Source organism: Streptomyces sp. NPDC093252 (assembly GCF_040683675.1).
Classification (GTDB): Bacteria; Actinomycetota; Actinomycetes; order Streptomycetales; family Streptomycetaceae; genus Streptomyces.
The window spans coordinates 23389-79898 of the sequence record NZ_JBFBEM010000018.1 but is presented as its reverse complement, the minus strand read 5'-3'; the positions used below and the strand labels follow the sequence as shown (position 1 = coordinate 79898).

Here is a 56510-nt window from a genome sequence, read left to right as displayed (position 1 = left end):
TGATGCTGATGGGGCCGTGGCGGTACTCCATCGCCGGGTACGCCTCGGTCCAGGACAGGGACGCCTCGCGCATCTTGAGGGCGGCCTCGTTGGCCAGGCCGACGGTCCAGCCCCGGCCGAGGAAGGTGAACTGGCGGCAGCCGGTGAGCCCTTCGGGGAGGTCCTCGCCGAGCGCGGTGCGGCAGTCGGCGACCGCGGTGGCGGGGTGGGCGCCGAGGTGGGCGCGGAGCAGGGTGAGGGCGGTGGTGGCGAACCGGGTCTGGACGACGGAGCGTTCGTCGGCGAAGTCCAGGACGACGAGGTCGTCGGCGGCGGTCCGCACCGTGGTGGCGGGGTCGGCGGTGACGGCGGTGGTGCGGGTCCGGCCGCGCAGGGCGGTGAGGAGGTCGAGGACCTCGGTGGTGGTGCCGGAGCGGGTGAGGGCGAGGACCCGGTCGTAGGGGCGGGCGGTGGGGAACTCGGAGGCGGCGAAGGCGTCCGTCTCCCCGGCGCCGGACGCCTCGCGCAGGGCGGCGACGGCCTGGGCCATGAAGTAGGAGGTGCCGCAGCCGACCACCGCGACGCGTTCGCCGGGGGCGGGCAGGGCGTCCCGGTGCCGGGGGGCCTGTTCCGCGGCGCGCTGCCAGCACTCCGGCTGGCTGCTCAGCTCGTCCTCGACATGGCTCATGCCCGAACCTCCTGTGTGTCGCGGCGACCTCAAGGAAAGGCTTGTCCTGCGGAATACCGACCAATACCGACCCCGCGAAATGCTTGTTCATGCAAGATAGCGTGCGCTTTCAATCAGCATCAAGCATTCGGACGGGTTGGTGACAGGGTTCTGCGCTAGGGTCGCCGGAAGATCCCGGAACAGCGGGGCACGGCCGGTGGGAGGTGCGGATGTCGCGTGACGCCCGCTGGAAGGCGCTGCTGGAACTCCTGGTCGAGCGGGGCCGGCTGGATGTCGAGGAGGCCGCCTCGGCGCTGGAGGTGTCCGCCGCCACCATCCGCCGTGACTTCGACCAGCTCGCCGAGCAGCAGATGCTGGTCCGCACCCGAGGCGGCGCGGTGGTGCACGGGGTGTCGTACGAGCTGCCGCTGCGGTACAAGACCGCCCGGCGCGCCCCGGAGAAGCAGCGGATCGCCAAGGCGGTCGCGGAACTCGTCGCACCCGGCGAGGCGGTGGGTCTGACCGGCGGTACCACCACCACGGAGGTGGCCCGCGCGCTCGCGGTGCGCGGCGATCTGGCCTCCGGATCCCCGGCGCTGACGGTGGTCACCAACGCGCTGAACATCGCCAATGAGCTGGCGGTGCGCCCGCAGTTCAAGATCGTGGTGACCGGCGGGGTCGCGCGGGCCCAGTCGTACGAGCTGATCGGGCCGCTGACCGACGGGGTGCTGTCCCAGGTGACGCTGGATGTGGCGGTGCTCGGGGTGGTCGCCTTCGACGCGGCGCACGGGGCGGCGGCGCACGACGAGGCGGAGGCGGCGGTCAACCGGCTGCTGTGCGAGCGGGCCGAGCGGGTGGTGGTCGCGGCCGACTCCAGCAAGCTGGGCCGCCGCGCCTTCGCCCGGATCTGCGCCGCGGAGGCGGTGGACACCCTGGTCACGGACACGGCGGCGGACGAGGAGACGGTACGGCGGTTCGAGGACGCCGGGGTGACGGTGATCGCGGTCTGACGGGCCTGGCGGGGCCCGCTCCCCGGGTCTCCTGGGGCTCGGCGCCGCGGGTCTCGGGGGCCCGCACCCCGGGTCTCGGGGGGGCTCGACGCCGCGAGCCTCGGGGCCCGCACCCCGGGTCTCGGATCTCGGTACCCCGGTCTCGGCGCCCCGGTCTCGGGCCCACTCGGGCCACGCCGACCTCACCGGGCCCCCGGGACCGGGTCCACAGGAGCCACCCGACCTCACCGACCCCCCGGGGCCCAGGGCCCCCGGGGCCACCCCGACCTCACCGGCCACCCGGGGCCGGGGTCCGCAGAGGGCCGCACCGACCTCACCGGCCACCCGGGGCCCGGTCCCCCACAGCCCCTCCGACCGGCCCGGACCCTCCGGCAGGGCCTAAGCTGGAACAGCCGTTCCCCTCCGGTCCCCGCGGGAACAGCGCTTCGTCACCCGTCGAGGGAGAGGGAGGCCGCGATGGCTGGTACAGCGCCCGGACCGGCGTCGGACGACAGGGCCGGGCACGGCAGCACCGGGAACGGAACCTCCGGCACCGCACCCGCAGGGCACGGCACCCCCGGCAGCGCACCCGCAGGAAACGACACCCCCGCCAGCGCACCTGCACCCGCAGGGAACGGCACCACCCAAGCGCCTCCGCCCGACGCCAGCGCCGACACCGACGCCGACGCGGACTCCCGCTACGTACCGATCTCCGAGCACGGCCTGATCGGAGATCTCCGCAGTGTCGCCCTGGTCGGCACCGACGGCACCATCGACTGGTACTGCTGCCCCGCCTTCGACGCGCCCAGTGTCTTCGCCGCGATCCTGGACCGGGACCGGGGCGGCTGCTTCGAGCTGGCGGCGCTCGGCGCGACCCGGACCAAGCAGTTCTACTTCCCCGACACCAATGTCCTGATCACCCGCTTCTTCAGCGAGGACGGCGTGGGCGAGGTGCAGGACTTCATGCCGGTCGGCGGGGAACCGGCGGAGGCCGACCGGCACCGGCTGCTGCGACGGGTGATCTGTGTGCGGGGCACGGTCGCCTTCCGCACCCTGGTCGCCCCCCGCTTCGACTACGGGGCCCGGCCGCACACCCTGCGCATGGAGGACGGCACGGCGGTCTTCGCCTGCGAACCCCTGTCGCTGGCGCTCACCTCCACGGTGCCGCTGGAGGAGGACGGCACCGATGTGCGCGCCGAGTTCAAGCTGGCCGAGGGCGAGTCGGCGGTGCTCGCGCTGGACCAGCTCGGCGCCGGGCTGCCGCCGAGGCACTGCGCGAGCAGCGAGGCCGAGGCGCAGTTCGAGACGACGGTGGCGTACTGGCGGCGCTGGCTGTCGGCGTCGAAGTACCGGGGCCGCTGGCGGGAGATGGTGCACCGCTCGGCGCTCACCCTGAAGCTGCTCACCTACGCCCCGACCGGCGCCATCGTCGCCGCCCCCACCACCAGCCTGCCCGAGCAGATCGGCGGCGAGCGCAACTGGGACTACCGCTATGTATGGGTGCGGGACGCGGCGTTCTGCGTCTACGCGCTGCTGCGGCTGGGGTTCGCGGAGGAGGCGGGGGCGTTCATGGAGTTCGTCACCCGGCACATCACCCCCGGTGACGGCCGCACCTCGGGCCCGCTCCAGATCCTGTACGGCATCGACGGCCGCACCGATCTCCCCGAGCGGGAACTGGGCCATCTGGAGGGCCATCGCGGCTCGGCGCCGGTCCGGATCGGCAACGCGGCGGCCGAGCAGCTCCAGCTCGACATCTACGGCGCGCTCATCGACTCGGTCTACCTCTACGACAAGTGGGCCACCCCGATCTCCAGCGCCCAGTGGGACGATGTGTGCGCGCTGGTGGACTGGGTGTGCGCGCACTGGGACCAGCCGGACGAGGGCATCTGGGAGACCCGGGGCGGTCGCAAGAACTTCCTCTACTCCCGGCTGATGTGCTGGGTGGCGATCGAGCGGGCGATCCGGATGGCCACCAAGCGCGGGCTGCCCGCCGATCACGCGCGCTGGCAGGAGGTCCGGGACACCATCTACCGCCGGATCATGGAGCGCGGCTGGTCGGAGCGGCGGCAGGCGTTCGTGCAGCACGAGGGCGGGGAGGTGCTGGACGCGTCGGTGCTGATGATGCCGTTGGCCAAGTTCATCGCCCCCACCGACCCCAAGTGGCTCTCCACCCTGGACGCCCTCACCCACGACCTGGTCTCCGACTCCCTGGTCTACCGCTACGACCCGGTGGCCAGCCCGGACGGCATGCGCGGCGACGAGGGCACGTTCTCCATCTGCTCGTTCTGGTACGTGGAGGCGCTGGTGAAGGCGGGGCGGGTGGACGAGGCCCAGCTCGCCTTCGAGAAGATGCTGACCTACGCCAACCATCTCGGCCTGTACGCGGAGGAGATCAGCCACACCGGTGAGCAGCAGGGCAACTTCCCGCAGGCGTTCACCCACTTCGCCCTGATCAGCGCCGCGTTCAACCTCGATCGCGCCCTCGGCTGAACCCGTCCGTCCCACCCTGTTCCGCCCCGCCCCGCCCCGTCGTCCCACCCCGTTCCGCCCCGCCGACCACCACTGGAGCCCCCGTTGCCCACCTCCCTCACCCTCACCCGTGCCCGGCTGGGTTCCGGCGGACCGCTCGGCGGGCTGCGGATCACGGACGGCCGGATCACCGCGCTCGGTCCGGACGTCACCGGCGGGGACGGCCCCGTACGGGATCTGGACGGGCGGACCGTGCTGCCGGGGCTGTGGGACGCGCATGTGCATCTGGGGCAGTGGGCGAAGGTCCGGCACCAACTGGACCTGGCCGGGGCGGCGTCCGCGCGGGAGGCCGCCGAGGCGGTGCGGGCGTACGCGGCTGCGACGGCGGGGGCGGGGGCGGGGGCGGGCCCGGTCGTCGGGTACGGCTTCCGGGACGGGCTGTGGCCCGACACACCGGAGAAGTCGCTGCTGGACGCGGTGTGCCCGGACCGGGCGGTGGCGCTGGTCAGCGGGGATCTGCACGCCGCCTGGTTCAACTCGGCGGGGCTGACGCTGGTCGGCCGGGCGGGGCATCCGACGGGGCTGCTGCGCGAGGGGGACGCGTTCCGGGCGGTGTCGGCGCTGCCCGACGTGCCGTCCGGGGTGCTGGACGGATGGGTCGCCGACGCCTGCGGGGCCGCCGCGGCGCGCGGGGTGTGCGGGGTCGTGGACTTCCACATCGCCGACAACGTGGGCGACTGGACCCGGCGCGCGGCACGGGCCCGCCCCGGGGTCCGGGTGGACGCGGCCGTCTACCCGCCGTACCTGGACGAGGTCCTGGCGCGCGGGCTGCGCACCGGGGACGCCCTGCCCGGCACCGGGGGCCTGGTCCGGATCGGCCCGCTGAAGCTGTTCACCGACGGCTCCCTGAACACCCGTACCGCTCTGTGCCGCGACCCCTATCCGGGGCTGGAGGGCACCCCGGGGGAGTACGGGGTGGAGGAGACGCCGTACGAGGAACTCGTGCGGCTGATGCGGCGGGCGGCGGAGCACGGGATCATGCCCGCCGTGCACGCGATCGGCGACCGGGCCAACACCCGCGCCCTGGACGCGTTCGCGGAGGTGGGCCGCGCGGGCCGGATCGAGCACGCGCAACTGCTGTCGCCGGACGATGTGGCGCGGTTCGCGGCGCTGGGGGTGACGGCCGGGGTGCAGCCGGCGCACGCCACGGACGACCGGGACGTGGCGGACCGGCACTGGGCGGGCCGCACCGGCCGGGCCTTCGCCTACGGCGATCTGCTCGCGGCGGGCGCCCAACTGGAGTTCGGCTCGGACGCGCCGGTGTCGCCGCTGGACCCGTGGATCGGGATCGCGGCGGCGGTGCACCGCACGGCCGACGAACGCCCCGCCTGGCACCCCGAGCAGCGGATGGCGGTGGGGGACGCGCTGACGGCGTCGGCCCGGGGGCGGGCGGCGCTCGCGGTGGGCGACGCGGCGGACCTGGTGGTGGTGGACGTGGACCCGCTGAAGGCGGACGCGGCGACCCTGCGGGCGATGCCGGTGCACGCGACGTTGACGGACGGACGGTTCACGCACGGCCCGGTGTGACACGTCCGCCGTCCGGTGCGATCCGCCGTGCCGTCCGGTGTGAACCGGCCCACGGCCCGGTGTGATCCGGCGTACTCCCCCCGAACCCTCCCGGGCGGCTAAGGTAAGCCTAACCTTGGAATGTCGCACCGGCGTTCGCCGCGCCGGAGGGGAGAACACGTCATGCGTGTCGCCATGTTCGGGTACCAGACCTGGGGTCACCGCACCCTCCAGGCCCTGCTGGACTCGGGCCACGAGACCGTCCTCGTCGTCACCCACCCCAAGAGCGAGCACGCCTACGAGAAGATCTGGGACGACTCGGTCGCCGAACTCGCCGAGAAGCACGGCATACCGGTCCTGCTGCGCAACCGCCCCGACGACCCCGAGCTGCTCGACGCGCTGCGCGCGGCCCGCCCGGACATCATCGTCGCCAACAACTGGCGCACCCATCTGCCCGAGGAGATCTTCGCCCTGCCACCGCACGGCACCCTGAACGTCCATGACTCGCTGCTGCCGTCCTACGCCGGGTTCTCCCCGCTGATCTGGGCGCTGATCAACGGCGACGACCGGGTCGGGGTGACCACGCACCGGATGAACGGCGAACTCGACGCCGGGGACATCCTGGTGCAGCGGTCGGTGCCGGTCGGACCGGCGGACACCGCCACCGACCTCTTCCACCGGACCGTCGATCTGATCGGCCCGCTGGTGCGCGAGTCCCTCGATCTGATCGCCTCCGGCCGGGACGCCGGGCGCTGGGTACCGCAGGACCGCACCCGGGCCAGCTTCTTCCACAAGCGGTCCGCCGAGGACAGCCGGATCGACTGGACCTGGCCCGCCGAGCGGCTGGAACGCCTGGTCCGCGCCCAGTCCGACCCCTACCCGAACGCCTACGCCTTCCACCGGGGCCAGCGGCTGCGGATCGTCTCCGCGGCGGTCTCCGAGGGCCGGTACGGCGGCACCCCGGGCCGGATCTTCATCCGGGAGGGCGACGGCGTGGTGATCGTCGCGGGCGCCGAGGCGTACTCCGGCCGGCTGCCGGGCCTGCTGGTGCGCCGGGTGCGCACGGACGACGGCACGGAGTACGCGGCGGGGGACTACTTCCGCGCGATGGGCGGGTATCTCACCTCCCGCCCCTGAGGCGGCCCGGCGGCCACAGGGGGGACTGAAGGGGGCATCCAGTGTCGCCCCCCAGACCGGAGGGCTACATCCGTAGTACTCTGCCCGTAGTGATTCAACCGTGGTCGCCGCCGCCGGTCTCCGTCCGTCCGTCCGCGCCGGGGACCGCTCGACGGCCGGAGTGCCCCATGGTGCGCAGCAATCCCCAGCGGCGGGCGGCGCTCGTCGACGCCGCGATCGAGGTACTGGCCCGCGAGGGGGCCCGGGGGCTGACCTTCCGGTCGGTGGACGCCGAGGCGGCCGTCCCGCCGGGCACCGCCTCCAACTACTTCGCCAATCGCGACGAGTTGCTCACCCAGGCCGGTGCCCGGGTCTACGAGCGGCTGGTGCCGGACGAGCAGACCCTCGCCGAGCAGCGCGCCGCGGGCCGGGACCGGGAGACGTACGCCCGGCTGATGCGGGATCTGGTGGGCCGGGTCAGCGGGTTCCGCAGCGGGTATCTGGCGCTGCTGGAACTGCGCCTGGAGTCCACCCGGCGCCCGGCCCTGCGTGCGATCCTCACCGAGCGGGTGCGCGCCGACCTCGACGCCAACATCGGCTACCACCTGGAGTCCGGCCTGCCCGGCGACGCCACCTCCGTGGAGTTGCTCTACCTCGCCCTGAACTGGCTGATCGTCGAACAGCTCACCCTGCCGGACGTCCTGTCCCCGGCGGAGCGCGAACGGCTGGTGACGGCGGCGGTGGAACGGATCGTCCGGGAGTGAGCGGGACACGGTCGGCGTGGGGGCCCGGCGCGGTGGCTCCGGGTGCCGCTACGGCCGCTTCCGGTCCCGGCCGCGACGGTGGTACGCCGGGGTGCCCAGCAGGGCCACGGCGGCGGCCAGCAGCAGGGTGCCGGGCAGGGAACGGGCCGCCGTCGCCCCGGCGACCGCGGCGCCCAGGGCGAAGCCGGTGAGCTTCAGGCTGGCGCCCGTGGTGAAGACCTGGCCGCGCAGCCGCTCCGGCGCCTCCCGGTGCCTTATCGCGAACAACGCCGTCAACTGCGGGCCTTCGCCGAGGCCGATCAGCAGGGCGGCGGTGATCAGCAGGGCCGGGTGACCGGTGGCGGCGAGGGCCAGGGCGAGGGCCTGGACCAGGGCGGCGGCCCGGACGAGGGCGGCGGGGGCGAGGGCGAGGGGCGCGCGGGCGAGGACGGCGTTGGCGGCGAGCGCGGACAGCGCCGTGCAGGCCAGCAGGAACGCCCCCTGCCCGGCCCCGCCGAACGCCCGCTCCCCGAGCAGGGGAACGCAGGCCGTCAGCATGCCCTGCGCGGCACAGCAGACGACGGAGGCGAAGGTCGCGCGGGCCAGCGCCGGGGTGCGCAGCACACAGCGGGCGCCCGCGAGGAGGTCGGCGGGCAGCCGCCTCGGCCCCCGGTCGTCGCCCTCCGCCCGGCCCACCGCCTCCGGCAACCGCCACGCCGCCGGGGCCGCCAGCGCGATCAGGGCCGCCGACACCACCACCGCCGTCGGCGCGTTCAGCGCTCCGGCCGTCAGACCGGCGAGGGCGGGGCCCGCGAGCGCGGCCGTGCCGAAGGTCATCGCGTCCAGGGCGTTGGCCCGGGGCAGCGCGGTGGCCGGGGCCACCCGGGGCAGTTGGGCCGTCCAGCCGCCGGAGAGGGCGGGGGCCAGGAGCCCGGCGGCGACGGCGGTCAGCACGACGGCGGACAGCGGCACCCGGCCGAGCCCGGCCAGGACGAGCAGCAGCCCGGCGCCGTACAGGGCGAGCGCGCAGCCCAGCAGACGGCCGGGGCGGGCGGCGCGGTCGAGGAGGGCGCCCAGCACGGGGCCCCCGACGGCCGCCGCGACAGTACTGCCCGCGAGCAGCAGCGACGCCTGCGACGAGGACCCGGTGACGGCGAACCCGGCGAGCAGCAGCGCCGGGCCGGACATCTCGTCACCGGTCCTGGCGGCCACCGCGCCCGCGAAGTAGCCCCCGAGGGCGTCACGCGATCTCATGCGCGAGACGGTACGGAGGTAACGGAAAACCTCGCAATATGCGTTACATTGCAGAGGTGTCCTCCCCCGCCGCGAACACCGTCCGTGCCGCCGACTGGTCCACCCGGCACTCCGTGCTGGCCATGGCCCGCCGCAGCGCCGCCCTGCTCAATGTCCTCGGCGCGCCCGCCGACGCACCGCCCGCCCCGGACGCGGTGGCCGCCGTGCTGCGCGACCACGGCGAGGAAGGGCCCCTCGCCTTGACGGCCGGGGAGGTCGAGGAGATGCGGTCGGCCGCCGGGCTGCTGCGGGAGGTGTTCGCGGCGCGGGACGTGGACGAGGGGGCGGCCGTCCTGAACCGGCTGCTGCGGGAGCACACCGGCCCGCTCCGGCTCACCGCGCACGGCGGGGGCACGCCCTGGCACCCGCATCTCGACCGGGACGACGACGGCCCCTTCGGCGCCTGGCTGCTCGCCTCGTCCTGTCTGGCGCTGACCGTGCTGCTCTGGGACCACCAGCGGCTGCCGGGCCGGGTCTGCGCCTCACCGGCCTGCACCGATGTGTTCATCACCCACGGCAGCGGCCCGGAACGCCGCTACTGCTCCCGCCGCTGCGCCACCCGCGAACGCGTCGCCGCGCACCGCCGGGACCGGGCGGCGGCGGCATCACGGTAGCCGCCGCGCGACCGGGCGGCGGCGGCACCCGATGGCCACCCGGCACCGCCACGCCGGACCATCACCCGCCCGGCACCATCACTCCGCACCGCCATCCGCCCGGCACCGCGCCTCCTGCGCCGCCACCACCGCGTCCCCGTGCTCGAACGCCCACTCCCCCACGGCCCCGATGGGGGCCAGCAGGGACTGTCCGAGGCCGGTGAGCCGGTACTCCACACGCGGTGGCGCCCCGCCCAGCGCGTGCCGGGACACCAGGCCGTTGAACTCCAGGCGCCGCAGCGTCTCGGTGAGGACCTTGGGGCTGATGCCCCCGATCCGCGCGCGCAGTTCGACCGGCCGCCTCGGACCGTCCCGGAGCGCCCACAGCACGACGGCGTTCCAGGTGTTCGCGAGCAGGTCGAAGGCGAGCCGGGCACGGCAGTCGGCGAGAAAGGCGTCGCTCGTCACGCACCACATGGTGCCCGACGGCCCGCCTAGCGTCTCCCTGCGGAGCGTTCGACCGAGCGCGCGGAGAGAGGGGTTCCACGATGAGGATCGGCGTTCTGGGCACGGGCGGTATGGCGGACGCCCTCGCCGCCCACTGGGTCCGGGCGGGTCATGAGGTGGTCGTCGGCGGCCGGGACCCGGACCGGGCGGCGCGGCTGGCGGCCCGGATCGGGGGCGGTGCGCACGGCGCGGGACCGGCGGCGGCTGCCGGGTTCGGTCAGGTGGTGCTGGCGGCGCTGCCGTTCGGCGCGGGCGCCGGTGTCGTGGGGGAGCTACGGGCGGAACTGGCGGGCAGGGTGCTGGTGGACTGCTCGAATCCGGTCGGGCCGGGGTTCCGGCTGCTGACGGGGGCGGGGCCGTCGGCGGCGGAGCGGCTGGCGTCGGCGGCACCGGGGGCGCGGGTGGTGAAGGCGTTCAACCTCTGCCACGAGGGGGTGTGGCGGATGCGGCCCCCGGTGTTCGACGGACGCCCCCTGACGGTTCCGCTGTGCGGGGACGACCCCGAGGCACTGGAGCTGACGGGGCGACTGGTGCGGGACACGGGGTGCGTCCCCGTCTCCGCGGGCGGGCTGGAACGGGCGGGGCTGCTGGAGGCGACCGCCGCGCTGTTCATCGGGCTGTGGGTGGGCGAGGGCGCGGACGTCCAGGCGATGGCGCCCCCGCGGGCGTACGCGAGCGGGGACGGGGCCGAGGCCGTGGCCGGGGACGGTGGTTGACGCCCCCGGCGGTTCCAGTACCGCCCCTGTCGGCTCCACTGTCGCCCCCGTCGGCCCCTCTACCACCACCCCCCGTCACCTCTCCCCGTCACCTCTCCCCTTCACTGCCCGAGAACGACGACGATCGGGCCGTCCGTGTCGCCGCCCGTGCGGTCCAGGGTCTGGACGGCGCCCCGGACTCCGTGGGCGGTGTGCGGGAGGGTGAGGTCGGCGACCGCGGCGGCCGTGCGCACGCCCGTGCCCGGCCGGGCCACCACGGCGAGCCGGGTGTCCGAGCCCGCGCGCAGATACCGCCCCACGCCCGCCGCCACGGCACCGTCCCGCATCACGATCCACGCCGCCGGTGTCTGGGCCAGGATCTCCGCGCCGAGCCCGTAGGGGCCGGACCAGTCCAGCGCGTCGGGGAGCCGGTGGCGGTGGTCCAGGAAGTGGCCGCCCGCCCGCTCGGCCAGTTCCCTCGCCGACTCCCGCGCCCCGAGGGCCGCTTCGGGGGTACGGCAGTGCCCGCCGCGCCGCTCGATCGCCCGTACCTCGGCCGGGTCGGCCGGGGAGGCGAGGACGGTGGTGCAGTCCAGGCCGAGCAGCCGGGCGAAGTACGCCTGAGCGACCGCCATACCGCCGCCGGCCGCGTCGAACAGCGAGGTGTGCCGGTCGATCCGGCCCTCGCGCAAGGCGTCCAGCAGCAGATCGCGGGCGGGGCCGTGCGCGGCGCTGCCGCTGGGGCGGCGGGACTCGTCCTTCAGCCGGACCCGTACGTCCGGCCGTCCCCGGAGGGGGATGTGGTCCAGGGGTGTGGGCGGTTCGCAGGCCCGGTCGGTCAGCAGGAGTTCGATCGCCCGGCGCGCCCAGGCGCCCGGTGACTTCCCACCGTGTTCATGTGCCATTCCCGATCCCTTCATCCGGCTCCCGATGCTAAGGGGAGGAAAGGGGGGAATCTCCTTGATTCACTGGGAAGTTGGGTGTTCGGGGATGAACTGACGTACAGATGTCCGGAGGGGCGGGGAAGATCGAGAGGAGGACGGGCGGGATCAGAGCAGGGGCACCCTCGCGAACCGGGACGCGATGTGCAGGTCCGCCTCGATGGCGGTGGCGGTGGCGCGGAGCGCGGGGAGGAGGTCGGTGACGCACTGGGCGGGGGTGCGACGGCTGCTGTGCAGGGTGATGTTGATCGCGGCGAGCACGGTGCCGTGACGGTCGTGCAGGGGGACCGCGAGGGAGCGCAGGCCCGCCTCCAACTCCTCGTCGACCAGGGCGAACCCGTCGGCGCGGGTGCGGTCGAGGACGGCGGCGAGGTCGGCGGGGCGGGTGACCGTGCGGGCGGTGAGCGGGTCGCGGGCGGCCGGGCCGAGCCGGGCGGCGCGTTCACCGGGCGGCAGGGCGGCGAGCAGGACCCGGCCGGTGGAGGTGGCGTACGCGGGCAGCCGGGAGCCGACCGCGATGTCGACGTCCATGATCCGGCCGGTGGTGGACCGGGCGGTGTACTGGACCTCGTCGCCGGTGAGCACGGCGAGGGCGGTGGAGTCCTGGACGCTCCGGCCGAGCGCGGCGAGATGCGGGCGGGCGATCCGGGTGACGGTGGTCCGCGACAGGGGCGGGAAGCCCAGGGCGAGGACACGCGGGGTGAGACGGAAGCCGCGGCCGTGCGGGGTGACATAGCCGAGGTGGGCGAGGGTGATCAGGGCGCGGCGGGCGGTGGCGCGGGCGAGTCCGGTGGCCTCGGCGACGGCGGTGAGGGTGAGTTCGGGGCGGCCCTCGCCGAAGGCGGTGACGACGGTGAGGCCGCGGGCCAGCGATTCCACGAACTCCCGGCCGAGTTCCTGCTTGGAGGCACCGGTCCACCCGGCGAGCCCGGACGGCCGGTCGGCGGGCTCGGCGGGCGGGGCGGTGGCGAGGGTGCGTTCCATCGCGGCGACGGCCGAGCGCAGTGGGGGCAGCAGGATGGTGCGCAGGGAGTCCGCGCTGTGCCGGCTGGTGTGGCTGACGACGCTGGCCACGCACGCGATCCGTCCGTCGGCGCCGCGCACGGGCACCGAGAGGGCGACCAGGCCGGGCTCGATGAGCTGGTCGTCCAGCGCCCACCCGTCCGCGCGGGCCCGCTCGACCGCCGTCTCGAAGGCGGGGCCGGACAGGGTTCGCGACCGGGGCGGCACGGCGGGGAAGGCCCGGTCGCCGGGGTCGGCGGCGCGGCGCCGGTGCCAGCGGTGCCAGTCCTCGGCGCTCCACTCGCCGGCGAGCAGCGGGCCGGGCGCGGTGCGTTCGGCGGGCAGCAGGTCGCCGATGCGGAAGCTGAGGGAGAGGGCACGGCGCCGGGTGGCCTGGTGGAGGAAGCGGATGCCGTCGCCGTCGGCCACGGCGAGGGACACCGATTCGTCGAGGGCGTCGGCGAGGGCGTCGGCGTGACCGGCGAGCAGGGCGGGCAGGCGCAGGGCGGCGAGATAGGCGTTGCCGAGTTCCATCAGCCGCGGCGCGAGCACCACGTCACGGCCGTCCAGCCGTACGTATCCCATCCGGGCGAGGGTGGCGACGACGCGGTCGACGGTGGAGCGGGCGAGGCCGGTGGCGCGTTCCAGGTCGCCGAGCGCGGCCGTGCCGTCGGTGTCGGTGAGGCGGCGCAGGACGGCGATGCCCCGGACCAGGGGGGCGACGGCCTCCGGCGGCGGCGCGGTGTCCGGCGCGGGGGCCGGGGGCGGGGGGAGGGGGCGGCTGGTCGTCATGGGCTCGTGGGCTCTTCCGTGGCGGATGTCCGGGCCACCGTAGTCGGCGGGACCGGGGGCGGTGGGCGGAGGGACCAGGGAACGGGAAGGGGACCGTTGACAGGGCCGGGGGCCCGGCGCACACTCACACCAAGCATTGTGAACTATTTTTCACCAGACGAACAATCGAACCGGCAACGGAACCGGCGCACACCCGAACCGGCGAGCGGACGAACACACGGCCAGACGGCGAGACGCCCGGACGACCGACAACCGGGCGACCGGGCGACCGGGCGACCGGGCGGCCAGAGCATCCACAGGCCGGTTCGACGACGAGGAGACGCTCATGCACACCACGGTCGGGATCATCGGCGGCGGCCCCTCGGGGCTGCTGCTCGCCCGTCTGCTGCACAACGCCGGGATCGACAGCGTGGTCCTGGAGCGCCGCGACCGGGCCTATGTCGAGCAGCGGCAGCGGGCCGGGATCCTGGAGCAGGCCACGGCGGACGTCCTGATCGCGGCCGGGGCCGGGGCCCGGCTCCAGCGGGAGGGCATACCGCACGACGGCATCGAACTGCGCTTCGGGCGGCGCGCCCACCGTCTCGACTTCCCCGCCCTCACCGGCGGCCGTCGGGTCTGGGTGTACGCGCAGACCGAGGTGGTCAAGGACCTCGTCGCGCTGCACCTCGCCGAGGGCGGGCCGCTGCTGTTCGAGGCCGAGGTGCGCGCGGTCGAGGGCGCCGACACCGAGCGCCCGCTGATCCGCTACACCCACGAGGGCCGCGAGCAGACCCTGACCTGCGACTACGTCATCGGCTGCGACGGCTACCACGGGGTGGCCCGCACCGCCCTGCCCGAGCAGGTCCGCACCACGTACGAGCGCGTCTACCCGTACTCCTGGCTGGGCATCCTCGCCGAGGCCGCGCCGGTCTACGACGAGTTGATCTACGCCCACTCCGAGCGCGGCTTCGCGCTGGCCAGCATGCGCTCGCCCACGGTCAGCCGGCTCTACCTCCAGGTGCCCAACGGCACCGACCCGGCCGACTGGCCGGACGAGCGCATCTGGGACGAGCTGGACACCCGGTTCGCGATCGACGCGGAGCCGGGGTGGCGGCTGAAGCGGGGGCCGGTCACGGGCAAGGCGGTGCTGCCGATGCGCAGTTCGGTGACGGAGCCGATGTGCCACGGGCGGCTGTTCCTGGCCGGGGACGCGGCGCACATCGTGCCGCCGACCGGCGCCAAGGGGCTGAACCTGGCCGCGACCGATGTGATCGTGCTGGCGCGCGCCTTCGCCCACTTGAAGGAGACGGGTTCGACCGCTTTGCTGGAGGCGTACTCCGACACCTGTCTGCGGCGGGTGTGGCGGGCCGAGCACTTCTCCTGGTTCATGACGACGACCCTGCACACCGACCCGCACCAGAGCCCGTTCGAGACCCGGCTCCAGCTCTCCCAGCTCGACCGGGTGGCGTCATCACCCCACGCCGCCGCCGAACTGGCCGAGAACTACACGGGGTTGCCGCTGGACCCGGCCCCGGCGTCCGTCTAGCCGTCCCCTCCCGCTCCGCCCGGTGCCGGGCCCGGCAGCGGGCGCCTGAGAGGATGGCGGGCGACCGCTCCCGGGGGCCCGACCGAGCCCCCGGCCAGAAGGGGGAACCCCATGGTGATACTCGTTCTGTCCGTGCTCGTCGTCCTCGCCGTCGCCGGGTGCGCGTGCGTGGTCTGGGCCTCGCGCGGCGGCGCTCCGCGCTGGGTGCGCGGGGTGGCCTCGGCGACACTGGTGGCGGGCGAGCTGGTGAGCAAGTCGAAGCGCGGTCAGAAGGGGTCGGGCAACTCGGGGGCCGCGGACGGCTGACGGGACCCGGAACCCGGGACCCGGGAGATGAGACCCCGGGGGGGTGAAGCCCCGGGGCATGGGCCCCAGGGCGTGAGACCCCGGGACACAGGGGCCCAACGCTTGGGCCCCCAGCACATGGGGGCCCGGCACATGGGCCCCGGCGCATGAGAGCCGACGCATGGACCCCGGCACACGGGCCCGACCCATGGGATCCCGGCACATGGGGGCCCGACCCATGAGGCCCCGATACATGAGGGCCCCCGACACACCGAGGCCCGACACACCGGGGCCCGACACACACATGGCCCCCCAGGTGTCTCACCCGAGGGTCACCGGATCGCAGCAACCCTCCTGACGCATCCGCTCCCCCACCGCCGACCACCGGTCGGCGTCCGCGCCCCGGGCGCCCACCTCGCCGTCCCGGCCGAACTCCGCCACCAGATCGGCCTGTTCGAAGACCGTCCCGCCGCGCAGCACGGCCACCGTCCGGACCAGCGTGGTGAAGTCGGTGAACGGGTCGCCGTCGACGATCGTCAGGTCCGCGAGCTTGCCCTCCTCCAGGCTGCCCAGGTCGGCGTCGGCGCCGAAGACCCGGGCGGGCAGCAGGGTGGCCGTGCGCAGCGCCTGTGCCGGGGACAGCCCCGCCCGGTGCAGGGCGCGCAGCCCCAGATGGAGGCTGAGGCCGACCGCGACGAGCGGCTGGTCCGTGCCGAGGGCCACCAGGCCGCCCGCCTCCAGCACCCGCCGGTAGATCCCGGTCTCGCGGCCGAGCGTGGCGAGCTGGTCCGGCGTCGGCGGAGTGGCGGCCTGCTGCCGGACCAGGGCGATGTCCCAGGGCGGCATCAGCGCGGCCACCCGCGGGTCGTCCGCGAGCGCCGGGTCGGCGCCGAGCAGCGGCGCGGAGGTGAACGGGGTGGCGATGAGATGGAAGGCGGTGCCGGAGTAGATCTCGGTGACGTCCTGGTAGGCGTGGCCGCCCGCCGAGGTGGCGTGGCCGAACTCCAGGCGCTGGGTGGCCTGGAGGTGGGTCGTCAGATCCTGGCCGAGCTGGACGCCGGGGCTGCACAGATGGCTGCCGCTGCGCACCCCGAGCTTCTCGTGCCCGAAGGCGGCGGCCTCCCGCATCAGCCAGCCGGGGGCCCGTACATAGGTCTTGACGAAGTCCCAGTCCAGGGCCTGGGCGCGGGTCAGGGTGCGCTGGAGGCCCTCGCGGGTGCGGTGGGCGCGGCCCATGCTGTAGGCGACACGGGCGCCGTCGAGGAGTTCGCCGGTGGTGAGGAGCCGGGGGCCGGTGAGGGCTCCGGCGGCGACGGCCTCGCGCAGCCGGGCCTGTTCGTAGGCGAAGCCGCCGAGGGAGACGGCGGTGGTGATGCCGTACGCGATCTGGAGGGCGGTCTGACGGCCGCCGTAGGTGGACTGCCAGGGGTGGGTGTGGGCATCCCACAGTCCCGGGATCACGGTTCGGGTGCTCGCGTCGACCCGGCGGTCGGCGGCGCGGTGGGCGCGGTGCGGGGCGATCTCGGTGATCCGCCCGTCCCGGATCACCACGTCGACGTCGTCCCGCACCTCGTCCCCGGTGCCGTCCCAGAGGCGGCCCGCGTGGACGACGGTGTCGGCGGGGCGGGGGCGGCGGTGGTCGAGCGGGACCCGGACGGTGCGGGCCCTGCCGGTGGCGAGGTCGAGCAGGCGCAGCCGGGCCGCGGAGAGATAGAGGAGGCTCCGGCCGTCGGCGGACCAGGAGGGGTGGTCGGCGGCCTCGGTGGTGAGGCGGCGCGGCGCGCCGTCCGGGGTGCCGTCGGCGCGGACCGGGAGCAGCCACAGCGCGGACTCGGCGACGACGGCCATCCAGCGGCCGTCCGGCGACCAGACCGGCCCGGAGTCGTAGCGGTCGGAGAGGGAGGTGTGCGGGGCGAGGGCGTGCAGGGTGGCGGAGCCGTCGGTGGTGTCGACGACCCGGATGAGGTTGTAGCCCTCGCGGAAGCGCCGGTTGAGCCGGTTCCGGTCGCACAGGGCCACGTACCGGCCGTCCGGGGACCAGCTCGGCCGGCCGGGGAGTCCGCCGGGGCCGAGGGGGGCGGCGACGACGCGTTCGGCCCCGTCGGGCAGGTCGCGCACGACCAGATTGCCGGCCAGGTCGAGGCAGGCCAGCCGGGTGCCGTCGGGCGACAGCGCGGGGAAGACGCGCCCCCCGGCGGCGAGTACGGTCTCGTCGCCGGTGGCGAGGTCGCGGTGGCGTACGGCGAACAGTCCGTCGCGGTCGTCGGCGAAGACCAGGCCCCTGCCGTCGGGTGTCCAGACCGGCGCCAGCACATAGCGGGTGGCGGGAACCTGAAGGACCTTGCGGACCTGGGGGACCTGTCCGGCGCTCCGGGACGCCTGGTCTCCCCCGGTCCCGGTGGTCCACAGCGCGTTGAGCGCGGCGAACGCGACGGACCGGCCGTCGGGCGAGAGCGCGGGCAGATGCAGCGCCCGCACCGGGCGGACCCCGCCGCCCTCGAAGTCGTAGGTCTTGGTGCGGTAGCGGGGCCGGTCGACGGGGAGCGGGGCGGTGAACGCGATGTCCTCCGGCCGGTCGCCGGGTGCGTCCGGGTCGACGAGGCGGAACCGGCCGTCGACGGTGAGCAGCAGCCGCCCGCCCTCGCTCCAGCGGGGCGGGGCGGGCAGGACGTCGCCGTCGACGGCGACCGGGCGGCCGTCCACCACCAGGACGCAGGACGCGGCGGGCGCGGGGGTGGTCCGCAGATGGGCCAGGCGTCCGGCGGGCGAGACGGCGGGGGTCATCACCTGGGCGCCGGAGGTGTCGGTGTGCTCGGCGGTGACCGGCCCGGAGCCGTCGGCGGCCACGGCGGCGACGGTGTCGGCGCGCAGGGCGCCGGTCGCGGTGACGGTGGCACGGACGAACAGGACGCGTGATCCGTCGGGCGACCAGGTGGGGTCGTAGTCCTCCCACTCGCCGCTCTGCGCCGGCCCGTCCTGGCCGGGCCGCCCGGTGAGCCGGGTCAGTTCCCCGGTGCGCACATCGACGGTCCAGACGCGGTACGGGGAGCCGGTCACCGGGTCGCCGCCGCGCTCGGAGGCGAACGCGACGCGGGTGCCGTCCGGCGACCAGGCGGGCCCGCGGTCGTCGTACGGGCCGTCGGTGAGCTGCCGCAGCTCCGAGCCGTCGGGGCGCAGGGTCCAGAGGTGGTAGCCGCCGCCGTGGTACGCGCAGACGACGAGGGTCCCGCCGTCGGGCGCGAACTGCGGGCGGGTCGGTTCGAGTCCCGCCGGGGTGAGCGGCACGGCGGTGCCGCCCGCGCGGGGCACCGACCACAGCACGCTCTGGATCTCGGCGATCAGCCGGTCCCCGGCGGGCGCCAGGGTGGCGGAACCGCCGGTGGCGCGGGTGAAGGTGAGGGTGGTGGGGGTGGCCGCTTCGGCGGCCGCCGCCGGGGTGCCGACAGCGGCGGGACCGCCCGCGCCGGCCAGCGCGGTGGCGGCTGCGGTGACCTGGAGGAATCTGCGACGGGAGAGGGGCCACGGAGCGAGCGGGTCGGGGCCGGTGGCCGGGCTGATGTCCGAACGGGCTGCGAAGTCCAAGAGTGCTCCTGATGCACGGGGCCGAGGTGCCGGAGAAGAGCCACTGGGGAAACGTACGAGGGTGGGGGCGGTCACGGGTGGGGAGGCGGCGGTTCTCGGCCGATGTTCGGGCCCGCGGGACGCCATCAGGGGATGGAGAGGGGGCGAGGAGGGGACGTCGTTCCGCGGCCATTCACGGCGGCATCATCTCGGCGCGGTCGCACCCGCCCTCGGCCGAATTACGGTCATGGGGTCCCCTAACTTCCCGCTGTTTCCCCCTGCTTCCCGCTACTTCTCGCTGCTGCCCCGAATGAGGTGCCGATGTCCGTACGACGAGTCCTGGCCGGTCTGGCCCTGGCGCCGGTGCTCCTGGCGTCCGCCCTGCCCACCACCGCGCAGGCGGCGGACAACGGAAACGGTGGCGGCGGCCACCACGGCGGAGTGCCGCCGCGCAAGACCTCCTTCGACCTCCAGGCGCACCGCGGCGGCCTCGGCCTGACGACGGAGTCGACGCTCGCGGGGTTCGCCAAGGCACTGCGGCTCGGGGTGTCCACCCTGGAACTCGACACCCAGGTCACCAGGGACCGGAGGGTCGTCGTCACCCACGATCGCCAGGTCAGCGCCACCAAGTGCCGGGACACCGGCCCGGTGGCGGCGGGCGACCCGGTGTACCCGTACGTCGGGAAGTACATCAAGGATCTGACGCTGGCCCAGATCAGGACCATGGACTGCGGCTACCGCCAGTTGCCGGGCCACCCGGACCAGGAGGTCGTCACCGGCGCCCGGATGGCCGAGCTGAAGGACGTACTGAACCTCGTCAAGAGCTACCGCGCGCACCGGGTCACGCTGAACATCGAGACCAAGGTCGAGGCGGGCGCCCCCGAGCAGACCGCCCCGCGCGAGCTGTTCGTCCGCCGGGTGTACGAGGAGATCCGCGCGTCCGGCCTCCAGAACCAGGTCACGATCCAGTCCTTCGACTGGGGCGCGCTGAAGGCGATGCACGGGCTGGCCCCGAAGTGGCCGCTGGTCGCCCTCACCAACTACGACTTCCTCCAGGTCGGCAAGCCCGGCGCCTCCCCGTGGCTCGGCGGCATCGACGCCGACGACCACGACGGCGACTTCGTGAAGGCGGCCTCCACCATCGAGGGCGTCAAGGCCCTCTCCCCCAACTACGGCTTCCCGCAGAACGGCAGGATCGGTGACCCGGGCTTCCGGTTCTACCCGGACGAGCGGATGATCGCCGACGCCCACGCCAAGGGCCTGAAGGTCATTCCCTGGACCTGTGACGACCCGGCGACCATCGAGGCGCTCATGGACCTCGGCGTCGACGGCATCATCACCGACTACCCGGACCGGGTCCGCGAGATCATGTCCGACCGCGGGATGCGCCTGCCGAAGTCCTACGGCCCGCGCCGGACGTGACCATCGATCCGACCCGGACGGGATCACCCGCCCGTACGGGTCGGATGACCGATTCGTTCAAGACCGGGCCGGTGGGCGACGGCTAGCGTCACGGTCATGGCACCAACGGCACAGACACCCCGACAGACCCCCGAGTCCCCCGAGTCACCCAAGTCGCCCAAGACCTCCCAGCACCCCGGGACCCCCGGGACCCCCGAGCGCCCCGAGACCCCGCACAGCGTGCACCTGAGCATCCGCGTCGACCGCTCCGCGGCGGACGTCTACGCCTTCGCGTCGGTCCCGTCCCATGTGCCCGCGTGGGCCGCGGGACTGGGCCGCGCGATGGAGCACACCGACGGCCGCTGGATCGCCGACTCCCCCATGGGCCGCGTCGAGGTCGCCTTCGTCCCGGTGAACGAGTACGGCGTCCTCGACCACGACGTCACCCTGCCGTCCGGCGAGGTGGTGCACAACCCGGTACGGGTGATCCCGGACGGCCCCGACGCGTCCGAGGTGATCTTCACGCTGCGCCGCCGCGACGGCATGACGGAGGAGCAGTTCCGGGCGGACGCGGCGGCGGTGGGGCGGGATCTGGCGACGCTGAAGGGGGTGATGGAGGGCGGGTGAGGGGGGCGCCCCGGAGGGGGGTGCTCCAGTGGGGGGTGACCCGGAGGGGCCGCCTCCCGCGGATCGCGGTGACCCTACCCCCGCTGCGCCGCCTCCCGTACCGGCGCGCTGCTGCGCCCCCGTCGACGGCCGCTCAGTTCGGCGTCCAGCGTCTCCTGGGCCACGCGCATGCCCTCGGCGTAGACGGGCTCCTGGAGTCGCTGCCACATCTCGTCCTCGGTGAGTTCCCGGACCGGCGAGCTGACCCACCAGATGCCGCCGAAGGGGTCCCTGATCCGGCCCCCGCGCCACCCGAAGGCATCGTCCGCGACCTCGGTGACGATCCGCCCACCGGCCGCGAGGGCCCGCTCGACGACCTTGTCGGCGTCCGGGACGTACACATTGAGCAGGCTGGGCAGTTCGGGCCAGTCGGGGCGGCGGTCGAAGGCGAGGACCACGGTGTCGCCGATCCGGATCTCGGCATGGCCGATCATGCCGTCCTCGGTGGTGACCCGCCCCCGCTCCACCCCCTCGAACACCCGGGTGACGAAGTCGAGGAAGGCGCCGGTGTCGTCGGTGACGACCCAAGGGGAGACGGTGGTGCGGTCGGACGGGGTCGCGGAGGGGGTCTGCTCGGTCATGGCTCGTCCTTGCGGTCGGTACGCCGGTGTCGGCGGGCTGGTACGGAGCAGGACGGTAGGGGGGATATAGGTCGGGCGCTGGCCTAGCGGAGCCGCCGTCGCCTTCGGGTCGCCGCCGGCTCGCCCTCGGGGCGCCGTTCGTGTGCCGGTCGTGTGCCGGTCGTGGGAGGGTCGTGCGCGGGTCGTGCGCCGCACCCCGGGATGATTGCGGGGGTGGGGTGAATCGATTCAGCACCGCCCTTGTCCCTGCCCGGCCTCCCCCCTAGCCTGCCTTTGTGCCGCTCATAAACAAACTCCGGACCCACAACGCCGTGGCCGGATCCAGGTCCACCGATCCGGTCCGGCTCCGCGCCGCCCTGACCGTCTTCTTCGCCATGGACGGCTTCCTCTTCGCCGGCTGGGTCGTCCGCATCCCCGACATCAAGCAGCAGACCGGCGCGTCGGCCAGTTCCCTCGGTCTCGCGCTGCTCGGCGTCTCCGCGGGCGCGGTCGTCACCATGACGCTCACCGGCCGCCTCTGCCGCCGCTTCGGCAACCACCGGGTCACCGTCGCCTGCGCCGTACTGCTCTCGCTGAGCATCGTCCTGCCGCCGCTGACCCACTCTGCGGTGGCCCTGGGCCTGGTCCTGCTGGTCTTCGGCGCCGCCTACGGCAGTATCAACGTGGCCTTCAACAGCGCCGCCGTCGATCTCGTCACCGCCCTGCGGCGGCCGATCATGCCGAGCTTCCACGCGGCGTACAGCCTGGGCGGCATGGTCGGCGCCCTGCTCGGCGGGCTGATCGCCGGGGTCCTCTCCCCCACCCGGCATCTGCTGGTCCTCGCCGCGGTCGGGCTGGTGGTGACCGTGTTCGCCGGGCGGGTGCTGCTGCGGACCGGGCCCGCACGCCCGGCGGAGCCCGCGCCGGACGCCGGGCGGGCGCCCGGACACCGCCCCATGGACCGCCGTACGCGCCGCCTGGTGCTGGTCTTCGGGCTGATCGCGGCCTGCACGGCGTACGGGGAGGGGGCGATGGCCGACTGGGGCGCCCTCCATCTCGACCAGGACCTGGGCGCCTCGGCCGGACTCGCCGCCGTCGGCTACGCCTGCTTCGCGCTGGCCATGACGATCGGCAGGCTCAGCGGGACCGCGCTGCTGGAGCGGCTCGGGCACACCCGGACGGTCGTCGCCGGGAGCGCCACCGCCGCGTTCGGGATGCTGCTCGGCTCCCTGGCCCCGTCCGTGGGACTCGCGCTGGCGGGTTACGCCATCACCGGGCTCGGCCTGGCCAACCTCTTCCCGGTCGCCGTCGAGCGCGCGGGGGCGCTGGCGGGTCCCGGCGGAGTCGCCGCGGCCTCGACGTTCGGCTACACCGGCATGCTGCTGGGTCCGCCCGCGATCGGCTTCATGGCCGACTGGTTCTCCCTGACCACCGCCCTCACCAGCGTCGCGCTCCTCGCGTCGGTCGCCGGGGTGATCGGCTTCCTGACGCGGCGGACGATGGGCGGGGCGAGCGGGGCGGGGGCGACCGGGATGGGTGAGATACCGGCGCCGGAGGGGGCGGGGAGGGGTGAGCGGCTCGCGCCGGAGGGGGCGCGGGGTGAGGGGTGAGTTGCGCGCGCGTGAGGGGGCTGGGTGACGCGTGAGCGGCTCACGCCGGGGGCGTCGGAGTGAAGGGCGAGTGCGCGGGAGCGGGGATGCGCTGACCCCGCTCAGTCCACCCCGTCCTCCCCGTCCACGCCGTCCACCAGCACCCCCCGAGCGATCAGCCGGGTGAGCGCCTCGACGGCGGCGTCCTCGTCGACGCCGATGGCACCCCGGCCACCGGGACGCGCCACCCCGCCCGAACCCCCACCACCCCGTACCGGCACCGCGATCTGGCAGAAGCGCTCCACCATGGCGACGATCGCCAGCGCGGTCAGTTCCGTCTCCCGGTCGGGCGCCGGGAGGCGGCGCGCCTCGGCGACATGGTCCGTCCAGATCTCCACCTGCCGGTCGCGCACCCGCTCCCAGTATCCGGCGAACTCCGCGCTGACCAGCGCCGCCTCGAAGATGCCGGTCATCTCGGCGTGATGGTCGCGGCACAGTTCCCAGTAGACCCGGACATGGCGGCGGATGTCGTCGGCGCCGTCGAGGGTGTGGGCGTGGCCGGAGGTCTCGGCGATCCGTTCGCGCAGGGTCGTGGTGAAGTCGTCGGCGACGGAGCGGAGGAGGTCCTCCTTGTCGGTGAAGTAGCGGTAGAAGACGCCCGCGGACTTGCCCGCCTCGGCGGTGATCTCGGCGACCTTGGCCGCGAGATAGCCCTGCCGGGCGATCACCCGCAGGGCCGCCGCCTTCAGTTCGGCGGCGGAGCGCTGCCCCTTGGTCGGTACGGCGTCGGGCACGGGCCCGCTCCCTCCCTCACGGCAAAAAAGTGAAGAGCGCTTCACTTCTCCGGGCGCTTCATTTTCTTGACGCGGACCACTGGCGTCAAACCCCGTCGCACGGTGCGATCCGGCCACGTCCGCCCCACCGGGGCCCGCCGAAGCCCGCCAGGACCCTGCACGACCCGGCACGACCCGGCATGACCCGCCAGGACCGCGCCCCGGTGCTTGACACCCCCCTTCCCCATAAGTGAAGCTGAATTCACCTTCACTTTTCATCCTCGCTCTTCATCCGCACATCGATCGGGAGGCGTCATGCCCTCGCAGTCCCAGCCCCAGCCCGTCCGCGCGCCGGGCGGCACCGCGTACGCGGGCCCCGACCGGTCCAGCCCGGCACTCGTGGACCTCTTCACCACCTACACCGCCGCCCCCGACAGCATCGGCGCCCGGCTCACCGCCGTGGCCGCGCGGGAGCGGGCGGACGATCCGCTGATCGTGGCCACCGCGCGGGACTTCGCCCTCTACCCCGGCGGCGGCCGGCCCCCCATGGTCGAGGGCTTCCGCCTCAGCACCCGCGGCTTCAAGGAAATCGCCGGGATCTCCCATCTGGGCCCCGCCCTGGCCACCCTCGTCGAACTCGCCGAGAAGTACGGCGACAGCGCCTGGCGCCCGGCCGCCGAACGGCTGCTCGTCCAGGTCGAGGCAGCCCGCGCGGCCAACGGCGTCGAGCTGTGGCGGGACGTCATCGCCGTGGAGGCGTTCGAGGGACGGGAGGCGGCCATCGCCGCGATGGTCGACTACTCCTGCGCCGTGACCGCCCGCTATCTGCGCACCGCGCTGACCGACCCGGACTACCTCGGCGGCCACACCCTGCGCGCCGACTATCTGGAGGGCGGCGGCACCGCACCCCTGCCGGTGCCGGTCAACCGCATGATGATCGCCACGTTCTTCCTGGCCGGGCTGGACATCGCCCACCGCGTCCTGCGCTGGTTCGGCGCGCAGCGCATCGACTGGTCCCGCGCCATGGTGCTGGTCGCCGGCCAGCAGGGCCGCCCCACCGCCGGAGTCACCTGGAACACCTCCAGCGTCGCCGCGATGCTGCTCGGCGCCTCCCGCTACGAACTCCCCCTGGAACGCCTCTACATGGCGCCCCACGCCCCCACCTTCGCCACCCCCGCCGACGGTGACCTCACGGAGGTGGCCGCGCTGGAGGAGCCGCTGCGCCGCGTCTGGAGCAACACCCGGGCCACGGTGGAACTGGGCGAACTGATGTTCACCGGCCACCCCCGCTACTCCCCCGGTGGCTCCGCGAGCGCCCCCGACCTCAACGCCCCCGACCTCAGCCCCGGCGGCCTCACCGAGGTGGGCGAGATGCCCGTCATCCACGGCCCGGACGACTGGCGGTCCCTGGTGACCCGGCTGCGCGTGGTGCTGGAGGACCCTCGCCAGTTGCTGTCCGGCTGCGTCACCGACTACGCCGTCGGACAACTCGTGGCCGCCGGCAACCACCCCGCCAAGGTCGTCGTCCCCGGCCTGGACGGCGTGGACTACCCGACCGGCCTTTGACGTGCTCCCTGGCCTAATGTCCAGGGATTCCGGCCTGGGTCGTCTGACCCTTCCGGGGGCTTCCTGCTTCACCGCGCTGTGCGGGCACGTGTGCCCGTCTTACCGGCACTCCACAGGCGTTTGGCGTCTCCGCCCGTCCGGCGGCGACGATACGGCGTCCTTCGAACAGGACGTTGCGGGCTGCGTTGTGGTCGCGGTCGTGCACGGTGCCGCACGCGCTGCATGCCCACTCCCGGACGTGCAGGGGCTTGGGGCCGTCCCGGAATCCGCAGGCCGAGCAGACCTGCGAGGACGGGAAAGCACGGTCCACCTTGGCGAAGGTGCGGCCGTGCAGAGCCGCTTTGTACTCCAGCATGCCGACGAACGCGGACCATCCCGCGTCATGCACGGACTTGGCGAGCCGGGTACGGCCGAGGCCGGACACCGCGAGGTCTTCCACATACACCGCTTGGCTGTCGCGGATGATCTGTGTGGATGCCTTGTGGTGGAAGTCCCGGCGCCGGTCCGCCACACGCGCGTGCTGGCGTGCAACCCTGGTACGGGCCCTGGCCCGGTTCTTCGATCCTTTGATTTTGCGGGACAGCTCCCGCTGAAGACGCCTGAGTTTCTTCTCCGCCCTGCGCAGGAAACGGGGGTTGTCGATCTTCCGTCCGTCGGACAGGACGGCGAAGGCGGACAGGCCGAGATCGATACCGGTGTCGGTCTCCGTTTCCGGGAGGATGTCCGGCTCGGTGTCCACGACGAAGCTGAGGAAGTACCGGCCACAGCGGTCTTTGGTGACGGTCAGGGACGTAGGCGCGGCCGGAAGGCGGCGGGACCACTTGACCCTGAGACCACCGACCTTGGCCACGTACACGGTGCCGTCGCCCTGGAGGGAGAAGGCGTTGGTGTTGAGGCGGACCGACTGCCGGGTGTCCTTCCTCGACTTGTACCGGGGAGGGCCGACTCTGCGGCCCTGCCGCTTGCCCTTGATCGAGTCGAAGAAGTTCTTGTAGGCGGTGTCCAGGTCCCGGAGGGACTGCTGCAGGACGACGGCTGACACATCGGCGAGCCAGGCGCGTTCTGCGGTGCGCTTGGCCTGGGTGATGCGAAGCCGGGACAGCTCGGCCGACTTCACGTACGGCAGCCCGGCCGCGTGAGCTTCCCTGCGGTCGCGCAGGCAGTCGTTCCACACCACGCGGGCGCACCCGAACGCACTCGCCAGCGCACGGCGCTGCACAGCGTCCGGGTAGGCCCGGTAGTTGTAGCGGAGCTGCACAGCCAAGATCCTACTACGATTGGTCTCATGGGCGGAGAGAACGACTACAGGCGTGGAAGACACGTCGTTTCGGCGATGCATGTGCACTTGGTCTTTGTGACGAATTACCGGCGCGGGGTGTTCAACGACGAGATGCTGACCCGCTGCGAGGAGATCATGCGCAAGGTGTGCGAGGACTTCGAAGCGGAGCTGAAGGAGTTCAACGGCGAACGCGATCACGTCCACCTCCTGGTGCACTACCCGCCCAAGGTCGCCGTCTCGAAGCTGGTCAACAGCCTCAAGGGCGTCTCCGCCCGCCGGATACGGCAGGAGTTCACCGGCCGGACCAACCACGCCATCATGCACGGACAACTGTGGTCGCCCTCGTACTTCTCGGCCTCGTGCGGCGGAGCACCATTGGCGACCGTCCACCAGTACATCGAGCAGCAACAACGACCGCTCTGAAGTGCACGTCAGAGCAGCCCTGAGATGAATTCATCCCCGGCATGAACGCCGAGGCTTTCTGCAAGAGACCCGGTAACCCGACCCCGACCCCGACTCCGACTCCGGTTCCCCTGACTCCGGCTCCCCCGGCCCCTCCGACCGCGAGGCGCCGCGCCGCAGCCTCCCGTGCCGCCACCCCGTCCGGCAGACTCCCCCCATGGACACCACCCGCTTCCTCACCACCCTCGCCGACGAAGGCGAAACCCTGGCCGTGGCGGCCGAACGGGCGGGGACCGACGCCCCGGTTCCGACCTGCCCGGACTGGCGGGTGCGGGATCTGCTGCTGCACACCGGCACCGTCCACCGCTGGGCGGCCCGCTGCGTCGCCGAGGGCCTCCGCGAGCCGCACCGGCCCGCCACCCCTCCCGAGCTGGACGGTACGGAGCTGGTGGACTGGTTCCGGGACGGCCACCGCGCGCTGGTCGGGACGCTGACCCGGGCCGCGCCGGACACCGACTGCTGGACCTTTCTGCCCGCGCCCTCCCCGCTGGCGTTCTGGCGACGGCGTCAGGCCCATGAGACGACCGTGCACCGGTTCGACGCCGAATCGGCGCTGGGCACCACCCCCTCCCCCATCGACACCGGCTTCGCGGTGGACGGCATCGATGAGCTGCTGCGCGGTTTCCACGCCCGCAAGCGCAGCCGGGTGCGGACGCCGGAACCCCGGGCGCTGCGGATCCGCGCCTCGGACGCCGATGACGCCGACGACGCCGTATGGACCGTACGACTGTCGCAGGAACCGCCGGTCGCGACGAGGGGCGAGGGGACGGCGGAGGCGGCCGTGGAGTGCGAGTTGTCGGGGCCAGCCGCCCGGCTGTATCTGGCGCTGTGGAACCGGGTGCCGGTGCCGGCGATCTCCGGTGACACCTCACTGGCCCGGCTGTGGCGGGAGACGTCCGGGATCTGAACGGGCAGCGGGGGGACGGGGATTCTCGCGGCGAGCGGTCAGGACGGACTCAAGCGCGGACCGAGCCCGGTCCGCCCGCCCACCTCCCTCTCCCCCTCCTCCCCCTCCCCCGGTCCCGCCCCGGAAGGGATCCTCACCCCCCGTTCAGCATCCGCGCCAGCACCGCCCGTTGCACCGGCAGCACCGCCGCGTGCAGGGCGCGGCCCCTGCCGGTGAGGACGACCCGGACGCCCCGCCGGTCCTCGGGGCACATCGCGCGCTCCACCAGGCCGTCCCGTTCCAGGCGGGCGATCAGCCGGGACAGGGCGCTCTGGCTGAGGTGGATGCGGTGGGAGATCTCCTGGACGCGGAAGGAGCACTCGCCGTCCGGGGTGGCCGCGTCGGCGAGGACGTCGAGCACCTCGAAGTCGCTGGCGCCCAGGCCGTGGGTGTGCAGGGCGCGGTCCAGTTCGCACTGGGTGCGGGCGTGCAGGGCGAGCATGTCGCGCCACTGACCGACGAGCGCCCGCTCGCCCACGGCCACCCCGGCACCGGGACCCATGCCTGCGCCCATACCCGTACCCGTTGCTGTCCCGCCCCGTGCCCCGTCGCTCGTCACCGGCATAGACCGCACCGTAGCAGAGAAACGGGTTTTGTTGCACCTGAATTAAATGCTCTTGCAATCAATGCATGCGCATGTAGTGTTCTCGTCCATGACCACTCCGCTCGCCGCTCCCGTGTCCTCCGGACGCTGGACTCCCCGCCTGTGGGGCACCCTGCTGGTGCTCTGCGCCGCGATGTTCCTCGACGCTCTGGATGTGTCGATGGTCGGCGTCGCCCTGCCGTCCATCGGCGCCGACCTCGGCCTGTCCACCTCGACCCTGCAATGGATCGTCAGCGGCTACATCCTCGGCTACGGCGGTCTGCTGCTGCTCGGCGGACGCGCCGCCGACCTGCTCGGCCGCCGTCAGGTCTTCCTGATCGCGCTCGGTGTCTTCGCCGTCGCCTCGCTGCTCGGCGGGCTGGTCGACTCCGGTCCGCTGCTGATCGCCAGCCGCTTCATCAAGGGCCTGAGCGCGGCGTTCACCGCGCCCGCCGGACTGTCGATCATCACGACCACCTTCCCCGAGGGCCCGCTGCGCAACCGGGCCCTGTCCATCTACACCACCTGCGCCGCCACCGGCTTCTCCATGGGCCTGGTGCTGTCCGGACTGCTCACCGAGGCGAGCTGGCGGCTGACCATGCTGCTCCCCGCCCCCATTGCCCTGATCGCGCTGATCGCGGGCCTGAAGCTGCTCCCGCGCAGCCCCCGCGAACGCGGCCACCAGGGCTACGACATCCCCGGCGCGGTCCTCGGCACCGCCTCGATGCTGCTGCTGGTCTTCACCGTCGTCCAGGCACCCGAGGCCGGCTGGACGAGCGCCCGCACCCTGCTGTCCTTCGCCGCCGTCGTCGCCCTGCTGACCGCGTTCGTCACCGTCGAGCGCCGCTCGCCGAGCCCGCTGATCCGGCTGGGGGTGCTGCGCTCCGGACACCAACTGCGCGCCCAGTTCGGGGCGATGACGCTGTTCGGCTCCTACATCGGGTTCCAGTTCCTGGTCACGCTCTACATGCAGGATCTGCTCGGCTGGTCGGCGCTGCACACCGCGCTGGCGTTCCTGCCGTCCGGCGCCGTCGTGGCGCTCTCGGCGACCAAGGTGGGGTCGATCGTCGACCGGTTCGGCACCCCCCGGCTGCTCGTGGTGGGCTTCGCGCTGATGGCCACCGGCTACGCCCTGTTCCTCGGGATCGACCTCGACCCCGTCTACGCCGCCGCGATCCTGCCCAGCATGCTGCTGATCGGCTCCGCCTTCGCCCTGGCCTTCCCCTCCCTCAACATCCAGGCCACCAACGGCGTCGACGACCACGAACAAGGCATGGTCTCCGGTCTGCTCAACACCTCCGTCCAGGTCGGCGGCGCGATCTTCCTGGCCGTGGTGACCGCGGTGGTGACCGCGGGCGCCCCCGACAACCCCGAGAACGCCACCCCGCAGGCGATCCTCGACAGCTATCGCCCGGGGCTGTACGTCGTCACGGGCATCGCTCTCACCGGACTCCTGCTGTCCCTGCCCGGCCTGAGGACCCGCCGCCGCGGTGGGTCCCTCGTGGTCACCAAGTCCACCACCCGGGAGGCGGAAGCGGAGCGCATCGCGGTCCGCGACTGAGTTCGGGGGACCGCCTCCAGGTGTGCCCGGCGGGATCGCTTCTCCCGCCGGGCACACACCTGCGCTCCCCCCTCCGTGCACTCACCTGTACTCCCCCTTGTGCACACATATGCGCTCCCCCTGTGCACACACCTGTGCGAAACTGCCGCAATGAGCGGGCACGGGGGCGGGCACGGGGACGGACACCACTCACTGAGCGACCGCGACGCCCTCACCGTCGAGATCGGATACGCGCTGGTGAGCGGGGTGTTCGCGGCGGCCCTGCTGTTCGGCGCGGTGGCCGGTCCGGCGCTGCTGTTCGACCTCCCCGGCCCTCTGGAACGGCTGTTGCGGCTCGCTGGGACGGTCCTGGCGCCGGTGGTGTTCCTGGTGCGGGTGGCGAGTGTGCTGTACGCCTTCCGGCGGAGCAGGGGCGGCGGCTCGGCGTCCTGACCCGATGCCCGGCACCCGGGGTGCCGTCGACCCAGTACCCGATACCCGGCGCCCGGCACGCCCGGGACCCAGTACCCGGGACCCCGGGTGCCCGGGACCCAGTACCCGGTACCGGGGACACCCGCGACCCAGTACCCGGTACCCGGCGCCCGGCATTCAGCCGCACCCCCTCCGGTACCCGGCGGCCCGGCGTCCGCGCCTCCGTCCTCCGCTCCTCCGTCCTCCGCTCCCCCGCCCTCCCCTCACCCCAGCCAGCCCGGCCGGACCAGGCCCGACTCGTACGCCAGCACCACCAGTTGCGCCCGGTCGCGGACGCCGAGCTTGACCATGGTGCGGCTGACGTGGGTCTTCGCGGTGAGCGGGCTGACGACCAGGCGGCGGGCGATCTCGTCGTTGGACAGACCGATCCCCACCAGCGCCATCACCTCCCGCTCCCGCTCGGTCAGCTCCCCGAGCCCACCGGTCGCCGCCGGTTCCTTGGAGCGGGCGGCGAACTCGGCGATCAGCCGTCGGGTCACCCCGGGCGACAGCAGCGCGTCACCGGCCACCACCGCCCGGACCGCGCGCACCAGTTCCTCCGGTTCGGTGTCCTTCACCAGGAAGCCCGACGCGCCGGAACGGATCGCCTCGAAGACATACTCGTCGAGTTCGAAGGTGGTCAGCATGACCACCCGCACCTCGCCCAGTTCCTCGTCCCCGGTGATCCGGCGGGTCGCGGCGAGTCCGTCGAGGACCGGCATACGGATGTCCATCAGGACCACGTCCGGCCGCAGTTCGCGCACCGCGCGCACCGCGTCCTCGCCGTCGGACGCCTCCGCCACCACCTCGATGTCCGGCTGCGCGTCCAGCAGGGCACGGAAACCGGCCCGCACCAGGGACTGGTCGTCGGCGAGCAGTACGCGGATCACGGGTTCGGCTCCCTCTCGTTCGGTCCGTCCGGCTCGGGCGCCGTCAGGGGCAGTTCGGCCAGCACCCGGAAACCGCCGTCGGGGCGTGGGCCGGCCTCGATGGTGCCACCGAGCGCGGCGGCCCGCTCCCGCATCCCGGCGAGCCCGTTGCCGCTGCCTCCGGCGTCGGCGCCGGTCGCGGGCCCGTCGTCGTCGATCCGCAGCCGCAGCGCGGACCCGTCGTGCGCGAGCCGCACCCGCGCCCGCCGGGACCCGGAGTGCCGTACGACGTTGGTGAGCGCCTCCTGCACGATCCGGAACGCGGCGAGATCGGTACCGGGCGGCAGCCGGGGCGGGCGTCCCTCGACCCGGACGGCGAGCCCGGCGGAGGCCGCCTGCTCGACCAGTTCGGGGAGCCGGTCGAGGCCGGGCGCGGGGGCGCGGGGCGCGTCACCGGGGGCGCGCAGGGTGTCGAGGACCTGGCGGACCTCGCCGAGCGCCTCCTTGCTGGCCGCCTTGATGGTGGTCAGCGCGGCGCGGGCCTGCTCGGGGTCGGAGTCCAGCAGGGCGAGTCCGACCCCGGCCTGGACATTGATCACGGAGATGCTGTGGGCGAGGACATCGTGCAGTTCCTGGGCGATGCGCAGCCGCTCCCGGTCGGCGCGGCGCCGGGCGGCCTGCGCGCGCTCGGCCCGCTCCCGGTCCCACTGCTCGCGCCGGACCCGGGTCAGTTCGGCCGCCGCGACGATCGCCGCCACCCAGGCCGCGACGACGAGTTCCTGCCCCCAGGGCGCCGGTGCGTCCCCGGCGGGCGGCAGCCAGCGGTACAGCCAGTGCGCGACGAGGACGTGCCCGCCCCACAGCAGCAGTAGAGCGGCCCAGGCGGCCCGGCGCCGACCGGCGGCCAGCGCGCTGAAGAACCCCAGCGCGACGACCAGGAACACCGGCCCGTACGGGTACCCGGCACCCAGATAGACCATCGCGGCCAGCGCCGTACCGAAGGCGACCGGGACCGGGTGGCGCCTGCGGAGGAGCAGCAGGGCGCAGCCGGCGAGCAGGAGGGCGCGGGCGAAGGGGTCGAGCGGGGCGCGCTCGCCCTCCTGCGCGTGCGCGGCGAACGTGGAGCCGACCATGACGACGACGGTCACCAGGAGGGTGGAACGCCAGGGCCAGCGGCGGGTGTCGGCGGTCTCGTCCCAGCGGTTCCACCAGGTCGGCCCCTGTCGCCACCAGGTCGGCGGGCCGCCCCGGCGCCCGCGCTGCCTGTCGCCGCCCGCCGCCACATCCATGCCCGCCACGCTAGACGCCCCCGGCGACCTGTGCCGTCAGCCGGACGGGGTGGGTGCGGGTACTTCCTGGGGAGTACGCGGCCCGGGGTGGCGGCGCCGCGCGGACACAGTTCGGGCAGACTGCCCTTGAGTTCGTTTGATCAGTTTTAAGCGTGTTGTGCGAAGTTGTACGAATGTGCAGCTCTAGGAGTCATCATGTCCCCTCATGTGCAGCAGCCCGGCTGGTTCACCGTCCATGTCCTCAACCGGTCCGTCGCCTGGCTGACCGCGCGCGGGGTGAGTGTCTGGGGTTCGCGGGTGCTGGCGGTACGGGGCCGCACGAGCGGCGAGTGGCGGACCACGCCGGTGAATCTGCTGACCCTCGACGGGCGCTACTACCTGGTCGCCCCGCGCGGCCATGTGCAGTGGACGCGGAACCTGCGGGCGGCGGGCGGGGGTGAGCTGCGGCTCGGCCGGAACAGGGACCGGTTCACCGCGACCGAGGTCTCCGAGGACGACAAGCCGCCGGTGCTGCGGGCCTATCTGAGGCGCTGGAAGGCGGAGGTGGGGGCGTTCTTCCGGGGCGTCGGCCCCGAGTCATCGGACCTCGAACTGCGGCGGATCGCTCCTGATCATCCGGTCTTCCGGATCACTTTTGTGAAGTGATGTGATCATCGGATCCGATGGATGAGCTGCCGCGCTTGTCAGCCGCCCTGTCCATGAGCTGCTGCCATGCCCCCTCCTGGGCCCGGGTCGGGCCGGGCCGGGCCGGGACCCGGCACCGTTCCCCACCCGGCACCGGACCAGTGCTCCACCCGATCACCCGATCACCCGATCACCCAGCCACCCAGCCACCCAGCCACCCAGCCACCCAGCCACCCAGCCACTGCCATCATCAGCCGCGCGGCTGCTCCTCCCCCGCCTCCGGCTCGGTGTCCGCCTTCGGGTCCGCCTTCAGGTCCGGCTCCGGCTCCGGGTCCGGCTCCGGCGGCATCCGGCGGTCCAGCATGGCCAGCGCGCGCTGGGCGATCGGACGGCTGCGGACCAGCTCGCCCAGCGAGGTCGCGCCCCGGGTGATGTCCATGAACGCCTTCCAGGCCGGGCGGACGCCCGTCAGCGCCGCGTGGAACAGCCCCGGCCGGCGCTCGAAGATCCGCAGCATCCGCTTGCCGACGGCCATCTCCACACCCAGCCCGGCCTTGATCGCGAAGGCGTAGTTGAGGGCCTGGCGGCGGGTGTCCACCGCGTCGTGCGCCTCCGCGATCCGGACCGCCCACTCGCCCGCGAGGCGCCCGGAGCGCAGGGCGAAGGAGATGCCCTCGCGCGTCCACGGCTCCAGCAGACCGGCCGCGTCGCCGCAGACCAGCACGCGCCCGCGCGAGAGCGGCGAGTCGTCGGCCCGGCAGCGGGTCAAGTGCCCGGAGGAGATGCTCGGTTCGAACCCGGCGAGGCCGAGCCGCCCCACGAAGTCCTCCAAGTAACGCTTGGTGGCGGCGCCTTCGCCGCGCGCGGAGATCACCCCGACCGTGAGCGTGTCGCCCTTGGGGAAGACCCAGCCGTAACTGCCGGGCATCGGACCCCAGTCGATCAGGACCCGGCCCTTCCAGTCCTCCGCCACCGTCTCCGGGACCGGGATCTCCGATTCCAGCCCCAGGTCCACCTGGTCCAGCTTGACGCCGACATGGGCTCCTATCCGGCTGGCGCTGCCGTCCGCGCCCACCACCGCGCGCGCGAGCAGGGTCTCACCGCCCTGGAGGACGACGGCGACCGTGCGCCGGTCCGGGACGGCGGAGCCGTGCTGCTCGACCCGCGACACCGTGGCCCCGGTCCGCAGCTCGGCGCCCGCCTTCTGGGCGTGCTCGACGAGCTGCTGATCGAATTCCGGTCGGTTGATCAGACCGAACAGCATCTGCTTGGACCGGCGTGTGCGCGTGTAGCGCCCGTTGTGGGAGAAGGTGACCGCGTGCACCCGGTCGCGCAGCGGCAGTTCGAAGCCGGGTGGCAGCGCGTCGCGCGAGGGGCCGATGATGCCTCCCCCGCAGGTCTTGTACCGGGGCAGATCGGCTTTCTCCAGCACCAGCACGCGGCGCCCGGCGACCGCCGCCGCATACGCGGCCGAGGCGCCCGCCGGCCCCGCGCCCACCACGACGACGTCCCACACCTGCCGCACGTCGTCCGCCGAAGAGTTCTCGCTGCTCACGATGGTCTACTGCTCCCGATCCGCCGCCTGCCGACTGTCCCCCGCATCCTACGGCCGTGCCGCCGCAGGCCACTGTGGGAGGATCTGCTGCGTATGCGCCCCGCACAAGGGCGCGCCTACACTCGCGCGGTCACCGGCCGCCCATCAGCACCGCCGGTCCGTACACGCGAGCGTGCGGGGACCAGCAGCGGTGCTTCCGGGCGCCCGCCGACCGCGCGGACCCGTTCACCGAGTACAACGTCGCACCTACGAGGAGCGTGCCCATGTCGTCGAATCCGGTCGCCGAGACCGTCGCCTCGCTGATGCCCAGGGCGAAGGCGGAGCTCACCGAGCTGGTGGCCTTCAAGTCGGTGGCGGACTTCGACCAGTTCCCCCAGGGCGAGAGCGAGGGCGCCGCCCGCTGGGTCGCGGACGCGCTGACCGCCGAGGGCTTCGAGGACGTCGCCCTGCTCGACACGCCGGACGGCACCCAGTCGGTCTACGGCCTCCTGCCCGGCCCCGAGGGCGCCCGCACCGTCCTGCTCTACGCGCACTACGACGTGCAGCCGCCGCTGGACGAGGCCGCCTGGACCACTCCGCCGTTCGAGCTGACCGAGCGCGACGGCCGCTGGTACGGGCGCGGTGCCGCCGACTGCAAGGGCGGCGTGATCATGCACCTGCTGGCACTGCGGGCGCTCAAGGCGAACGGCGGCGTGCCGGTGCACATCAAGGTGATCGCCGAGGGCTCGGAGGAGATGGGCACGGGCGGCCTGGAGCGGTACGCCGAGGCGCACCCCGACCTGCTCACCGCCGACACGATCGTCATCGGCGACGCCGGGAACTTCCGGGTCGGCCTGCCGACGGTCACCACCACCCTGCGCGGTATGACCATGGTCCGGGTCTCGGTGGACACCCTCGAAGGCAATCTGCACTCCGGTCAGTTCGGCGGCGCCGCCCCGGACGCACTGGCCGCGCTGATCCGCGTCCTCGACTCGCTGCGCGCCGAGGACGGCTCGACCACGGTCGACGGCCTGCCCACCGGCTCCGGCTGGGAGGGCCTCCAGTACGACGAGTCCCAGTTCCGTACGGACGCCAAGGTGCTGGACGGGGTGGAGCTGATCGGGTCGGGCACGGTCGCCGACCGGATCTGGGCGCGCCCGGCGGTGACGGTCCTCGGCATCGACTGCCCGCCGGTCGTCGGCGCCACCCCGTCGGTGCAGGCGGGCGCCCGCGCGCTGGTGAGCCTGCGGGTGCCGCCGGGTGTGGACGCGGCCGAGGCGACGAAGCTGCTCCAGGCACACCTGGAGGCGCACACGCCGTGGGGCGCCCGGGTGACCACCGCGCAGGTCGGCCAGGGGCAGCCATTCCGCGCCGACCCGACCAGCCCCGCGTACCGGGCCATGGCCGAGGCGATGGCGGTCGCCTACCCGGGCCAGGAGATGCAGTACGCGGGCCAGGGCGGCTCGATCCCGCTGTGCAACACCCTGGCCTCGCTCTATCCCGGGGCCGAGATCCTGCTCATCGGCCTGAGCGAGCCGGAGGCCCAGATTCACGCGGTCGACGAGAGCGTGTCCCCGCAGGAGCTGGAGCGGCTCTCGGTGGCGGAGGCCCTGTTCCTGCGCAACTACGCGGCGAGCTGAGGCGGGTTCCCTGGAACGCCCGGGCGAGGGCGGGAATCCCGGGGCGCAGGGACCGTGACAGGACCCGGGGCGCCAGGACGGTGGCAGGGAGCCAGGGGCACCGGACCCGGGCGGGAGTCCAGGGCACCCTGTTCGCGCGAGGTGGCGTCCGGCCCCCGGCACCTCGATCGGTGCCCGGGATCGAGTTGCGCACGAGTACGCGAATCACGATCCAAGGGACCCCGGTAAGTCACCGGGGTCCCTTGTGCGGTTTCCGGGGCGGAAGGTGGCCCACGGCCGGAGTCCTGAGGCGGCACCGGCCACTGGCGGCCGTCGCCCTGATACGACGGCGCCCAAGGGCGCCATTCGGGGCCCTGACCCGGCCCCCCTCCTCGCCCCCCGCCACCGTCTTCCTACCCATCCCCCCCCTCAGCCCCGCCACCGTCCTCCTCAGCCGCCCCCGCCGCCCCCTTCCTGCCCGCCCCCTCCCACCGGCACCCCCGCCTCCAGGTACAGCACCGAGCCGCGCTCACGGGCGCGCAGGGCCCATCTGAGGCGCTCGTAGCGCACGGGTGGCAGCAGCCGCGCGGCCTCGCTCTCGGTGACGAAGCGGCAGTCACGGAGTTCGGGGCCGGGCAGCCGCAGCCGCGCGGCCCGGCCGGAGTCGAGCCGGCCGCCGTCGAAGAGCAGGCGCAGTCCGCCGTAGCGGGGCGGTACGGGGGGTTCCCAGTCGACCACGAGCAGCCGGGGCACCTCTTCGAGCCGGACGCCGGTCTCCTCGGTGACCTCGCGCATCCCGGCGCGGGCAGGGGCCTCGCCGGGTTCCACGACACCGCCGGGGAACTCCCAGCCGGGCTTGTAGGTCGGGTCGACCAGCAGGACCCGGTCCCGCTCGTCGAAGAGGAGCACCCCGGAGGCGACCGTCTCGGCGGTGGGTTCCGGGCTCTGCACGATGTCGCACGGCGGGACGTGCCCCGCGCCGACGGCGTCGGTGATCCGGGCGGCGGTCTGCCGGGGAGTGAGCGAACCGTTGTCGATCGGATGCGCGTCCCCGCCGAGCCATGAGCCGAAAGCGGTCTTGAACGGTTCTATCTGATCGAACGACCATTGCCGGACGCGTATCTCACCGTCCGGAAGGTCGGGCGGGACCTCCCGGTGGGCGATCCGTTCGCGCAGGATCGTTTCGGCCGGGGTGAGCACCAGATGCCGGACGGCGATCCGGCGGGCGGCGAGGCCGCCGAAGATCTCGTCGCGGTGGTCCTGGCGCAGCAGCGTCATGGGCACCACGAGCGTTCCGCCGAGTTCGGCGAGCATCGCGGCGGCGCTGTCGATCACCAGGCGGCGCCAGATCGGCAGATCCTGGAAGTCGCCGGCCTCGGCCAGGTGTTTGGCCGGCAGTAGCTGTGCGAGCGCGGCGCCGATGACCTCGGGGTCGAAGAGCGTGCAGTTCGGGATCAGCTCGATCAGTTCCCGTGCGGTGGTGGTCTTTCCCGCACCGAACGCACCGTTGATCCAGACGACGGTCACGTTTCCCCCTCTTCTGTTGGCCCCTGTGGCTTGCCCGCTCCACCCTGCCACGGAAACCAGCCCCAGTTGAGGGCGGGTGACGGCGAGGGGGACGGCGGGGGAAACACCATGGCGCCGGTCCCCGTCGTACGGGGTCCGGCGCCATGGCGCTGGGGCGGGGAACCGCCGGTCACTCCTGGTGGCCGCCACCGCCCAGGGCGTTCTCCTCGACGGCCAGGCTGTCGCTGGCGATGGTGTGGTCGACGGCGCTCAGGGTGCCGTTCACATCGATGTCGGTCAGCGCGTCGCCGAGCCCGTGGGACGGGGTCACGGCGGCGACGACGAATCCGGTGGCGAGGGAGGCGATGGCCAGCATGCTGCGCTTCTTCATGCCCCCCTCAACTCCCCGAGCGGTACGCGGGTCACGGCCATGGTCCGGACGGGTGCACAGCACGACACTCGGAACAGGCGCACTGAACAGGAGCACAGCACATGCGCACAGCGCGGCTCCAGCGCCCCGACCGCCCCTCACACCGGACCTCAACCGGCACACAGGGGGCCGATATCCGGTCCGGGGCGCCGACCGGAGGACCGACCGCCCCCGATCCGGCCGACGGTCTGGCCCCCCACCCCTCCGATGGGTCCCAACAACTGGTCCGGAGCTCGGCATCTGCACCAGCACCAGGACCTGCGACTCCACCGGTTTCCCCGGCGCCCTCGGCCATGGGTACAGCGACGCCCGCCAGTTCGCGGACTGTGGCGTGGACTACCTCAGATACGACAACTGCAACGACCAGGGCGTGGAGGCGATCCAGCGCTACACCACCATGCGGGACGCGCTCCGGGCCGCCACCGAGGAGACCGGGCACCCCATCGTCCACAGCATCTGCGAGTGGGGCGAGAACAGGCCCTGGGAGTGGGCCGAGGGCGTCGGCCCACTGTGGCGCACCAGGGGGGACATCAGCGACGACTGGGGCTCGGTGCTCCCGATCATGAAGCGCAGTCTGCCGCTCGCCCAGTACGCCGGACCCGGCCACTGGAACGACCCGGACATGCTGGAGGTCGGCAACGGCGACATGACCGACACCGAGTACCGCACCCGCTTCTCGATGTGGTCGGTCATGGCCGCGCCGCTGCTCATCGGCAGCGCTCTGCGGGAGGCGCCCGAGGCCACCTTCGAGATCCTCGGCAACCGCGAGGTCATCGCCGTCGACCAGGAGCCGCTCGGCGAGCAGGGCAGGGGTGTCTCGTCCGACGGCGGTCGCCGGGTGGCCGCCAAGGAGATGCGGGACGGGAGCCGCATGGTGGCCCTGTTCAGCGAGTCCTCCAGCCCGCAGCGCGTCGCCACGACCACCCGAACCGTCGGTCTGTTCGCCGCAGCCGGGTACACCAGCCGGGACCTGTGGGAGCACCGCACCTGCAACACGGCGGGCACCCTCGCCGCGGCCGTCCCCGCCCACGGCACCGTGCTGCTGCGGGTCCGGGCCGACTTCCGCTGGGCCCATAACCCGCCCGCCGTCGAGTACGGCCCCGACAGCCGCTCCCTGGTCGAGGCCGGCCGCCCCGCCCCGCTCGACACCCACCTGACGACGCTCGGCCGCACCCCGATCCCCATCAAGGGCAGGGCGTACGAGAAGGTCCTCGGCGTCCATGCCGAGAGCAAGATCGAGTACCGCACCGGCGGCCACTGCTCGGCCATCACCGCCGAGGTTGTCGTCGACGACAAGGAAGGCGCCTGGGGCACGGTCGCGTTCCAGAGCCGGCGGACGACCGGCTCACCGCCGCCACCGGCGTCCTCACCACCTCGGCGCCCGCACAGGCGCTCCGCGCGGACGTGACCGGCGCGAGCACCGTCCGCCCGCTCGTCATCGACGGCGGCGACGGCATCACCTCCGACCACGGCGACTGGGCGGACGCCCGCCTGAACTGCCGACCGCGACACGCCCACGCCGACGCAGCCCGCTGGACCACGGCAACAGCAGCGGGAACGGCGACCGGGAGCGGGGCCGTGCATGAGCGATCTCAGCCAGAGCGATCACTCATTCAAACGATCGCTCATGCACAGCAAAACGAACACGATCCGCCCCAAGCCCCCCGCCCCCACCCACACTTCCGCCCCGCCTACACCCCCGCCACCGTCGGGTCCGACCGCCGCGCCAGTACCGCCGCTGCCGCGCCCACCAGCCCCGCGTCCGTCCCCATCTGGGCCGGCACCACCGTCAGCCGCTGGACGAAGGAGAGGGTGGCGTACGTGGCGAGCGCCTTGCGCAGCGGATCGAAGAGGACCGCCCCCGCCTTGCCGACCCCGCCGCCGACCACGGCGATGTCGATCTCGACCAGGGTCGCGGTGGCCGCGATCCCGGCGGCGAGGGCCTGCGCGGCGCGCTCGAAGGAGGCGACGGCCACCGGATCGCCCGCGCGGGCGGCGGCGGCCACCGCGGCGGCGGAGGTGTCGCCGTCCGGGCCGGGCCGCCAGCCGCCCTCCCGGGCCCGCCGGGCGATGTTGGGACCGCTGGCGATGCGCTCGACGCACCCGCGCGAACCGCACGGGCAGGGGTCGCCGTCGAGTTCGACGCTGATGTGGCCGATGTGCCCGGCGTTCCCGGTCGGTCCCGGATGCAGCCGTCCGCCCAGGACCAGCCCGCCGCCGACGCCGGTGGAGACGACCATGCACAGGGCGTTGTCGTGGCCCCGCGCGGCGCCCTGCCAGTGTTCGGCGGCGGTGATGGCGACACCGTCGCCGATCAGTTCGACCGGCAGTCCGCCGACCGCTTCCCGGACCCGGTGGACCAGGGGATAGCCGCGCCAGCCGGGGACGTTCACCGGGCTCACGGTCCCCGCGGTGGCGTCCACCGGGCCCGCGCTGCCGATGCCGACGGCGTCCGCGCGGACCCAGTGGGGCGAGGCGGCGAGGTCCCGGAGCACCTCCTCCACGGCTCCCATCACCGTGTCGCCGTGTTCCTGCGCGGGCGTCGCGCGCTGCGCCCGCGCCACGATCGTGCCGTGGCCGTCCACCAGCGCCCCGGCGATCTTGGTACCGCCGATGTCGAGAGCTGCCACGAGGTCGGTGTGCATCAGAGTCGGATCTCCCCGTCAACCAAGGTCGGTCTCCCCGCGGTGCTGCGGGGAATGGGCAGGCCGGTCCAGCGGTGGGGCGCGCGGGCCGAAGATTGCGGTGGACAGTCTCTCCTGCCTCTGACAACGTTGTCCAGGCCCTATGCTCGACGCCACATCCTCATTTGCCCCGATGCGCCGACGCATCACCGCGGACCACAGGAACAGGACACCACATCGTGCCCGACACGCACCGCCGAGCAGACGGCCTCCCGACCACCCGTTACGGCAATCGGCCGACCATGAAGGACGTGGCCGCACGAGCCGGGGTCGGTCTGAAGACGGTCTCGCGGGTCGTCAACGGGGAGCCGGGGGTCACGCCGGAGACCGAGCGGCGGGTGCAGGAGGCGATCGACGCGCTGGGGTTCCGGCGCAACGACAGCGCGCGGGTGCTGCGCAAGGGCCGTACCGCGAGCATCGGGCTGGTCCTGGAGGATCTCGCCGACCCGTTCTACGGGCCCCTGAGCCGAGCGGTGGAGGAGGTGGCCCGCGCGCACGGGGCGCTGCTCATCAACGGTTCCAGCGCGGAGGACCCGGAGCGTGAGCAGGAACTCGCGCTGGCCCTGTGCGCCCGCCGGGTGGACGGCCTCGTGGTGATCCCGGCCGGGGACGACCACCGCTATCTGGAGCCGGAGATCCGCGCGGGGGTGGCCACGGTGTTCGTGGACCGTCCGGCCGGTCGGATCGACGCCGACGCGGTGCTCTCGGACAGCTTCGGCGGGGCCCGGGACGGGGTGGCGCACCTGATCGCGGGCGGTCACCGCAGGATCGGCTTCATCGGCGACCGGCCCCGGATCCACACCGCCGCCGAGCGGTTGCGCGGCTACCGGGCCGCCATGGAGAACGCCGGGACGGAGATCGCCGACGCCTGGATATCCCTCGGGGTGACGGACCCGGAGCGGGTCCGGCGGGCGGCCGAGGAGATGCTCACGGGCCCCGATCCGGTCACCGCGATCTTCGCGGGCAACAACCGGGTGACGGTCACCGTGATCCGGGTCCTCGCCGAGCAGCGGCGCCGGGTGGCCCTGGTCGGCTTCGACGACATCGAGCTGGGCGATCTGCTCCAGCCGGGTGTCACGGTGGTCGCCCAAGACGCTGCGGCCCTCGGCCGGACGGCCGCCGAGCGGCTGTTCCGGCAGCTCGACGGCACTCTGATCACACCGGAGCGGATCGAACTGCCGACCCGGCTCATCAAGCGCGGCTCGGGCGAGTTGCCGCCGCAGGACTGAGGAACGGCGCGATGCACGAGGCGACGGACGGACACGGCGGGGGCGCCGGGCCACGTACAGGGCCTGCGCCCACCACCCCCGCGTACCCGGGCACGTTCGGCGACGGCGAGGGCACGCCGGGGCCCACCTCTGCGACCACCCCAGCAGCCTCGCCCGCGCCTACTCCTCGCGACGGCCCCTTCCAAGCCCCCGGCCCAGGTCCCGGCCCCACCCTGGAGGCCCTGGGCCTGGACGTCGTCCCCCGCGACGACCCGCTGACCTACCCGGGCGCCCGGCCCGACGACTCCGCGCTCCTCGCCGGGGACCGGCTGCTGCCGCTGACCCGGCTGGTCCACGAGGACCGCGTACCCGTGCTCGCCGTGGGCTCCAACGCCAGTCCCGCCCAGCTCCGCGCCAAGCTCGCGGAGTGCGCGATCACGACGCCGCTCCCCCTGGTCAAGGCACGGGTCACCGGGCTCGACATCGGCGTGTCGGCGCACGTCAGCCGGATGGGATACATCAGCGCGTCCCCCTTCGCGGCGCCGGGCACGGTTCGGGAGCTGTTCCTCACCTGGCTCGACGCCGGGCAACTGGCCGCCGTCGACGCCAGCGAGGGCGTACCCCTGCCGGACGGCAACTACCGCCGGGGCTGGCTGCCCGCGCCGGACGTCCGGATCGACCTGGCGGACGGACGGACCCTCCCGGGCGCGTACGCCTACGTCAATCGCCGGGGCGTGCTGCACGACGGCCACGGCACGCGTCTGCGCCACGGCGACCAGCGGGCCCTGCTCACCGGGCTGCTGGCCGCGCACCCCTGGCTCCGGGAGCTGTGCGGGACGACTCCGGAGGAGTTCTGCGCACGGGTGCGCGCCGATCCGTCGGTCGGCGCCCGCGGCACCGAACTGTTCGCGGAACAAGGACTGGTCATGGCCTCCGGCCTGGAGAGGTTCGTACGGCGGGGTCGGGCGACCGGGAGTCCGGGCACCGGGGAGCCGTGGGCATCCCTGTGATCGTCCACAGCCTACGGACCGCCACTGACAGCGGGTGTCCGCGCGGACGGCGGTGACGGAACCGGCCGCTGCACGGGCACCGGCGGCTCGCCGGAGTCACGGCCTGTCGCTTCCCGGGCACAGTCCCCCTACCGGGGTGACGACCCGCCGCTTCCCGGATACAGACCCCCAACCGAACCGGGACGGCAGCCCTGCGCCTCCCGGATACAGGCCCCCCCGGGGGGGCACTGCCCACCGCCTCCTCCCCGGCGCAGGCCCCCGCGGGGGCACCGCCCCCGCGATGTCCGGGACGATCAGAGGGACGCCGCCCCCGTGAGGTCTCCCCGCCGGGGTGTCGCGAAGTTCTCCAGGTCGGTGCGGGACAGTCCGGTCAGGCCGGTGACCTCGGCGCTGTCGAGGGCGCCGCAGTCCAGGCCGCGCAGCAGATAGCCGCTGAGGGCCTTGGCGGTGGCGGGCTCGTCCATGACGTCGCCGGAGGTGTGCCCGGCGTAGCGGGCGAGGCGGGTGGCGGCGGCCTCGAAGCCCTCGCGGTAGAAGGCGAAGACGGCGGCGTAGCGGGTGGGGAGATGCCCGGGGTGCATGTCCCAGCCCTGGTAGTAGGCGCGGGCCAGGGCGCGCCGGGTGAGGCGGTAGTGGAGCCGCCAGGCGTCGTGGACCCGGTCGGTGGGGCCGACCGGCAGGACGTTGGTGGAGCCGTCGGAGAGGCGTACGCCGGTGCCCGCGGCGGCGACCTGCATGACGGCCTTGGCATGGTCGGCGGCGGGGTGGTCGCTGGCCTGGTGGGCGGCGGAGACACCGAGGCAGGCACTGTAGTCGAAGGTGCCGTAGTGCAGGCCGGTGGCGCGGCCCTCGGCGGCCTGGATCAGGCGGGCGACGGTGGCGGTGCCGTCGGCGCCCAGGATGGACTGGCTGGTCTCGATCTGGATCTCGAAGCCGAGCCGGCCGGGCTCCAGGGCATGTGCCTTCTCGAAGGCGTCCAGGAGCCGGACCATGGCGGTGACCTGTTCGGGATAGGTCACCTTGGGCAGCGTCAGGACAAGCCCGCCGGGCAGCCCGCCCGCCTCGACGAGTCCGGTCAGGAAGATGTCCAGGGTGCGGATGCCCCGGTCGCGGACCGGCGCCTCCATGCACTTCATACGGATGCCCGTGCAGGGGGCCGCGGTGCCCTCGGCGTACGCCTCGGCGACGAGCCGGGCGGCGCGGGCGGCGGCCTCGTCCTCCTCGGCGTCGGGGCGGGGCCCGTAGCCGTCCTCGAAGTCGACGCGCAGGTCCTCGACCGGCTCCTGGGCGAGTTTGGCGCGCACGCGCGCGTGGACGGGTTCGGCGAGGGCGTCGTCCAGTCCGAGGACGGCGGCGAAGGAGGCGGCGTCGGGGGCGTGTTCGTCCAGGGCGGCGAGGGCCCGGTCGCCCCAGGAGCGGACGGTGCCGGCGGTGAAGGCGTCGCCGGGGACGTAGACGGTGTGGACGGGCTGGCGGGTGCCGGGGTCTCCCGGGTAGCGGCGCTCCAGTTCGGCGTCGACGGGGGCGAGGGAGGCGCTGATCTCCTCGCTGACGGCGCCCGCGAGGCTCGTCCGCACCCGCTCCTGCTGGCCCTGGCCCATGCCACACCCTCCGCTTTTCCGCTTCATGGAATCAACAATCCGTTGAATGAAGCTATCCGCCGGTCCACCCCGGGTCAACACCCCTTCCGCACCGGGACACTCCTGCATTTCGGCATGTTCACACCCAACTCATACGGCGGTAGAACACTTCGGTACACATTCGATTCATACCTCGATCCATATCTCGGCCCACACCTCGGTCCACACTTCGGTTCACACACCCCGCACGGCGCCCGTCCGGCCGCCGTGCACCCCGCGAAGGAGCCCCCGTGCCCAACCGCAGCCGTGTCACCCGCCGTACGGGCCTCAAGAGCGCGCTCGCCGCCACGGTCGCCGTGCCCCTGTCGGGCGCCGCCCTGACCGCCGCCGCGTCCGCCGACGAACGCCCCGGGAACCGGCTGGAGGTCATGTCCTTCAACCTGCGCTACGCGAGCACCGCCGAGCCGAACAGTTGGAGCGTCCGCAGACCGGTCATGCGCGCGCTGCTGCGCCGGGAGCGGCCCCATCTGATCGGCACCCAGGAGGGCCTGTACCAGCAGGTGCGGGACATCGAGAGCGACCTCGGGCCGCACCACGACTGGATCGGCACCGGCCGCGCGGGCGGCAGCCGGGACGAGTTCATGGCGATCCTGTACGACACCCGGCGGCTCACACCGCTGGAGTTCGACCACTTCTGGCTGTCCGACACGCCGGACGTGATCGGATCGAACACCTGGGGCGGCGGTTCCCTCCGGATGGTCACCTGGGTCCGGTTCCGCGACCGGGGCGACGACGGCCGGGAGTTCATCGCGCTCAACACCCATCTGGACAACAGCAGCGCGTACGCGCGCACCCGGGCCACCGAGCTGATCGTGCGGCGGATCGCCGCCCTGGATCCCGCCCTGCCGCTGGTGGTCACCGGCGACTTCAACGAGGCCGCCCACCGGAGCCCCGTCCACGACACGCTGCTGGCCGCCGGACTCACCGACACCTGGGACACCGCCGCCGAGCGCGGCCCCCTGTACGCCACCTTCCACGGCTACCGCCCGCTGACCCCGGACGGCGACCGCATCGACTGGATCCTCACCACACCCGGGGTGACCACCCACCGCGCGGAGATCAACACCTTCGCCCTGGAGGGCCGGTTCCCGAGCGACCATCTGCCGGTGCAGGCGACCCTCACACTCGGCTGACCGCCACCACGCTGCCAGCGGAACGGCAGCGCACCCACGCCCGGCTGAACGCCGCCGCGCCCACGACACGCCCGAGGCCCCCGCGCCCGCCACAAGAGCGGTCACAGGGGCCTCGCACAGCGTCGGCAGCGTCCCGCAAGGAACCCGCGGGGGCCTCGTACAGCTTCCGCAGGGGTCCACAGGGAGCCCGCGGGGGTCTCGTAGGGCACCCGGGGAGGCACCCTAGGGGGATCGGCCGGGGAACGATCAGCCCTTGCGGGTCTTGATCTCCTCGGTGAGCTGCGGCACGACGTCGAAGAGGTCGCCGACGATGCCGTAGTCGACCAGGTCGAAGATCGGGGCCTCGGCGTCCTTGTTGACCGCCACGATGGTCTTGGAGGTCTGCATGCCCGCGCGGTGCTGGATCGCGCCGGAGATGCCGGCCGCGATGTAGAGCTGCGGCGAGACGGACTTGCCGGTCTGGCCGACCTGGTTGGTGTGCGGGTACCAGCCGGCGTCCACGGCGGCGCGCGAGGCGCCCACGGCCGCGCCCAGCTCGTCGGCGAGGGCCTCGATGACGGCGAAGTTCTCGGCGCCGTTGACCCCGCGACCGCCGGAGACCACGATCGCGGCCTCGGTCAGCTCCGGACGGCCGGTCGACTCGCGCGGCGTGCGGGACGTGACCCGGGTCGAGGTGGCCAGGTCGGAGAAGGTCACGGAGAGGGCCTCGACGGCACCGTCGGCCGGCGCGGGCTCGACCGCGGCCGAGTTCGGCTTGACCGTGATGACCGGGGTGCCCTTGGCGACGCGGGACTTGGTGGTGAAGGCGGCGGCGAACACCGACTGGGTCGCGACCGGACCCTCGTCACCGGCCTCCACGTCGATGGCGTCGGTGATGATGCCGGCGTGGACCCGCAGGGCGAGCCGGGCGGCGATCTCCTTGCCCTCGGCGGAGGACGGCACCAGCACGGCGGCCGGGGAGACGGCCCCGTGGGCGGCCTGGAGGGCGTCGACCTTGGGGACGACCAGGTAGTCGTCGTACTCGGCGGCGTCGTGGGTGAGGACCTTCACGGCGCCGTGCTCGGCGAGGACGGCGGCGGTGTCGGCGGCGCCGTTGCCCAGGGCGACGGCGACCGGGTCGCCGAGCCGGCGGGCGAGGGTGAGCAGCTCCAGGGTGGGCTTGCGGACGGCGCCGTCCACGTGGTCGACGTAGACGAGAACTTCAGCCATGGGACTTCTTCTCTCCTGCGGTGCGAAGGGGGCGGGGCGGCCGGCGCCTCAGAGTCGTGCGGCGCGCCGGGCGGCGGGGCGGGGTGCCCTCGGCCGCGGGCGGGCGCCGGTCGAGCCGCCGTGCGGCGGGCTCGGAACGCCGGGCGGCGGACTCAGACGAACTTCTGGCTCGCGAGGAATGCGGCGAGCTGCTTGCCGCCCTCGCCCTCGTCCTTGACGATCGTGCCGGCGGTGCGGGCCGGGCGCTCGGTGGCGGAGTCGACGACCGTGTAGGCGTTCTCCAGGCCGACCTCGTCGTCGTCCAGGTCCAGGTCGGACAGGTCCCAGGACTGCACCGGCTTCTTCTTGGCCGCCATGATGCCCTTGAAGGACGGGTAACGGGCCTCGCCCGACTGGTCGGTGACCGAGACCACGGCCGGCAGGGAGGCTTCGAGCTGCTCGGAGGCGGCGTCGCCGTCCCGGCGGCCGGTGACCTTGCCGTCCGCGACGGACACCTCGGAGAGCAGCGTGACCTGCGGCACCCGCAGCCGCTCGGCGAGCAGCGCCGGGACGATGCCCATGGTGCCGTCGGTGGAGGCCATGCCGGAGACGACCAGGTCGTAGCCGGCCTTCTCGATCGCGGCGGCGAGCACCAGGGAGGTGCCGATGGCGTCGGTGCCGTGCAGGTCGTCGTCCTCGACGTGGATCGCCTTGTCGGCGCCCATGGAGAGGGCCTTGCGCAGCGCGTCCTTGGCGTCCTCGGGGCCGACCGTCAGCACGGTGACCTCGACGTCGTCGTCGGAGTTCTCGGAGATCTGGAGGGCTTGTTCGACCGCGTACTCGTCCAGTTCGGAGAGCAGTCCGTCGACGTCGTCGCGGTCGACGGTCAGGTCATCGGCGAAGTGCCGGTCGCCAGTGGCGTCGGGCACGTACTTCACAGTGACAACGATCCTCAAGCTCACGCCGGCTCTCCTACTGCAATCGTCATTTCTCGGCTGCCTTCCAGCAGGCAGCATAGGCGCCCCTGGCGGCCGGTCCCGGCCGGGGCGACCTGCGCTCCGGCCAAGATATTACTCGTCAGTACACTCAACCCATGCCCGCTGAGCAAGCGCTTTGAACTGTGACCTTTGCAACGCAGCGTAACCGGAACTGGACGGTCCCGCAGTCGCGGGGCCACGTGATCAATCCCGCAGGCCGGTGAAGTCCCCCCGGTGGTACAGCAGGGGTCGTCCGGACCCCGTGGGGTCGCCCCGGACGACCTCGGCGATCACGATCCGATGGTCACCCGCGGGCACGCGCGCGTGCACCCGGCACACCGCCCAGGCGAGCACCCCCGCCAGCAGGGGCACCCCCTCGGGGCCCTCCGTCCACCGGGTGGGCGGCCCGAACCGGTCGGCCCCGCTGCGCGCGAAGGTGTCCGCCAGCTCCCGCTGACGCTCCGCCAGCAGATGCACCCCGACGTACTCCGCCGCCTCGACCGCGGGCCAGCTCGATGCCCCCGTGGCGATCCCGAAGGACAGCAGCGGGGGTTCGGCCGCGACCGACGCCAGGGACGTGGCCGTGAAACCGGCCGGACCCCGGGCACCGCGCGCGGTGATCACCGCGACCCCCGCCGCGTGCCGCCGGAAGAACGACCGCAGCAGTTCGGGCGAGCCGGGCCGGACCCCACCCGGGGCGGACTCCAGATCCGGTACGGCCGTCATGGGGCGATCCCGCGCATACGACCAGGCTCCCGACGCCCGGCGGCCCCGGTCAAGTACGCCGGGGCACATGGGACCTGATTCACCGCCGGTGAGTGACCCGTCCGACGCTCCGCCGCCTCCCGGCTCACACGGCCTCACCCAGCGCCGCGATCACATCCGCCCGGCGCGGCTGCCCGGTCGCCCGCCGTACGATCCGCCCGTCCGCGTCGAGCACCAGCACGGTCGGCGTCTTGAGGATGTCCAGCGCGCGGACGAGGTCCAGGCGCGCCTCGGCGTCGATCTCCACATGGGCGACGCCCGGCACCATCGCGGCGACCTCGCCCAGGATCCGGCGGGTCGCCCGGCACGGGGCGCAGAAGGCGCTGGAGAACTGCACCAGGGTGGCCCGCTCCCCCAGCGCGCCGCCCAGTTCGGCCGCGCCGAGCCGTTTGCCGTCGTCCCGCCCGCGCACCCGTACCCTCCCGCTCCGCCGCTTGTGCAGCACTCCATAGGCGCTCGCCGCCGCGAGCACCGCCAGGCACACCATCAGTCCGGTCATCGACGGGTGCAGCGTTCATCAGACTGCAAAGATTCCCGGCCCGTGGAGGCGTCCGGGCTACGGAATAGTTGATTCATGGACATCGATGTGAGGGGACCCCGGTTCGGGGCCACCGTGACCGCCGCGGTCCTGGCGGCCGTACTGGTCACCGGGAGCGCCTGGTTGCTGGCCTGGCAGACGCTGGCGTTCGCGCTCGGCGCGGTGGGCGGAGTGGGCCGCTCGCCGTACGGCTGGGTCTTCCGTCGGCTGGTACGGCCCCGGATCGGGCCGCCGACGGTGTTCGAGCCGCCCCAGCCGCCCCGCTTCGCGCAGGCCGTGGGGCTCGCCTTCGCGCTGGTCGGTCTCGCCGGGTATGTGCTCGGCCCGCAGTGGCTGGGCCTCGCGGCCACCGGGGCGGCCCTCGCGGCGGCCTTCCTGAACGCCGCGTTCGGGTACTGCCTGGGATGCGAGATGTACGTGCTGGCACGGCGGGTGGCGGTGCGGCCGAGGTAGCGCGGAGGGGTGGGAAGCGGGCTCCTGGAGCGGCCCCGGGAACGCCCTCCGGAACGGCGGTCCCGCGCGCGGGGCGCCGCCGATGGCAGGGGACGCGACAAAGTGGATCATGGGACGTGACGAGGATTACGCCGGTCGCGGGCACCAGGGGTGGCCCCCTGTTCGTTCTTCGGGCACCATCTGCGAGATGCCGTAAACCTACGGCCGCGTAACTTTCCGCCGGGAGTCCCTTCCCAGGCAGAGCAGGAAGGGCCTGTCCCGCCCATGGCAGAGCTTGTGTACCGCCCGGTGATCGGTTTCGCCCGCACGCTGTTCAAGGTGTGGGATCTGAAGATCGACTGCCAGGGTTCGGAGAACATCCCGCGGTCGGGCGGTGCCGTGCTGGTCAGCAATCACATCAGCTATCTGGACTTCGTGTTCAACGGTCTGGCGGCCCTGCCCCAGAAGCGGCTGGTCCGTTTCATGGCCAAGGAGTCGGTCTTCCGGCACAAGGTGTCCGGTCCCCTGATGCGCGGCATGAAGCACATCCCGGTGGACCGCAAGCAGGGCGAGACCGCCTACCGGCACGCGCTGGAGTCGCTGCGCTCCGGCGAGGTGATCGGGGTCTTCCCCGAGGCCACCATCTCGGAGTCGTTCACGCTGAAGAGCTTCAAGTCGGGCGCGGCCCGGCTGGCGCAGGACGCGGGCGTGCCGCTCGTCCCGATGGCCGTGTGGGGCACCCAGCGGCTGTGGACCAAGGGCCACCCGCGCAACTTCAAGCGCAGCCACATCCCGGTCACCGTCCGGGTCGGCGAGGCGATGGAGGCGAGCCGCGACGAGTACGCGGGCGCCCTCACCCGGCGACTGCGCGGCCGGGTGCAGGAGTTGCTGGAGGCCGCCCAGCGCGCGTACCCGGTCCGCCCCAAGGGCACCGACGACACCTGGTGGATACCGGCCCACCTGGGCGGCACGGCACCGACACCGGAGGCGGTCAAGGCGGCGGAGGCGCGCTGAGGCGCTGCGGCGCTGCGGCGCGCAGGGTGGCGGCCTGATCCCGCAGCCGCCGCTGTGCCGGATACGCGGAGACGCTCCCGCGCGTGGGGCGGCGTCCGGGGTTCTCGGTTGGTGACCGGGAACCTGGGAAGCGCTCGCGGGCGCGTGGGGCGGCGATCGAGACTGCACGACCGGCATCGCCTCGCTGGAGGCGCTCCCGCGTGTGTGGGACGGCGGGCCAGGGCGTGCGCCGCCCCCTGGCTGATTGCCGCCGCCCCCGCCCGTACGCCCCCGCAGGGCCCCGCGGAGGCGTCACGGCACCGTCGGCACCCCCGGGCCGGTCGTCGCCCCGCCGAGGGTGATCTCCGCCCCGGGGCTGAACTTCTCCAGCAGTTCGGCGAGTTCCGTCGCGGCGGTCCGCACCTCCGCGACGGGCATCGGGTCGAGGCTCTCCAGCAGGAAGATGGCGGAGACGGTGTCCTCGTCGAGCCGGGTGCGCGGGCCCTGGCGCCAGTTCCAGCGGCGGCAGGTGACGCCGAGATCGTCGCGCCACACCACCTCGCCGGGCTCCGGGTGCTCGACCGTCTCCTCGCCCCCGGCGGTGGTCACGAAGTCCTCGTCGCCACGCGCCCGCACGAGCCGCATCCCGCCCTCGATCCGGTCGATGTCCTCCCCGCCGACCGGGATCAGATGGGCCACGCTGACGGCGTTGTAGAGGTCCACCAGGAGGTTGATCCGGGGCAGTCCGGCATCGGTCAGCGCGCGCCGGGCCAGGGCCTCCGCGGAGTTGCGGGTGCGGGAGGGCTTGGCGCCGAAAGCGGCGTACGCCGTACGCCAGGCGGCCATGTGGGGGTCCTCGTGGGGTGCCCGTCCGGCCAGGCGTTCGGCGAGTCGGCGGGTGGCGTCGTCCAGGAGGGCCGCGCCGGCGTCGGTGCTGGGTCCGCCCACGAGTCCATGGGCCTCGACGGTGACATGGGTGAAGCCGGGCGCGAGGGCGCGGACCTCGTCGGAGACGGTCAGGGAGAACGTCATGGCTGCCTCGGGAGTGCGGTGGGGAGCGTCTGCCACAGATGGGCCCGGTCGGTGGCCGCCTTGAGGACGTCCAGGACGACCGGGTGCGGTTCAGCGTACAGGACCGGATAGTCCACCTCACTGGACTCGTCACCCGGTCCACCACTGGTCACCGGGAAGGCCAGCCGCTCACCGGTCAGCGAGAACCGCGCGTCCACCCCGGGTTTGTTGCCGCGCGGGTCCTGCCGGTGCCAGGCACCATGGAACCGGACGGCGGTCAGTCCGTGCACCACATAGCCGCCGCCCACATCCTCCCCGTCGCCCCCGTCGTGCCGAAGGCGCTGGTAGCAGAGTGCGGCCGGGATGTCCTCGGCGCGCAGCAGGGCGGCCAGCACATGGGCCTTGGCGTAGCAGATGCCCGTCCGCTGCTCCAGAACGTCCGAGGCCCGCCAGGTGACCCGCGGATCGCCGCTGTCGGCGGAGTGCGGGACGGTGTCGCGGATGAACTCGAAGGCAGCCCGCGCATAGTCATACGAGTCGGTGACGTTCCGCGCGAGCCGGGCGGCGGTCCGCCGCACCAGCGGATGGTGGTGATCGATGACCTCGTCGGCGGCCAGATAGGCGGACAGGTCGGGGGTGTGCTGGATGAGCCGCATGCCCGCAGAGCATAGGAAAGCGATCACCCGAGAGTCAATGACTTTTCAGATCACCGCATACCTATGCACTCAGTGCTTCATGCCTGCACGCCTTCACGGCTGCACGCCCTCTTGCCTTTATGACCTCACGCCTTCATGGCCCCGTGGCCTCATGACGGCGAGGCAGCGCGGCTCAGCGGGCCATCTCCTCCTTGAGGGCCGCGACGAAGGTGTCCACGTCCTCCTCGGTGGTGTCGAACGCGCACATCCAGCGCACATCCCCGGCCGCCTCGTCCCAGAAGTAGAAGCGGAACCGCTTCTGGAGGCGGACGGTCACCTCGTGCGGGAGCCGCGCGAAGACGGCGTTGGACTGGACCGGATAGAGCAGTTCCACCCCGTGCACCGCGCGGACGCCCTCGGCGAGCCGCTGGGCCATCTCATTGGCGTGCCGGGCGTTGCGCAGCCACAGGTCACGGGCGAGCAGGGCCTCCAGTTGCACGGACACGAACCGCATCTTGGAGGCGAGCTGCATGGACAGCTTGCGCAGATGCTTCATATGGCTGACCGCGTCCTGGTTGAGCACGACGACGGCCTCGCCGAACAGCGCCCCGTTCTTCGTGGCGCCCAGGGAGAGCAGATCGACGCCCGCCGCATTGGTGAACGCCCGCATCGGGACGTCCAGGGAGGCCGCCGCATTGGCGAGCCGCGAACCGTCGAGATGGACCCGCATACCGAGCGCGTGGGCATGGTCGCACAGGGCACGGAGTTCGTCCGGGGTGTAGACGGTCCCCAGCTCGGTGCTCTGCGCTATGGACACCACCTGCGGCATCGCCCGGTGCTCGTCGTCCCAGCCGTACGCCTGCCGGTCGATCAGCTCGGGGGTGAGCTTGCCGTCGGGCGTGGGTACGGTGAGCAGCTTCAGCCCGCCGACCCGCTCGGGCGCGCCGCACTCGTCGACATGGATGTGCGCGCTCTCGGCGCAGATCACCGCGCCCCAGCGGTCGGTGACGGCCTGGAGGGCGACCACATTGGCGCCGGTGCCGTTGAAGACCGGGAAGGCTTCCGCTGTCGCTCCGAAGTGGCTGCGGACCACACTCTGGAGATGCGCGGTGTAGTCGTCCTCGCCATAGGCGACCTGGTGGCCGCCGTTGGCGAGCGCGAGGGCGGCGAGGATCTCCGGGTGGACGCCGGCGTAGTTGTCGCTGGCGAAACCGCGGACCTCCGGGTCGTGGTGACGGCGCGCGTCGGTCTTCGGGGGGTTCACGGCTTCTCGGTCAGCCACAGACGTCGTCCATTCACTTCGGCGGCGGGCTTGTCCCAGACACCGACGACCGCCTCGGCCAGGTCCGTGACATCGGTGAAGCCCGCGAACTTCGCGTTGGGTCGCTCGGCGCGCATCGCGTCGTGCACCAGCGCCTTGACGACCAGGATGGCAGCCGCCGCGTGCGGGCCGCCCTCGCCCCCCGCCTTGCGGAAGTAGTCGCCGAGGGCCAGGGTCCACGCCTCCGCGGCGGCCTTGGCGGCGGCGTAGGCGGCGTTGCCCGCGGTGGGGCTGCTGGCGCCGGCCGCGCTGATCAGCACGTAACGGCCGCGGTCGCTGCGCTGGAGGGCCTCGTGGAAGGCGAGCGAGGTGTGCTGGACCGTGCGGATCAGCAGCAGCTCCAGGAAGTCCCAGTCGTCGAGCCTGGTCTTGGTGAAGGTCTCGCTGCCGCGCCAGCCGCCGACGAGATGGACCAGGCCGTCCACCCGGCCGAAGTCCTTCTCGATACGGTCCGCCCATTCCTGGGCCGACTCCCGGTTCAGCAGGTCCACCGTGTCACCGACGACGGTGGCGCCGCCGTGCGCGTATCCGGCCGCGTCCACGGCCTCGGCCAGCCGCTCCGGATCGTTGTCGGCGCCGATGACGGTCGCCCCGGCCTCCGCCAGCCGCAGCACGGCGGCCCGGCCCGCAGGCCCGCCCGCGCCGGCCACCGCGATCACCGCGCCACTGAGCGCCCCGTTCCCCATGGTCCTCGCCTCCTGAGCAGCGTTCTCGTTGCGTTCGTCGCTCACGCGGCGACGCGCTCGGCGGTGTCCGCCGTGATGCCCCGGGTCGAGGCGATCACCTTCTTCAGCTTCTTGGACAGCGCCTCATAGAACATGCTCAGCGGAAACTCGTCCGGAAGCACGTCATCGACGAGTTTCCGGGGCGGCAACGACAGATCCAGCGCCTCGGGGCCCTTCGCCCACTTCGATCCCGGGTGCGGGGAGAGATAGGCGGCGACCAGCTCGTACCCCTTGAACCAGTGGACGAGCTTGGGGCGGTCGATGCCGTCCCGGTAGAGGGTCTCGATCTCGGCGCAGAGCTGGTTGGTGACCCGCGGGGCGCGTTCCCAGTCGATCGACAGCTTGTTGTCGGTCCAGCGCAGGACGTCGTGCCGGTGGAGGTAGGCGAAGAGGAGCTGGCCGCCGAGCCCGTCGTAGTTGCGGACCCGCTCACCGGTGACCGGGAAGCGGAACATCCGGTCGAACAGTACGGCGTACTGCACGTCACGGGCCTGCGGAACGCCCTCCCCGGCGAGCTTCACGGCCTCCTTGAAGGCGGTCAGGTCGCAGCGCAGCTCCTCCAGGCCGTACATCCAGAACGGCTGGCGCTGCTTGATCATGAACGGGTCGAACGGCAGATCGCCATGGCTGTGCGTGCGGTCGTGGACCATGTCCCAGAGCACGAACGCCTCTTCGCTGCGCTTCTGGTCGTGCACCATCGCGGCGATGTCCTCGGGCAGTTCGAGGCCGAGCAGATCCACGGCGGCGGCGGTGACCCGGCGGAAGCGAGCGGCCTCGCGGTCGCAGAAGATCCCACCCCAGGAGAAACGTTCAGGCGCCTCGCGTACGGCGATGGTCTCCGGGAACAGGACGGCCGAGTTGGTGTCGTACCCGGCGGTGAAGTCCTCGAAGGTGATCCCGCAGAACAGCGGGTTGTCGTAGCGCGTGCGCTCCAGCTCCGCCAGCCAGTCCGGCCAGACCATCCTCAGCACGACCGCTTCGAGATTGCGGTCCGGATTGCCGTTCTGCGTGTACATCGCGAAGACCACGAGGTGCTGGAGGCCGTCCCGGCGGTCGGCGGCGGGCTGGAACGCCAGCAGCGAGTCGAGGAAGTCCGGCACCCGGAAACCCCCGTCCGACCAGCGGCGCAGGTCCTCGACCAGGGCACCGTGGTAGGCGGCGTCGTGGGGGAGGAGGGGGGAGAGGGTCTGTACGGCCTCGATGATCTGGGTGATGGCTTGGGTGGCGAGGGTGGGGGTGGGGGTGGGCTCTGCCGCCGGGGTGGGCATTGTGGCCGGGGTGGGCCGGGCGGTCGGGGCAGAACCGGCGGTCGGGGTGCGCTCGGCGGGCTCGGCGGCCGAGCTGCCCTCCGGAGCCGGGGTGCGATCGGTGGTGAAGTCGATGGAGCCGTCCGGGGACTGCCAGCCCCGGATCCGCTCGACGGCGCCCTTCAGCAGGGGCCACGCCGGGTGCTCGACCACCCGGGGCGCAGCAGAAACCTGCCCATCGGTCGTCGGGTGATCAAGAATTTCCGTCATGTCCCATCCTCCACGGGAGAACCTTGCGTATGGACACCGTATGCGTACGACCTTTCTTCCAGCAAGGGGAGTCGCCGCAGATCCTCCTGCGCTTACCGGCGGTTCACCGGATTATTTCCTGCTGGATGGGGAAGCGGGGGTGAGTTTGGCGGGTCGGGACGGGGGGCGGGGTGGGGGTGCGAGGGGCGGTTCGGGGCGAGGCTGCGGGCTGCGGGCTGCGGGCTGCGGGCTGCGGGCTGCGGGCTGCGGGCTGCGGGCTGCGGGCTGCGGGCTGCGGGCTGCGGGCTGCGGGCTGCGGGCTGC

The 56510-nt window shown here is 73.2% G+C and carries 50 protein-coding genes and 1 pseudogene (1 of these 51 running past the window's edge); 25 read left to right on the top strand and 26 right to left on the bottom strand.

Annotated elements, in window-relative coordinates:
* A protein-coding gene (locus AB0O01_RS31770) for a sugar isomerase (protein WP_365318828.1) crosses the window boundary here: on the bottom strand, positions 1–667 show its 5' portion. 218 nt of this gene lie to the left of the window's left edge; 667 of the gene's 885 nt are visible here — the first part of the coding sequence; it begins with the start codon at positions 665–667; the stop codon falls past the left edge of the window.
* A 209-nt stretch (positions 668–876) separates the two neighbouring features.
* On the opposite strand from AB0O01_RS31770, the gene AB0O01_RS31765 reads away from it, so the two are divergent.
* The 5 genes from AB0O01_RS31765 (at position 877) to AB0O01_RS31745 (ending at position 7550) form a co-directional block, all read left to right on the top strand.
* On the top strand, positions 877–1656 hold the full coding sequence (locus AB0O01_RS31765) for a DeoR/GlpR family DNA-binding transcription regulator (RefSeq protein ID WP_365318826.1): 780 nt from the start codon (positions 877–879) through the stop codon (positions 1654–1656).
* Positions 1657–2112: 456 nt separating this feature from the next.
* The gene (locus AB0O01_RS31760; protein WP_365318824.1) at positions 2113–4125 is read left to right on the top strand and encodes a glycoside hydrolase family 15 protein; all 2013 of its coding nucleotides are present in this window, start codon (positions 2113–2115) and stop codon (positions 4123–4125) included.
* A gap of 84 nt (positions 4126–4209) precedes the next feature.
* Positions 4210–5691, top strand: coding sequence for an amidohydrolase family protein (locus AB0O01_RS31755; protein WP_365318822.1), 1482 nt, complete (start codon positions 4210–4212; stop codon positions 5689–5691).
* A gap of 162 nt (positions 5692–5853) precedes the next feature.
* On the top strand, positions 5854–6807 hold the full coding sequence (locus tag AB0O01_RS31750; protein WP_365318820.1) for a methionyl-tRNA formyltransferase: 954 nt from the start codon (positions 5854–5856) through the stop codon (positions 6805–6807).
* Between the two features lie 167 nt (positions 6808–6974).
* Entirely contained in the window at positions 6975–7550 is a 576-nt protein-coding gene (locus AB0O01_RS31745; RefSeq protein WP_365318818.1) for a TetR family transcriptional regulator, read from the top strand.
* A 48-nt stretch (positions 7551–7598) separates the two neighbouring features.
* On the opposite strand, the gene AB0O01_RS31740 is transcribed toward AB0O01_RS31745, so the two are convergent.
* On the bottom strand, positions 7599–8783 hold the full coding sequence (locus tag AB0O01_RS31740; protein ID WP_365318816.1) for an MFS transporter: 1185 nt from the start codon (positions 8781–8783) through the stop codon (positions 7599–7601).
* Positions 8784–8821: 38 nt separating this feature from the next.
* On the opposite strand from AB0O01_RS31740, the gene AB0O01_RS31735 reads away from it, so the two are divergent.
* Positions 8822–9436, top strand: a complete 615-nt coding sequence (locus tag AB0O01_RS31735) for a CGNR zinc finger domain-containing protein (protein WP_365318814.1) — start codon at positions 8822–8824, stop codon at positions 9434–9436.
* Positions 9437–9514: 78 nt separating this feature from the next.
* Here AB0O01_RS31735 and AB0O01_RS31730 read toward each other — a convergent pair whose 3' ends face one another.
* Positions 9515–9883, bottom strand: coding sequence for a helix-turn-helix domain-containing protein (locus tag AB0O01_RS31730; RefSeq protein WP_365318812.1), 369 nt, complete (start codon positions 9881–9883; stop codon positions 9515–9517).
* Positions 9884–9963: 80 nt separating this feature from the next.
* On the opposite strand from AB0O01_RS31730, the gene AB0O01_RS31725 reads away from it, so the two are divergent.
* Positions 9964–10638 carry an NAD(P)-binding domain-containing protein gene (locus AB0O01_RS31725; RefSeq protein ID WP_365318810.1) on the top strand — a complete coding sequence of 225 codons (675 nt, stop codon included), beginning with the start codon at positions 9964–9966 and terminating at the stop codon, positions 10636–10638.
* A 101-nt stretch (positions 10639–10739) separates the two neighbouring features.
* Here the strand turns inward: AB0O01_RS31725 and AB0O01_RS31720 are convergent, their stop codons facing one another.
* Together AB0O01_RS31720 and AB0O01_RS31715 are read right to left on the bottom strand one after the other, a co-directional pair.
* The gene (locus AB0O01_RS31720) at positions 10740–11522 is read right to left on the bottom strand and encodes a pyridoxal-phosphate dependent enzyme (protein WP_365318807.1); all 783 of its coding nucleotides are present in this window, start codon (positions 11520–11522) and stop codon (positions 10740–10742) included.
* Between the two features lie 144 nt (positions 11523–11666).
* Positions 11667–13352 (bottom strand): IclR family transcriptional regulator C-terminal domain-containing protein, encoded by a 1686-nt coding sequence (locus AB0O01_RS31715; protein ID WP_365318805.1) that lies wholly within the window; start codon positions 13350–13352, stop codon positions 11667–11669.
* A gap of 325 nt (positions 13353–13677) precedes the next feature.
* Between AB0O01_RS31715 and AB0O01_RS31710 the strand changes: the two genes are divergently transcribed.
* The gene (locus AB0O01_RS31710) at positions 13678–14877 is read left to right on the top strand and encodes a 4-hydroxybenzoate 3-monooxygenase (RefSeq protein WP_365318803.1); all 1200 of its coding nucleotides are present in this window, start codon (positions 13678–13680) and stop codon (positions 14875–14877) included.
* 111 nt (positions 14878–14988) lie between these two features.
* A complete protein-coding gene (locus AB0O01_RS31705) occupies positions 14989–15183 on the top strand; it encodes a hypothetical protein (RefSeq protein ID WP_365318801.1) in 195 nt (64 codons plus the stop codon).
* A 300-nt stretch (positions 15184–15483) separates the two neighbouring features.
* Here AB0O01_RS31705 and AB0O01_RS31700 read toward each other — a convergent pair whose 3' ends face one another.
* A complete protein-coding gene (locus AB0O01_RS31700; RefSeq protein ID WP_365318946.1) occupies positions 15484–18720 on the bottom strand; it encodes an amidohydrolase family protein in 3237 nt (1078 codons plus the stop codon).
* Positions 18721–19044: 324 nt separating this feature from the next.
* On the opposite strand from AB0O01_RS31700, the gene AB0O01_RS31695 reads away from it, so the two are divergent.
* Positions 19045–20145, top strand: coding sequence for a glycerophosphodiester phosphodiesterase family protein (locus AB0O01_RS31695; protein WP_365318799.1), 1101 nt, complete (start codon positions 19045–19047; stop codon positions 20143–20145).
* 219 nt (positions 20146–20364) lie between these two features.
* Positions 20365–20751, top strand: coding sequence for an SRPBCC family protein (locus tag AB0O01_RS31690; protein ID WP_365318944.1), 387 nt, complete (start codon positions 20365–20367; stop codon positions 20749–20751).
* A 74-nt stretch (positions 20752–20825) separates the two neighbouring features.
* Here AB0O01_RS31690 and AB0O01_RS31685 read toward each other — a convergent pair whose 3' ends face one another.
* On the bottom strand, positions 20826–21371 hold the full coding sequence (locus AB0O01_RS31685) for a VOC family protein (RefSeq protein WP_365318796.1): 546 nt from the start codon (positions 21369–21371) through the stop codon (positions 20826–20828).
* Between the two features lie 311 nt (positions 21372–21682).
* Between AB0O01_RS31685 and AB0O01_RS31680 the strand changes: the two genes are divergently transcribed.
* On the top strand, positions 21683–22960 hold the full coding sequence (locus tag AB0O01_RS31680; protein WP_365318793.1) for an MFS transporter: 1278 nt from the start codon (positions 21683–21685) through the stop codon (positions 22958–22960).
* A 101-nt stretch (positions 22961–23061) separates the two neighbouring features.
* On the opposite strand, the gene AB0O01_RS31675 is transcribed toward AB0O01_RS31680, so the two are convergent.
* The gene (locus AB0O01_RS31675) at positions 23062–23733 is read right to left on the bottom strand and encodes a TetR/AcrR family transcriptional regulator (protein ID WP_365318791.1); all 672 of its coding nucleotides are present in this window, start codon (positions 23731–23733) and stop codon (positions 23062–23064) included.
* 294 nt (positions 23734–24027) lie between these two features.
* On the opposite strand from AB0O01_RS31675, the gene AB0O01_RS31670 reads away from it, so the two are divergent.
* Positions 24028–25278 carry a DUF5624 domain-containing protein gene (locus AB0O01_RS31670; RefSeq protein WP_365318789.1) on the top strand — a complete coding sequence of 417 codons (1251 nt, stop codon included), beginning with the start codon at positions 24028–24030 and terminating at the stop codon, positions 25276–25278.
* Between the two features lie 13 nt (positions 25279–25291).
* Here the strand turns inward: AB0O01_RS31670 and AB0O01_RS31665 are convergent, their stop codons facing one another.
* Positions 25292–26536 carry an RNA-guided endonuclease TnpB family protein gene (locus tag AB0O01_RS31665; RefSeq protein WP_365318787.1) on the bottom strand — a complete coding sequence of 415 codons (1245 nt, stop codon included), beginning with the start codon at positions 26534–26536 and terminating at the stop codon, positions 25292–25294.
* Between the two features lie 27 nt (positions 26537–26563).
* Here AB0O01_RS31665 and tnpA point away from each other — a divergent pair, with 27 nt between their 5' ends.
* A complete protein-coding gene (tnpA, locus tag AB0O01_RS31660; RefSeq protein WP_365318785.1) occupies positions 26564–26980 on the top strand; it encodes an IS200/IS605 family transposase in 417 nt (138 codons plus the stop codon).
* Positions 26981–27176: 196 nt separating this feature from the next.
* The gene (locus tag AB0O01_RS31655) at positions 27177–27926 is read left to right on the top strand and encodes a maleylpyruvate isomerase family mycothiol-dependent enzyme (RefSeq protein ID WP_365318783.1); all 750 of its coding nucleotides are present in this window, start codon (positions 27177–27179) and stop codon (positions 27924–27926) included.
* Between the two features lie 133 nt (positions 27927–28059).
* Here the strand turns inward: AB0O01_RS31655 and AB0O01_RS31650 are convergent, their stop codons facing one another.
* Complete coding sequence (locus AB0O01_RS31650; protein WP_365318943.1) at positions 28060–28467, bottom strand: MarR family transcriptional regulator; 408 nt, start codon at positions 28465–28467, stop codon at positions 28060–28062.
* Positions 28468–28618: 151 nt separating this feature from the next.
* Between AB0O01_RS31650 and AB0O01_RS31645 the strand changes: the two genes are divergently transcribed.
* Positions 28619–30109, top strand: coding sequence for an MFS transporter (locus AB0O01_RS31645; RefSeq protein WP_365318781.1), 1491 nt, complete (start codon positions 28619–28621; stop codon positions 30107–30109).
* 150 nt (positions 30110–30259) lie between these two features.
* Positions 30260–30541 carry a DUF6332 family protein gene (locus tag AB0O01_RS31640; protein WP_365318779.1) on the top strand — a complete coding sequence of 94 codons (282 nt, stop codon included), beginning with the start codon at positions 30260–30262 and terminating at the stop codon, positions 30539–30541.
* 242 nt (positions 30542–30783) lie between these two features.
* Here AB0O01_RS31640 and AB0O01_RS31635 read toward each other — a convergent pair whose 3' ends face one another.
* Positions 30784–31449, bottom strand: a complete 666-nt coding sequence (locus AB0O01_RS31635; protein WP_365318777.1) for a response regulator transcription factor — start codon at positions 31447–31449, stop codon at positions 30784–30786.
* Positions 31446–32717: a sensor histidine kinase gene (locus tag AB0O01_RS31630; protein WP_365318775.1), complete on the bottom strand. Its 1272-nt coding sequence runs from the start codon at positions 32715–32717 to the stop codon at positions 31446–31448. Before AB0O01_RS31630 ends, AB0O01_RS31635 begins: the two co-directional genes overlap by 4 nt.
* A gap of 195 nt (positions 32718–32912) precedes the next feature.
* Between AB0O01_RS31630 and AB0O01_RS31625 the strand changes: the two genes are divergently transcribed.
* Positions 32913–33362 (top strand): nitroreductase family deazaflavin-dependent oxidoreductase, encoded by a 450-nt coding sequence (locus AB0O01_RS31625; RefSeq protein ID WP_365318773.1) that lies wholly within the window; start codon positions 32913–32915, stop codon positions 33360–33362.
* Between the two features lie 229 nt (positions 33363–33591).
* On the opposite strand, the gene AB0O01_RS31620 is transcribed toward AB0O01_RS31625, so the two are convergent.
* Positions 33592–34896, bottom strand: a complete 1305-nt coding sequence (locus AB0O01_RS31620) for a geranylgeranyl reductase family protein (RefSeq protein ID WP_365318771.1) — start codon at positions 34894–34896, stop codon at positions 33592–33594.
* 263 nt (positions 34897–35159) lie between these two features.
* Here AB0O01_RS31620 and AB0O01_RS31615 point away from each other — a divergent pair, with 263 nt between their 5' ends.
* Positions 35160–36515: a dipeptidase gene (locus AB0O01_RS31615; protein ID WP_365318769.1), complete on the top strand. Its 1356-nt coding sequence runs from the start codon at positions 35160–35162 to the stop codon at positions 36513–36515.
* Positions 36516–36944: 429 nt separating this feature from the next.
* On the opposite strand, the gene AB0O01_RS31610 is transcribed toward AB0O01_RS31615, so the two are convergent.
* Both AB0O01_RS31610 and AB0O01_RS31605 read right to left on the bottom strand, forming a co-directional pair.
* Positions 36945–38021 carry an NUDIX domain-containing protein gene (locus AB0O01_RS31610; RefSeq protein WP_365318767.1) on the bottom strand — a complete coding sequence of 359 codons (1077 nt, stop codon included), beginning with the start codon at positions 38019–38021 and terminating at the stop codon, positions 36945–36947.
* A 169-nt stretch (positions 38022–38190) separates the two neighbouring features.
* Positions 38191–38391, bottom strand: coding sequence for a hypothetical protein (locus tag AB0O01_RS31605; RefSeq protein ID WP_365318765.1), 201 nt, complete (start codon positions 38389–38391; stop codon positions 38191–38193).
* Positions 38392–38638: 247 nt separating this feature from the next.
* Here AB0O01_RS31605 and AB0O01_RS31600 point away from each other — a divergent pair.
* Positions 38639–39930: pseudogene (locus tag AB0O01_RS31600) on the top strand (NPCBM/NEW2 domain-containing protein); the annotation flags it as partial.
* A 191-nt stretch (positions 39931–40121) separates the two neighbouring features.
* Here AB0O01_RS31600 and AB0O01_RS31595 read toward each other — a convergent pair.
* Entirely contained in the window at positions 40122–41075 is a 954-nt protein-coding gene (locus AB0O01_RS31595) for an ROK family protein (RefSeq protein WP_365318763.1), read from the bottom strand.
* Between the two features lie 218 nt (positions 41076–41293).
* On the opposite strand from AB0O01_RS31595, the gene AB0O01_RS31590 reads away from it, so the two are divergent.
* Both AB0O01_RS31590 and AB0O01_RS31585 read left to right on the top strand, forming a co-directional pair.
* On the top strand, positions 41294–42343 hold the full coding sequence (locus AB0O01_RS31590; RefSeq protein ID WP_365318761.1) for a LacI family DNA-binding transcriptional regulator: 1050 nt from the start codon (positions 41294–41296) through the stop codon (positions 42341–42343).
* Positions 42344–42354: 11 nt separating this feature from the next.
* A complete protein-coding gene (locus AB0O01_RS31585; protein WP_365318759.1) occupies positions 42355–43332 on the top strand; it encodes a hypothetical protein in 978 nt (325 codons plus the stop codon).
* Between the two features lie 293 nt (positions 43333–43625).
* Here the strand turns inward: AB0O01_RS31585 and AB0O01_RS31580 are convergent, their stop codons facing one another.
* A complete protein-coding gene (locus AB0O01_RS31580) occupies positions 43626–44933 on the bottom strand; it encodes an aldolase (RefSeq protein ID WP_365318757.1) in 1308 nt (435 codons plus the stop codon).
* Between the two features lie 269 nt (positions 44934–45202).
* On the opposite strand from AB0O01_RS31580, the gene AB0O01_RS31575 reads away from it, so the two are divergent.
* Positions 45203–46105, top strand: coding sequence for an endonuclease/exonuclease/phosphatase family protein (locus tag AB0O01_RS31575; protein ID WP_365318755.1), 903 nt, complete (start codon positions 45203–45205; stop codon positions 46103–46105).
* Between the two features lie 246 nt (positions 46106–46351).
* Here the strand turns inward: AB0O01_RS31575 and AB0O01_RS31570 are convergent, their stop codons facing one another.
* The 4 genes from AB0O01_RS31570 to AB0O01_RS31555 form a co-directional block, all read right to left on the bottom strand.
* On the bottom strand, positions 46352–47314 hold the full coding sequence (locus AB0O01_RS31570; RefSeq protein WP_365318753.1) for an electron transfer flavoprotein subunit alpha/FixB family protein: 963 nt from the start codon (positions 47312–47314) through the stop codon (positions 46352–46354).
* Between the two features lie 152 nt (positions 47315–47466).
* On the bottom strand, positions 47467–48255 hold the full coding sequence (locus AB0O01_RS31565; protein WP_365318751.1) for an electron transfer flavoprotein subunit beta/FixA family protein: 789 nt from the start codon (positions 48253–48255) through the stop codon (positions 47467–47469).
* Positions 48256–48474: 219 nt separating this feature from the next.
* Positions 48475–48996: a flavin reductase family protein gene (locus AB0O01_RS31560; protein ID WP_365318749.1), complete on the bottom strand. Its 522-nt coding sequence runs from the start codon at positions 48994–48996 to the stop codon at positions 48475–48477.
* Positions 48997–49120: 124 nt separating this feature from the next.
* Positions 49121–49534: a thioredoxin family protein gene (locus tag AB0O01_RS31555; RefSeq protein ID WP_365318747.1), complete on the bottom strand. Its 414-nt coding sequence runs from the start codon at positions 49532–49534 to the stop codon at positions 49121–49123.
* Between the two features lie 75 nt (positions 49535–49609).
* Here AB0O01_RS31555 and AB0O01_RS31550 point away from each other — a divergent pair, with 75 nt between their 5' ends.
* Positions 49610–50026 carry a DUF4395 domain-containing protein gene (locus tag AB0O01_RS31550; protein WP_365318745.1) on the top strand — a complete coding sequence of 139 codons (417 nt, stop codon included), beginning with the start codon at positions 49610–49612 and terminating at the stop codon, positions 50024–50026.
* A gap of 264 nt (positions 50027–50290) precedes the next feature.
* A complete protein-coding gene (locus tag AB0O01_RS31545) occupies positions 50291–51019 on the top strand; it encodes a lysophospholipid acyltransferase family protein (protein WP_365318743.1) in 729 nt (242 codons plus the stop codon).
* Positions 51020–51310: 291 nt separating this feature from the next.
* Here AB0O01_RS31545 and AB0O01_RS31540 read toward each other — a convergent pair whose 3' ends face one another.
* The 5 genes from AB0O01_RS31540 to AB0O01_RS31520 form a co-directional block, all read right to left on the bottom strand.
* Positions 51311–52030, bottom strand: coding sequence for a phenylalanine--tRNA ligase beta subunit-related protein (locus AB0O01_RS31540; RefSeq protein ID WP_365318741.1), 720 nt, complete (start codon positions 52028–52030; stop codon positions 51311–51313).
* Complete coding sequence (locus tag AB0O01_RS31535; RefSeq protein WP_365318739.1) at positions 52027–52665, bottom strand: transglutaminase family protein; 639 nt, start codon at positions 52663–52665, stop codon at positions 52027–52029. Before AB0O01_RS31535 ends, AB0O01_RS31540 begins: the two co-directional genes overlap by 4 nt.
* A gap of 172 nt (positions 52666–52837) precedes the next feature.
* Positions 52838–53908 (bottom strand): low specificity L-threonine aldolase, encoded by a 1071-nt coding sequence (locus AB0O01_RS31530; protein WP_365318737.1) that lies wholly within the window; start codon positions 53906–53908, stop codon positions 52838–52840.
* A complete protein-coding gene (locus AB0O01_RS31525; RefSeq protein ID WP_365318941.1) occupies positions 53905–54651 on the bottom strand; it encodes an SDR family oxidoreductase in 747 nt (248 codons plus the stop codon). Before AB0O01_RS31525 ends, AB0O01_RS31530 begins: the two co-directional genes overlap by 4 nt.
* A gap of 41 nt (positions 54652–54692) precedes the next feature.
* Positions 54693–56207 (bottom strand): DUF6421 family protein, encoded by a 1515-nt coding sequence (locus AB0O01_RS31520; protein ID WP_365318735.1) that lies wholly within the window; start codon positions 56205–56207, stop codon positions 54693–54695.
* Positions 56208–56510 lie beyond the last annotated feature (303 nt).

Bases quoted from the DNA above. Each gene is read 5' to 3' on its own strand.
- AB0O01_RS31735 (WP_365318814.1), top strand. From the start codon at position 8,822: ATGCGTTACATTGCAGAGGTGTCCTCCCCCGCCGCGAACACCGTCCGT.
- AB0O01_RS31560 (WP_365318749.1), bottom strand. From the start codon at position 48,996: ATGACGGCCGTACCGGATCTGGAGTCCGCCCCGGGTGGGGTCCGGCCC.
- AB0O01_RS31685 (WP_365318796.1), bottom strand. From the start codon at position 21,371: ATGACCGAGCAGACCCCCTCCGCGACCCCGTCCGACCGCACCACCGTC.
- AB0O01_RS31705 (WP_365318801.1), top strand. From the start codon at position 14,989: ATGGTGATACTCGTTCTGTCCGTGCTCGTCGTCCTCGCCGTCGCCGGG.
- AB0O01_RS31745 (WP_365318818.1), top strand. From the start codon at position 6,975: ATGGTGCGCAGCAATCCCCAGCGGCGGGCGGCGCTCGTCGACGCCGCG.
- AB0O01_RS31650 (WP_365318943.1), bottom strand. From the start codon at position 28,467: ATGGGTCCCGGTGCCGGGGTGGCCGTGGGCGAGCGGGCGCTCGTCGGT.
- tnpA (WP_365318785.1), top strand. From the start codon at position 26,564: ATGGGCGGAGAGAACGACTACAGGCGTGGAAGACACGTCGTTTCGGCG.
- AB0O01_RS31555 (WP_365318747.1), bottom strand. From the start codon at position 49,534: ATGACCGGACTGATGGTGTGCCTGGCGGTGCTCGCGGCGGCGAGCGCC.
- AB0O01_RS31605 (WP_365318765.1), bottom strand. From the start codon at position 38,391: ATGAAGAAGCGCAGCATGCTGGCCATCGCCTCCCTCGCCACCGGATTC.
- AB0O01_RS31570 (WP_365318753.1), bottom strand. From the start codon at position 47,314: ATGGCTGAAGTTCTCGTCTACGTCGACCACGTGGACGGCGCCGTCCGC.
- AB0O01_RS31585 (WP_365318759.1), top strand. From the start codon at position 42,355: ATGCACGAGGCGACGGACGGACACGGCGGGGGCGCCGGGCCACGTACA.
- AB0O01_RS31765 (WP_365318826.1), top strand. From the start codon at position 877: ATGTCGCGTGACGCCCGCTGGAAGGCGCTGCTGGAACTCCTGGTCGAG.
- AB0O01_RS31645 (WP_365318781.1), top strand. From the start codon at position 28,619: ATGACCACTCCGCTCGCCGCTCCCGTGTCCTCCGGACGCTGGACTCCC.
- AB0O01_RS31710 (WP_365318803.1), top strand. From the start codon at position 13,678: ATGCACACCACGGTCGGGATCATCGGCGGCGGCCCCTCGGGGCTGCTG.
- AB0O01_RS31740 (WP_365318816.1), bottom strand. From the start codon at position 8,783: ATGAGATCGCGTGACGCCCTCGGGGGCTACTTCGCGGGCGCGGTGGCC.
- AB0O01_RS31545 (WP_365318743.1), top strand. From the start codon at position 50,291: ATGGCAGAGCTTGTGTACCGCCCGGTGATCGGTTTCGCCCGCACGCTG.
- AB0O01_RS31695 (WP_365318799.1), top strand. From the start codon at position 19,045: ATGTCCGTACGACGAGTCCTGGCCGGTCTGGCCCTGGCGCCGGTGCTC.
- AB0O01_RS31655 (WP_365318783.1), top strand. From the start codon at position 27,177: ATGGACACCACCCGCTTCCTCACCACCCTCGCCGACGAAGGCGAAACC.
- AB0O01_RS31725 (WP_365318810.1), top strand. From the start codon at position 9,964: ATGAGGATCGGCGTTCTGGGCACGGGCGGTATGGCGGACGCCCTCGCC.
- AB0O01_RS31550 (WP_365318745.1), top strand. From the start codon at position 49,610: ATGGACATCGATGTGAGGGGACCCCGGTTCGGGGCCACCGTGACCGCC.
- AB0O01_RS31625 (WP_365318773.1), top strand. From the start codon at position 32,913: ATGTCCCCTCATGTGCAGCAGCCCGGCTGGTTCACCGTCCATGTCCTC.
- AB0O01_RS31640 (WP_365318779.1), top strand. From the start codon at position 30,260: ATGAGCGGGCACGGGGGCGGGCACGGGGACGGACACCACTCACTGAGC.
- AB0O01_RS31670 (WP_365318789.1), top strand. From the start codon at position 24,028: ATGCCCTCGCAGTCCCAGCCCCAGCCCGTCCGCGCGCCGGGCGGCACC.
- AB0O01_RS31535 (WP_365318739.1), bottom strand. From the start codon at position 52,665: ATGCGGCTCATCCAGCACACCCCCGACCTGTCCGCCTATCTGGCCGCC.
- AB0O01_RS31760 (WP_365318824.1), top strand. From the start codon at position 2,113: ATGGCTGGTACAGCGCCCGGACCGGCGTCGGACGACAGGGCCGGGCAC.
- AB0O01_RS31580 (WP_365318757.1), bottom strand. From the start codon at position 44,933: ATGGGCCAGGGCCAGCAGGAGCGGGTGCGGACGAGCCTCGCGGGCGCC.
- AB0O01_RS31750 (WP_365318820.1), top strand. From the start codon at position 5,854: ATGCGTGTCGCCATGTTCGGGTACCAGACCTGGGGTCACCGCACCCTC.
- AB0O01_RS31630 (WP_365318775.1), bottom strand. From the start codon at position 32,717: ATGGATGTGGCGGCGGGCGGCGACAGGCAGCGCGGGCGCCGGGGCGGC.
- AB0O01_RS31615 (WP_365318769.1), top strand. From the start codon at position 35,160: ATGTCGTCGAATCCGGTCGCCGAGACCGTCGCCTCGCTGATGCCCAGG.
- AB0O01_RS31520 (WP_365318735.1), bottom strand. From the start codon at position 56,207: ATGACGGAAATTCTTGATCACCCGACGACCGATGGGCAGGTTTCTGCT.
- AB0O01_RS31540 (WP_365318741.1), bottom strand. From the start codon at position 52,030: ATGACGTTCTCCCTGACCGTCTCCGACGAGGTCCGCGCCCTCGCGCCC.
- AB0O01_RS31715 (WP_365318805.1), bottom strand. From the start codon at position 13,352: ATGACGACCAGCCGCCCCCTCCCCCCGCCCCCGGCCCCCGCGCCGGAC.
- AB0O01_RS31595 (WP_365318763.1), bottom strand. From the start codon at position 41,075: ATGCACACCGACCTCGTGGCAGCTCTCGACATCGGCGGTACCAAGATC.
- AB0O01_RS31720 (WP_365318807.1), bottom strand. From the start codon at position 11,522: ATGGCACATGAACACGGTGGGAAGTCACCGGGCGCCTGGGCGCGCCGG.
- AB0O01_RS31525 (WP_365318941.1), bottom strand. From the start codon at position 54,651: ATGGGGAACGGGGCGCTCAGTGGCGCGGTGATCGCGGTGGCCGGCGCG.